A 55828-nucleotide genomic window follows, 5' to 3' on the forward strand; every position below is an offset into this window, starting at 1 on the left:
GTCCCTCCGCCTCCTCCCACCGGCGGACAACCGACCGGACCCGGCAGGTTCTGGCCCCTACCGGCTGACCAAGCGCGCCCACCCACTCCCCCTGACGGCGGCCCGCGTCCGCTCGGGCCCGGGAGTCCCTCCGCCTCCTCCCACCGGCGGACAACCGACCGGACCCGGCAGGTTCTGGCCCCTACCGGCTGACCAAGCGCGCCCACCCACTCCCCCTGACGGCAGCCCGCGTCCGCCCAGGCCCGGAAGTCCCTCCGCCTCCTCCCACCGGCGGACAACCGACCGAGCCCTGCGGGTTCTGGCCCCTACTGGCTGACCAGGCGCCTCCGCCCGCTCCCCGACGGCGGCCCGCGTCCGCCCCCGGTCCGGAGTCCTCCGCCCCGCGCTCCCGGCGGCGGCCCAGCGCCCCTAGCCGGCTGACCAGGCGTGCCCCTCCGCTCGCACCGCCGTCGGCAGCCCGGCGTCTTCCCCAGGCCGGAAATACCCCGCCGCTCCCTCAGCGGCGGGCAACCGACCGGACCCGGCGAAGTCCTGCCCCTACCGGCGTGCCCTCCCACTCGCCCCCAGCCCGGGAGTGCCCTTCCACTCCCACCGGTAGATCCCGTCCAGGGCGGAGGCCGTCCGGCCGTGGGTGCGCGGCTGCGCGTCCGGGCGGTGGCCGGGGCCGCGCTTCCGGTTCCGTACGCCCGGCGTCCGAGGCACGACAAGACGCCGCCGCCCCCGTCCGGAGGTGTCCGGACGGGGGCGGGGCACGGTACGAGGAGAGGGGCAGCGGGGACTTGGCCCTTCTCCCCGAGCTCGGGGCGGGCGGTCAGCCCATCTCCTCCAGGGCCTTGCCCTTCGTCTCCTTCACGTACTTCAGTACGAACGGGATGGAGAGCGCGGCGAAGATCGTGTAGATCACGTAGGTACCGGAGAGGTTCCAGTCGGCCAGCGACGGGAAGCTCGCGGTGATGGCCCAGTTGGCGATCCACTGCGCGGACGCGGCCACGCCCAGGGCGGCGGCGCGGATCCGGTTCGGGAACATCTCGCCCAGGAACACCCAGACGACCACGCCCCAGGACAGGGCGAAGAACAGGACGAAGACGTGGGCGGCGATCAGGGCGACCCAGCCCTGCGTGGCCGGGAGCTTGCCGTCGACCAGGTCGAAGGAGAACGCCCAGGCCTCGAGCGCCAGGCCGATCACCATGCCGACCGAGCCGATCAGGGCGAGCGGCTTGCGGCCGACGCGGTCGACGAAGATCATCGCGATCACGGTGCCGACGATGTTGATGATCGACGTCGTGAACGAGTAGAAGAACGAGTCCGTCGGGTCGACGCCGACCGACTGCCACAGCGTCGACGAGTAGTAGAACGCGACGTTGATGCCGACGAACTGCTGGAAGACCGACAGGCCGATACCGATCCAGACGATCGGCTTGAAGAAGAAGCTGCCGCCGAGCAGGTCCTTGAAGGACGACTTCTCCTCACGGTGCATCGCGTGCTCGATCTCGGCGACGCGCGCGTCGAAGTCGACGTTCTTGCCCTCGACCTCTTCGAGGATCTGCTTGGCGCGCTCGCGCTTGCCGACGGAGATCAGGAAGCGCGGGGACTCCGGGATGGCGAAGGACAGCAGGCCGTAGAGGACGGCCGGGACGACCATGACGCCGAGCATGACCTGCCAGGCCTCCAGGCCCATCAGCTCACCGCGCTGGTCGCCGCCCGCCGCGTTCAGCAGGCCCCAGTTGACCAGCTGGGACACGGCGATGCCGATGACGATCGCGGCCTGCTGGAAGGAGCCGAGCCGGCCGCGGTAGGCGGGCGGGGAGACCTCGGCGATGTACGCCGGGCCGATCACCGAGGCCATGCCGATGGCGAAGCCGCCGATGATGCGCCACATGGCGAGGTCCCACAGCGCGAAGGGCAGTGCGGAGCCGATGGCGCTGATGGTGAACAGGACCGCGGCGATCTGCATGCAGCGGATGCGGCCGATGCGGTCGGCGATGCGGCCGGCGGTCGCGGCGCCGATCGCGCAGCCGATCAGCGCGACGGCGATGACCTGGGCCAGCACCGCGGAGCCGACGTCGTAGCGGTCCCGGATGGCCTCGACGGCGCCGTTGATGACGGAGCTGTCGTAGCCGAAGAGGAAACCGCCCATCGCGGCCGCCGCCGCGATGAAGATGACGTGCCCGAGATGATCGGGGTGAGCCGTTCTGGCTCCTGGATTGGGTGCCTGCGCTGTGCTGGCCACGTGTACTCCTCGGGCTTCCGGCAACGCTGCCGGGGTGGTTCGCCCTTCGAGGTGCCACTGGTAGGTACCTGAAGGTAAAAGCAACGTTGCAGAGACTATGCCTTCAAGTTTCGAAGTCAATAGGTCGAGAGCTGTGAGTTATGCGATGCCCTTGATGACCTTGTGTTCAAGAGTTGAATTTGACGTGCCCGGCTTGCGACGGTCTACACAGGCTGACGCAGACGCTGGCTGATGACCTTCGACACGCCGTCGCCCTGCATGGAGACGCCGTACAGCGCGTCGGCGACCTCCATCGTCCGCTTCTGGTGCGTGATGACGATCAGCTGCGAGGCCTCCTGGAGCTCCTGCATGATCCGGATCAGCCGCTGCAGGTTGGTGTCGTCGAGCGCGGCCTCGACCTCGTCCATGACGTAGAACGGGCTGGGCCGCGCCTTGAAGATCGACACGAGCAGTGCCACCGCCGTCAGTGACCGCTCCCCGCCCGACAGCAGTGAGAGCCGCTTGACCTTCTTTCCCGGCGGCCGCGCCTCGACGTCCACGCCCGTGGTGAGCATGTTGTCGGGGTCGGTCAGCACCAGGCGTCCCTCACCGCCGGGGAAGAGCCGGCTGAACACACCCTCGAACTCCCGGGCCGTGTCCCGGTAGGCCTCCGTGAAGACCTGCTCGACGCGCTCGTCGACCTCCTTGACCACCTGGAGCAGGTCGGCGCGGGTCTTCTTCAGGTCCTCGAGCTGCTCGCTGAGGAACTGGTGCCGCTCCTCCAGCGCCGCGAACTCCTCCAGAGCCAGCGGATTGACCTTGCCGAGCTGCTGGTAGGCCCGTTCGGCCGCCTTCAGCCGCTTCTCCTGCTCGGCCCGCACGAAGGGCCGGGGGCGGTTGCCCGGGTGCTCCCCCGCGGCGGAGCCGCTGTCGGATCCGGCCTCGGGGAGCTGCTCGCCCTCGGCGGGGGGCGAGGGCGGCACCAGTTGATGCGGCCCGTACTCGGCCTCGAGCCCCGCCGGTTCCACACCGAGTTCCTCCAGCGCCTTGGTCTCCAGCTGCTCGATGCGCAGCCGCTTCTCGGCGCCGAGTACCTCGCCCCGGTGAACTGAATCCGTCAACTTGTCGAGCTCGGCCTTGAGGTCGCGCCCCGCGGTGCGCGCGGCCGCCAGCTCCTGCTCGCGCCGGGCCTTGGCGGCCTCGGCGGCGGTGCGCTCCGTGTCCGCGCGGGCCAGGGAGACCTCGACGTGCGCCAGCAGTTGCCGGGCACCCGCGGCGACGGCCTCGGCGACGGCCGCCTCGTGCCGCAGCCGGGCCCGCCGCTGTTCTGCACGCGCGCGTGCCTCGCGTTCCGCGCGGGCGGCCCGGTCGAGGGAGTCGGCGCGCCCGGCGAGCGCCTTGACCCGCTCCTCGTGCGTACGGGCCTGGAGGCGGGCCTCCATCTCGGTCTGGCGTGCGTTGGCACCGTCGGCGGCGAGCCGGTCGCGGACGGAGGTGTCGGGCTCCTCCTCGACGGGTGTCTCCTCGGCGACCGCGAGCCGCTCGGCCAGCTCCTCGACGTCCATCAGCGCCTTGTCCAGCGCCTCCTGCGCCCGCTCGGCCGCCGCGGCGGACCGCTCGGCCTCCCCGGCAGCGCCCCGCGCCTGTCCGGCGAGCCGCCCGAGCTGCTGGGCGACGGACGACTTCTCCCGGTCGGCGGCGCGGCGCCGCTCCCCCAGCTCCTCGACGAGGGCGGCACACTCCCGGCGCCGTTCGACGGCCGCCTCCTGGGCCTCGGCCAGCTCGGCGCACCGCACGCCCAGTTCGGCCAGCTCGGCGGCGGCCTGGTCCACGGACGCCTGCACCTCCAGCAGGCTGGGCGCCCCGGCGGACCCGCCCTGCGCGAAGTGGGCGCCCAGCAGGTCGCCCTCGGCGGTGACGGCGGTCAGTCCGGGGTGGGCGTAGACGAGGTCCTCGGCGTCCTCCAGGGTGCCGACGACGACGATCCCGCGCAGCAGCCGCCGTACGGCGGGCATCAGGTCGGCGGGCCCGCGGACGAGGTCGGCGGCGTACGGCGCCCCCTCGCTCCGCGGCTCGTGCGGTACGTCGTCGGGGGCGCCGGCGAGCAGCAGGGCGGCCCGCCCCGCGTCCTGCTTGCGCAGGTACCGGATCGCGTCGGCGGCGGCCGCCGGGGACGCCATCGCGAGGGAGTCCGCGGCGGCCGCGAAGGCGACGGCCAGGGCGACCTCGTGACCCGGCGTCACGGTGAGGAGTTCCGCGGCGGGGCCGAGCAGCCCGCCGAGGCCGTCCCGTGCGGCGAGCAGCGCACCGGTGCCGTCCTTGCGGCGCAGGCCCAGGGCGAGGGCGTCGTGACGGGCCTGCGTCGCCGCGCGTTCGCGCTCCGCCGCGGTGACCGCCTCGCGGGCGGCGCTCCGGGCGGCCTCGGCCTCGGCCAGCCGGCGCTTGGCGGCCTCGTGCCGCTCGGCGAGTTCCTGGTCGCCGGCCTCGATCCCGTCGACCTCGGCCTGGAGCGCCTCGTACTCCTCCTGGGCGGCGGCGGCCCGTTCCCGGGACTCGTCCCGGGCGGTGGCCAGCCGCTCGATCTCCGCCTGGGCGGAGGCCGCGCGGGAGCGGGCGGCGCCCACCTGGCCGCTGAGCCGGGCGAGCCCCTCGCGACGGTCGGCGATGGCGCGGGCGACGTCCTTGAGGCGGCGCTCTTCCAGGGCCAGTTCGCGTTCGAGGTCGGCGCGGTGGGCGACCGTGTCCTCGAGGGCGCGCTCGGCCGCCTCCAGGGCCGCTTCGAGTTCGGCCTCCTGCTCGCGCACCCGGGCGGCCTCGCGCTCCAGGTCCTCCGGGTCCCGGCCGCGCCGCTCCTCGGGGGGCGTGGAGGTGGCGCTCTTGACGCGGGCGTCGGCCAGGGAGATCGTGCCGCGCACCCGCTCGGCCAGCTGGGAGAGCTCGTGCCAGGTCTGCTGGGCGCGTTGCAGGCGCGGGGTGAGCCGGCGCACCTCGTCCTCCAGGTCCGCCTCGCGCCGCAGCGCCTTGCCCAGCTCCCGTTCGGCGCTCTCCTTGCGCTCCTTGAGGGCGGCCTCGTCGGCGATCTCGGTCCGGAGCGCCTCGCGCAGCCGCACGAGATCGTCGGCGAGGAGCCTGAGCCGGACGTCCCGCAGGTCGGCCTGGATGACGGCGGCCCTTCTCGCCACCGCGGCCTGCCGGCCCAGCGGCTTGAGCTGGCGCCGCAGTTCGTCGGTGAGGTCCTGCACGCGCGCCAGGTTGGCCTGCATCGCGTCCAGTTTCCTGAGCGCCTTCTCCTTGCGCTTGCGGTGCTTGAGGACGCCGGCGGCCTCCTCGATGAAGGCGCGGCGGCCCGTGGGGTCGGCGTGCAGGACGGAGTCGAGCTGGCCTTGGCCGACGATGACGTGCATCTCGCGGCCGATGCCGGAGTCGGAGAGCAGTTCCTGGATGTCGAGCAGGCGGCAGGTGTCACCGTTGATCTGGTACTCGCTGCCGCCGTTGCGGAACATGATCCGTGTGATGGTGACCTCGGCGTACTCGATGGGCAGGGCCCCGTCGGAGTTGTCGATGGTGAGGGACACCTCGGCGCGGCCCAGCGGCGGGCGGCCGGTGGTGCCGGCGAAGATCACGTCCTCCATCTTGCCGCCGCGCAGCGACTTGGCGCCCTGTTCGCCCATGACCCAGCTGAGCGCGTCGACGACGTTGGACTTGCCCGAGCCGTTCGGGCCGACGACGCAGGTGATGCCGGGTTCGAAGCGGAGCGTGGTCGCCGAGGCGAACGACTTGAATCCGCGGAGGGTCAGGGCCTTCAGGTGCACGCCGCCGGACTCTACCTTTCGGGGGTGTCTCACTCCATGAACCGGTGAACCAGCGCGGTTTCACAGGTGAACGTGCAGGGCACATCAGACGTTGAAGAGGGTGAAAGGATGCACGGGGGAAGGGTCGGGCGGGGCTGGAGCCGCCGACGAGGCCGACGAGACGGATGGGGCGGGCAAAGAAAGAAGGGACGCCGAAGCGTCCCTTGCAACTCTGACAACTGAGCGGTTGTACGGGCGGCCCGACCACTGCAGTGCCGTCGGTGGAGCGATGCAGTGATCAGGTGAGCGCAGGCTCCGCCTGGTGTGCGTCAACGCTCTCCATGCTCTCCATGATCCTGTCGTGAGAAGCGGCAGCCGCCAGCGCGTCGTTCTCCGCCTGGATTCGTCCGAGCTCGGATTCCAGGTCCTGGACGCGCTGCTGGAGCCGTCGCATCTCGGCGAGGAGTCGCGGGTCGGAGCCGCCGACGTAACCGAGAAGCGCCTTTGCCATGATGGATGGTCCTCCACAATGAGTGACCGACCGAAGCGGTGCGGGTCGATGGGTCGTGAGGGATTCGCACCCGCGGTGCTTGGCACTCTTGAGTTTTTACTGCCGTTCAACCATGCCAAACAGCTAAGGTGCGCGGGGCTTTCAGCGTCTCACCAAAAAGTTTGACGGTCAACACGATCACGCCCCGTATTGACGGGTGCCCGGGGCGCGCGGCCGGGAAACGGCGGCGCGGCGACTCCTGCGGGCCCCGTGGGGGCGTGGCGATCATCCTGGGTGGGGAGCCTGCCACGAGGTCGGTGTTCTTGGCAACCACCTGCTCGTTTTCGTTCCGCCGGCCCCTCGGCGCGTCCCCTCCCCGGGCGCCCGACGCGCTCCGCGCGGTGCCCCGTCAGCGGATGGCGAAGCCGTCGTAGCCGCCGCGAGGTGTGTCCCAGATCTCGGTGACGCCGTCCACGCGCCCGGGCGTGTCGTCGCCCCGCAGCCAGTCGAGCAGGTCCTCGCACCGCTCCCGCGGGCCTTCGGCGACCACCTGGACCCGCCCGTCGGCCAGATTGAGAGCAAAACCACTCATCCCGCCGAGCTCCAGCGCCCTGGCCCGCGTGAACCAGCGGAAACCCACGCCCTGGACCTGTCCGCGTACCCACGCGACCAGTCGTACATCCTCGCTCATGAGTGCAACCTAACCAGTCAATGTCACTCCGGACACTTCGCCCCCTGGCGCCATGCGGTACCGTCCCCACCCAATGAATCGCAGTTGAAACTCACTCGATCGTGTGAGTTCTGTGGTGAACGCGAGGGCACGACGACCGCGAGGACCAGGAAGGCCAGGACATGGGACGCCACCGACGCTCCGCCGCCGGCCGCGCCGCGCAGGGCCACCGCACGGGCGGCTCCGCGGGACAGGGCCGGCAGCCGTCGGCCCGGGGCGCGGGTGACCGCCCCACGATGGGCATCGCGCCCTACCTGAACCCCGAGGCGTACGCCGAGGCCCGCGCGAAGAGCGACGCCTACCTGTTCGGGCCGGACGACCGGGCCGGCGAGGGCCGTCCGGAGGCGAGCCGTACGGTTCCCTTCCCCAGCGACGGCTTCACGCCCGACGACGGCGCACAGCGCGCGGGGTCGCGGCGTCGCCGGAGGAAGAGGGCCGTCGCTCCGGTCCGCACGGGCCTGCTCGGAATCTCCGCCGCCGTGGCCCTCGGCACGGTCGCCGTGGCCACGGGTGCGGTGCCCGGCCTCGACAACTACCGGATCGGCGGCGCCGGCGGCGGCGACCGGGTGCAGTCCGCCGACGTCCCGACCAACAACCCGGCCGAGCAGGGCGGCACCTCCGGCAGCGCGGACACCGGCCTCGACGGCGGCACGTCCGCGAGCCGCGGCGCGGGCCGCTCCGCCGCGCCGTCCGCCTCCGCCTCCGCCTCCGCGTCGCCCTCCTCGCCCTCGTCCTCCCCCTCCCCGTCGGCTTCCGCCTCGACGTCGGCCGCGCCCACCGAGGCACCGTCGAAGACGGCCGAACCCGAGACGTCCACGCCCAGCGGGGAGCGGCAGCCCACGCCGTCGCGGACGGCCACGAAGGAGCCGGAGCGCCCGACCGCCGCACCCGCGGGCACCGTCTCCGAGCAGGCCGCCGCCGAGGCGAGGGTGCTCCAGCTCGTCAACGCCGAGCGCGCCGACGCGGGCTGCAGCCCGGTCGCCGCGAACAGCGCGCTGCGCACACTGGCCGAGGACTTCAGCGAGGCCATGGCGGCACAGGGCTTCTTCGACCACACCGACCCCGCCGGCGCCACCCCGTGGGACCGGGCCGAGGCGGCCGGCATAGACAATCTCGGCGGCGAGAACATAGCCCGCGGGCAGGCCGACGCCCAGGCCGTGATGGACGCCTGGATGGCCAGCCCGGGGCACAGGGCCAACATCCTGAACTGCGACTTCCGGACCCTGGGCGTCGGCGTCCACTTCGGCCCGGGCGGCCCCTGGTGGACGCAGGACTTCGGCTACTGAGCCGGGCGCCCGGGGCGCTGTCGTGCGGGCGGCGCCCCCTGCGGGGCAGCGCTGTGCTCACGTACGCTGGGGACATGTCGACCACGCAGGAGCGCACGGAGGAGCAGGACCTCCCGTACGACGTGTTCTCCCGGGGCTGTCCCTCGCGCGGCACTCTGGAGCACGTCACGGGACGCTGGGGCGCGCTGACGCTCGGGGCGCTGTCCGAGGGCTCCTTCCGCTTCAACGAGCTGCGCCGCCGAGTCGACGGCGTGAGCGAGAAGATGCTGTCCCAGACCCTGCACGCGCTGGAGCGCGACGGCCTGGTGCACCGCGAGGCCCAGCCCACCAACCCGCCCCGCGTGGACTACGAACTCACGCCGCTGGGACGCGAGGTGGCCGGACGCCTGATCACGCTGATCCAGTGCCTGGAGGGGCACATGGACGAGGTGCTCGCGTCGCGTGAGCGGTACGACGCCCGGGGCTAGGACACGGCGCGCGGCGGGCGCTGGCACTTCGGGCAGAAGTAGCTGGAGCGGTTCATCCACGGCCGGCGCCGCATCGGCGTCGCGCAGCGGCGGCAGGGCAGGCCCTCGCGGCCGTACGCGTCGAGCGAGCGGTCGAAGTAGCCGGACTCTCCGTTGACGTTGACGTACAGGCTGTCGAAGCTGGTGCCGCCGACGGCGAGGGCCGCGTTCATCACGTCCCGGACGTGGCCGAGGAGTTCGGCGGTGCGGGGCCGGGTGAGGGTGGCGGTCGGGCGTTCGTAGTGCAGGCGGGAGCGCCACAGCGCCTCGTCCGCGTAGATGTTGCCGACGCCGCTGATCAGCGACTGGTCGAGCAGGGCCCGTTTGACCGTGGTGCGCTTGCGGCGGAGCGCCTGGTGGAACGCCTCGTCGTCGAAGAGCGGGTCGAGGGGGTCGCGGGCGATGTGCGCGATGACGTCCGGCAGTCCGTCGGGGGAGGTGTCGTGCAGGGAGAGACCGCCGAAGGTGCGCTGGTCGACGAAGCGGAGCTCGGTACCGAGGGTGTCGGCGAAGCGGACGCGGATGCGCAGGTGCTTCTCGGCCGGCACCTCGTGCGGCTGGACCAGCAGCTGGCCGCTCATGCCGAGGTGGGCGAGAACCGCCTGGCCGGTGTCCTCCAGCGGCAGCCACAGGTACTTGCCGCGGCGGCTGGGGGTGCCGATGCGGTGGTCCTTCAGGCGCTGGGCGAAGTCGTCGCCGCCGGCGATGTGCCGGCGTACCGCACGCGGGTGCAGCACCTCGGCGTCGGCGACGGTCCGGTGGGCGACCCAGCGTTCCAGGCCGCGCCGGACGACCTCGACCTCGGGCAACTCGGGCATGGCTTCCCCTCGGAACGGTCCGGTGGACGGCCCGAGCGCCCGCCCCGGGGCTGGGGCGGGCGCTCGGGTCGTGCTGTGCTGTGGTGCGGTCAGGCGGAGGCCGACGGTGCGCCGGCGTTCGGCTCGGCGACGACGTCCGCGGCCGACGGGGCTTCCGTGGCCTTGGCGCGCTCGTCCGCCGCGGCGCGGATGGACCGCCACGCGGATTCCGCGGCCTGCTGCTCCGCCTCCTTCTTGCTGCGGCCGGTGCCGGTGCCGTACGAGACGCCTCCGACGCGGGCGGCAGCAGTGAAGGTCTTCTCGTGGTCCGGGCCGGTCTCCGTGACCAGGTACTCGGGGACGCCGAGCCCTTCGGTCGCGGTGAGTTCCTGGAGGCTGGTCTTCCAGTCCAGGCCGGCACCGAGGTTGGAGGACTTCTCGATCAGCGGGTCGAACAGGCGGTGCACCAGTTCGGAGGCCGCGTCGAGGCCCTGGTCGAGATAGACCGCGCCGATCACCGCTTCGAGGGTGTCGGCGAGGATGGACGCCTTGTCCCGGCCGCCCGTGCCCTCTTCACCGCGGCCGAGCCGGATGAAGGAACCGAGGTCGAGCCCACGGCCCACCTCCGCCAGCGCGCGCGAGTTGACCACCGCGGCCCGCAACTTGGCCAGCTGGCCTTCGGGCAGGTCGGGGTGGGTGCGGTACAGCGTGTCCGTGACGACGAGGCCGAGGACGGAGTCACCGAGGAACTCCAGCCGCTCGTTCGTCGGCAGACCGCCGTTCTCGTACGCGTAGGAACGGTGGGTCAGTGCACGCACCAGAAGGGCGGACTCGAGCTGATAGCCGAGCCGCCCTTCCAGAAGCGTGTGGGACGAGGCCTGGGTGTCCGCCTTCTTCTTGGCGTCTTCCGCCTTTTTGGGGACTGACACAGTGCCTCTCACCAGCCGCTCAGACCTCGAGGACCTGGCGCTTGTTGTAAGTGCCGCAAGACGGGCACGCGATGTGCTGCTGCTTGGGCTCGTGGCAGCGCTCGCACGCAACCAGGGTGGGGACCGCAGCCTTCCACTGCGACCGGCGGTGGCGCGTGTTGCTGCGCGACATCTTCCGCTTCGGAACAGCCACGGCTACTTCTCCTGCTTCTCGTCGACGCCAGGTTCGGCGCCGCTCATCTCGTCCTTCTCGCCGTCTCCGAGTGAACCGGCGAGTCCCTGCAAAGCCGCCCAACGGATGTCGACGGCGTCATGGTGGTGGTCCGGGTCGTCCGACAGGCGCACCCCGCACTCGGAGCACAGACCCTGGCAGTCTTCCTGGCACACCGGCTGCATCGGCAGTGCGAGCACCACCGCATCGCGCAGCACGGGTTCGAGGTCGATCAGACCGTCCTCGACGAAGAGCCTGTCCTCGTCTTCCTCGGCGTCGTCGGCCGGTTCCGCCTTCACGCGGCCCCGGTCGTCGGCGTCAGGGTACGAGAACATCTCCTGGAAGTCCGCTTCGAGCTGCTGCTCCAGCGGCTCCAGACACCTTACGCACTCCCCCTCGGCCTTGGCACGGGCGGTGCCTGTGACGAGCACCCCTTCCAAGACCGACTCGAGCCGGAGCTCGAGCTCCAGCGGGGCGCCTTCCGGCACTCCGATGACTCCCGCGACACCGAGGTCCCGGGGAGCGTCGACCGTGCGGTTCAGGCGCTGCAGCGCACCAGGACGCCGTCCCAGCTCGTGCGTGTCGAACACGAGAGGGTTCCGGTGGTCGAGGCGGGCGTTCAGAGCCATTCCTGCTTTCGATCTTCCGAGCTGGGGGAACGCCGCCCTGCGGTGTCCCCGGGCAGCGTGGATCGCGGACGTACGCGCGACCGAAGAGCCAGGATACTGGACCTTTCGCTCTCGGCCCAATCCGCCCCCGGGGGCGGCGCCGGGACCGGCCCCGGGCTAGAGCCCGCGGCCCTGTTCGTAGGCCCTCAGCTGCTCGGCGCTGATCATGCTGGTGTCGAACAGGCTGGTCTCGTCCAGGGTCCCGGGCTGGGCCGGCGGCTGCTGCGGGGGCTGCTGGGGCTGCTGGGGCTGGGCGTAGCCCTGGGCGTCGTAGGCCGGCTGCTGGGGGTCGTAGCCCTGGTACGCGTACGGGTCGGTCTGCTGCTGGTAGCCGTACGCGTCGTGCCCGCCGTCGTAGGGCTGCTGGTAGCCGCCGTACGGGTCGGGCTGCTCCTGCGCGTAGCCGTAGACCGGCTGCTGCGACGGCATCTCCGGGACGGCCTGCGCCGCTGCCGCCGGCTGCTGCTCGCCGTACTCCCGCTGCCGCGGCTGCCCGGCGGGGGCGTCCGAGAGGGCCGCGAGGTCGGCGAGGTAGTCGGCGTCGCTGGAGTGCTGGACGGTGACGAGGTCGTCGGCGAGGGCGCCGAGGTCGTCGGTGGCGATCCGGCCGTGCAGCTTCTGGCGGCCGCGGCCGACGGCCTCCAGGGTCTTGGCCAGGACCGCCTCGAAGGCGCCGAGCTTGGTGTCGACGTAGGTGTCGGCGTCGCGGCGCAGGGTCTCCGGGTCGTGGCTGCGCTCGGGGGCGTCCTCGTCCTCGTAGCCGTTCTCGTCGAGGCCGGGTCCGGTGCCGAGGAGCTTCTCCCGGCCCCGTCCGACCGAGCCGAGGGTCTTGGTGAGGACGACCTCGAAGTTGGCGAGCTTGGAGTCGACGTAGTCGTCGGCCTCGGCGCGGACCTCTTCGGCCTCCTGGCGGGCCTCGGCGAGGATCCGGTCGGCCTCGGCCTGGGAGCGGCGGGCCACCTCGGTGTCGGCGATCAGGGAGCCGCGCTCCGCGTGCGCGCTCTCGATGATCCGTTCGGCCTCCTGACGGGCCTGCGCGACCATCTGATCGCGGTCGCCGATCAGTTCCTGGGCCTGGGCGAGGGAGCCGGGAAGCTCGGCGCGCAGCTCCTCCAGCATCGAGAGGAGCTCGGCGCGGTTGATCACGCACGAGGCCGACATGGGCATGGCGCGGGCGCCGGAGACCATCGCGGTGATCTCGTCGAGCTTCTTCTGCACGTCCACCGTGTGCTCGCCACTCTCTACAGCTGTGTTGGAGACGGACGGGACGACTGTACGACCCTGGGGTGTCACGGGGACACCGGGTGACGGATTGCCGGTCTCCGGGGGCCGTTCGGGGCGCGGGCGGGGTGTGCTCAGTCCTTCCTCAGACGCTCCGAGAGCGCTTCGAGGACCAGCGGCGGCACCAGGTGGGAGACGTCGCCGCCCCAGGTCGCGACCTCCTTGACGAGGGAAGACGACAGGAAGCTGTAGGTGGGGTTGGTGGGGATGAAGAGGGTCTCCACACCGGAGAGGCCGTTGTTCATCTGGGCCATCTGCAGCTCGTAGTCGAAGTCGCTGACCGCGCGCAGGCCCTTCACGATGGCCGGGATGTCGCGCTGCTTGCAGAAGTCGACGAGGAGGCCGTGGAAGGCCTCCACGCGGACGTTCCCGTACTCGGCGGTGACCTGGCCGATGAGGTCGATCCGCTCCTCGATCTCGAACAGGCCCTTCTTGGCCTGGTTGATCATCACCGCGACGTAGACCTCGTCATAGAGACTGGAGGCCCGGGCGATGATGTCGAGATGTCCGTTGGTGATGGGGTCGAACGACCCGGGACAGACGGCGCGGCGCACTTGAGTTCCCTCGCTCTCCGGTCCGGTCATCGTGCGTCTTCGCACGGTGAGGCGGCGCGACCGTACCAAAACGTTCCCTCGCCGTAGCGACGGGACCGGATCGCCTCGAAGCCGTCGGGCCAGCCGAATTCGCCGCCTCTGGTGCTGCGCTCCACGGTGACGAGCGCTTCCCCGGTGAGCCACCCCTCCGTGCGGAGTGTGAGCAGGATCTCCCGAAGATCGTCGTCGGAGACGGCGTACGGCGGGTCCAGGAAGACGATGTCGTACGGTTCGGCCGGGGCCGGGGTGCGGATGATCTGTTCCGCTTTGCCCGCCCTGACCTCGGCGCCGGGCAGGCCGAGGGACGTGGCGTTGTCCCGGACGGTGCGGGCGGCGCGGGCGTCGGCCTCGACGAGCAGGACGTGTCCGGCGCCGCGGGAGAGCGCCTCCAGGCCGACGGCGCCGGATCCGGCGTACAGGTCGAGGACCCGTTCGCCGTCCAGGGGGCCGCCGAGCAGGGACTGCCAGGTGGAGAAGAGGCCCTCGCGCGCACGGTCGGAGGTGGGGCGGGTGCCAGTTCCCGGCGGGACGGCTAGGCGACGTCCGCCGGCCTTGCCGGCGATCACGCGGGTCATCTGGGGTCCTTGGTCGTGGGCGGCTTTTACGTTCAGTGTGGCTGGTGGCGCGCTTGCCCGCGCCCCTGGGGGCGGTGTCTTCAGCCCTTTTCCAGGTACTGCTCCCTCTCCTCGTCCAGGAGGGCGTCCAGGGCCGTGCGCAGGCCGGGGAGGCCGGTCAGTTCGGGGTCGGCGGCGACCACCGCCGCCGCCTCCTGCCTCGCCTCGGCGATGATCTCCTCGTCCTCGATGACGGCGAGGACGCGCAGGGAGGTGCGGGCGCCGGACTGGGCCTGGCCGAGGACGTCGCCCTCGCGGCGCTGTTCGAGGTCGATGCGGGAGAGCTCGAAGCCGTCGAGGGTGCCGGCGACGGCGGCCAGCCGCTGCCGGGCCGCGCTCGCCTCGGGCATCTCGGTGACCAGCAGGCACAGACCGGGGGCGGAGCCACGGCCGACGCGGCCGCGCAGCTGGTGCAGTTGGGAGACGCCGAAGCGGTCGGCGTCCATGATCACCATGGCGGTGGCGTTCGGGACGTTGACGCCGACCTCGATGACCGTGGTGGCGACCAGGACGTCGGTCTCGCCCGCGGTGAAGCGGCGCATGACGGCGTCCTTGTCGTCGGGCTGCATGCGGCCGTGCAGGATCTCGACCCTGAGCCCCTGGAGCGGGCCCTTCGCGAGCTGTTCGGCGACGTCGAGGACGGCGAGCGGGGGGCGTTTGTCGGCGTCGCCGTCGGCGGGCCCCTGCTGCTTGGAGTTCTTCTTCGGAGTGTCCTCCTCGTCCCCGATGCGCGGGCAGACGACGTACGCCTGGTGGCCGTTGGACACCTCCTCGCGGACCCGCTCCCAGGCGCGCGTCAGGAAGTGCGGCTTGTCGACGGCCGGGACGACGTGGCTGGCGATCGGTGAGCGTCCGGCCGGGAGCTGGTCCAGGACGGAGGTCTCCAGGTCGCCGAAGACGGTCATGGCGACGGTGCGCGGGATGGGCGTGGCGGTCATGACGAGCAGGTGCGGAGGCTGTTTGCCCTTGCCGCGCAGGGCGTCGCGCTGCTCGACGCCGAAGCGGTGCTGTTCGTCGACGACGACCAGGCCGAGATCGTGGAACTGCACCTTGTCCTCGATCAGCGCGTGGGTGCCGATGACGATGCCGGCCTCGCCGGTGGCCAGGTCGAGCAGGGCGTGGCGGCGGGCGGCGGCGCCCATCGAGCCGGTGAGCAGGACCACCTTGGTGGCGTTCTCGGCACCGCCCAGCATGCCGCCCTCGGCCAGCTCGCCCATCATCTCGACGACCGACCGGTGGTGCTGCTGGGCGAGCACCTCGGTGGGGGCGAGCATCACGGCCTGCCCGCCCGCGTCGACGACGGCGAGCATGGCGCGCAGGGCGACCATGGTCTTTCCCGATCCGACCTCGCCCTGGAGCAGCCGGTGCATCGGGTGGTCGGTGGAGAGGTCGTCGAAGATCTCGCGGGAGACCTTGCGCTGGCCGTCGGTGAGGGTGAAGGGGAGGCGGTCGTCGAAGGCGGCGAGCAGGCCGTCCGGCTTCGGCTTCCGCGGGACGGCGGGCAGCTGGGTCTCGGCGTGGCGGCGGCGGGCCAGGGCGACCTGGAGGACGAAGGCCTCGTCCCACTTCAGGCGGGCGCGGGCGTCCTCGATGTCCGCCTTGGTGTGCGGACGGTGGATCTTCAGGAGGGCCTCGGGCAGGGAGACCAGGCCGCGGCCCTCGCGCAGGGAGTCCGGCAGGGGGTCGACGGCCTCCTGGGCGCTGGGCAGGACCGTCTGGACCGCCTTGGCGAGCTTCCAGGACTCCAGCTTGGCGGTGGCCGGGTAGAGGGGGATGAGGGCGCCCGCCCAGGACTCGACGGTCTCCTCGCCCTCGGCGTCGCCGCGCAACAACTCGTAAGCGGGATGGGCCAGTTGCAGTCGGCGGTTGAAGACGGAGACCTTGCCCGCGAACATCGCCCGCGTGCCCGGCAGGAGCTCCTTGTGGGGCTTGTGGACGCCGTTGCCGAAGAAGACCAGCTGGAGGCGGCCGCTGCCGTCCGTGATGGTCACTTCGAGGCGCTGCCCCTTGCCGCGCGGCGCCTTGGCGGAGGCGAAGGTGTGCAGCCGGGCGTCCGCGACCTGGGCGACCACCGTGACGTGCTCGTCCATGGGGAGGTCGGCGAGGTGGGTGAGCTGGCCGCGCTCCTCGTATCTGCGGGGGTAGTGGTGGAGGAGGTCGCCGACGGTGAGCAGGCCGAGATGCTCGGCCATCACCTTCGCGGTGGCGGGGCCGAGCACCTTCTTGAGGGGTTCTTGCAGTGCGGGCACGAGATCCATTGCACACCACCGCACTGACATTGCCGTCCACCCGGCCCGGACGAAGCGCGTTACTCGACGCCGATCAGGAGCAGCGCGCCCTGCCGGCCGCCCCGGTAGACGACCGTGTCGACGGCGAGGTAGGCCTCGCGGACACGTGCCTCCAGGGTGTCGGCGAGGGGCCCGGGGGCGCCGTCGCCGAGGACGAGCGTCACCAGTTCGCCGCCCGCCGCGAGCATGCGGTCCAGCACGGTCCCGGCCACGCTCGTGACGTCCGCGCCGATCACGGCCACGTCCCCGTCGATGAGGCCGAGGACGTCGCCGGCCTGGCAGATGCCGGCCGTCGTCCAGGAGCGGTGCTCGGCGACGGTGACCTCGGCGCAGCGGGTGGCGCCGGCCGCCGAGGTCATCGCCACGACGTCCTCGTCGAAGCGCCGGTCGGGTTCGTGCACGGCGAGCGCGGCGATGCCCTGGACCGCGGAGCGGGTCGGGATCAGGGCGACGCGGACGCCTTCGGTGCGGGCCTGCTCGGCCGCCGCGGCGGCGGTGTGGCGCAGCTCGGCGTCGTTGGGCAGCAGCACGACCTCGCGCGCGTGGGCCCGCCGTACGGCCTGGACGAGCTCCCCGCTCGCGGGCGGCTCCCCCGGGCGCGCGAGCACCGCGGTGGCGCCGGCCTCGGCGTACAGCCCGGCCAGGCCCTCGCCGGGCACGACGGCGACCACGGCGCGCTGGGCCCGTTCCCGCGGTGGGCGCTCGGCGCCGGTGGTGTGCACGTCGCCGTGCCCGAAGTGGGTGATCCGGATCCGGTACGGTCGGCCGGCCTCGACGCCCGCCTCGACGGCGGCTCCGGCGTCGTCGACGTGCACGTGGACGTTCCACAGTCCGTCGCCGCCGACCACGACGAGCGAGTCCCCGAGCGCGTCGAGCCGCCGCCGCAGCCGTGCCACGGCGGCGTCCTCGGCCTCGAGGAGGTAGATCACCTCGAAGGCGGGACCGTCCGCGGGGCCGTCGGCCGGGGCGCACTCCCCCTCGGCCGGGGCGCATTCCCGGGTGGCCGCCGTCACCGCGTGCTCCACGCGCGCGTGCGGCACGACCGCCGCCCCCGCCGCCGGCGTCCGCCCGGTGAACGTCTCGACCAGGGCGGCGAGCACGGTCACCAGGCCGTGTCCCCCGGCGTCCACCACCCCGGCGCGCTCCAGGACCGGCAGCTGCCCGGGGGTCGCGGCGAGTGCCGCGCGGGCGCCCTCGTAGGCGGCGTGGGCCACGGCCGCGCAGTCGTCCCCGGCCCCCTGTGCCGCGTCGGCGGCTGCCGAGGCGACCGTGAGGACGGTGCCCTCGACCGGGTGGGCCACGGCCTGCCGGGCGGAGTCGGACGCGTGCCGCAGGGCCAGCCGCAGACCCGGGCCGTCGGTGTGGGTGGGTCCGCCCCGTTCGGTGAGCACCTGCGCCAGGCCGCGCAGCAGCTGGGCCAGGATGGTCCCGGAGTTCCCCCGGGCGCCGATCAGCGCCCCGTGCGCCATGGCGCCGACGGCGTCGGCCAGCGTGGGTCCGGCCGTCGGCATGGGACCGCCGGCCGCCCCCGTGTCCGGCCCGGCCGGTGCCCCGCCGACCTCGTGCGCCGCGAAGACCGCCTCCACGGCGGCCACGGCCGACTCGACGGTCAGATAGAGGTTCGTCCCGGTGTCCCCGTCCGCGACCGGGTAGACGTTGATCGCGTCGATCTCCTCGCGTGCCCGGCCGAGCGCGCGCAGCGACAGGCCGCACCAGGTACGCACCGCCAGAGCGTCGAAGAACCTCTGCGGCACCTGCGCCACCTGCGCCTCCTTGAGCTGCTGGACGTGGCAGGCAGCGTAGACCCCGGGAGGGTGCCCACCGGAAGAGGGCCGGGGGCGGGCCGCTGAACCGCCATGGTAGTTTCGTTGTACGGGAGCAGCCGTTGTATGCTGCTCCGGTTGCCCGATCCGATCGGGCTTTCCCCCTGGCACCGCCACTCAGATCACGGACCGTTCGCGCTCGAGATCCTGTCCCGGCATGCCGGGATCAACCGTAAGTGCATCTGAAGTCTTTGGAGTGACCCGTGGCTGCCAACTGCGACGTCTGTGGCAAGGGGCCGGGCTTCGGCAACAACATCTCGCACTCGCACCGCCGTACGTCCCGTCGCTGGAACCCGAACATCCAGCGTGTGCGTACCGTGGTCGGCGGGACGCCGAAGCGCGTGAACGCTTGCACCTCGTGCATCAAGGCCGGCAAGGTCTCGCGCTGACGCGTCCAGCTGAGCGCGCGGCCACTGCCCGGTCCGCTGCAAAAAGCCGGTCCACTTCGGTGGGCCGGCTTTTTGCCGTGCCCGCGCACTCCGGGGGCGCAGGCGTCCGGTGACCGCTCCCCGCGGGCCGGCCGCCTCCTTCCGGCGGCCGGCGTAGCGGTGTCACGCCGAGGGCGTGTCCCTCCGGAGCTGCCAGCCGTGGTCCACGGGGCCGATGCCGCCGCCGAGCGCGAATCCCGCCGCGATCGCACCGGTCACGTACTCCTTGGCGGCCGTCACCGCCTCCGGCACCGACCGTCCCTTCGCCAGACCGCAGGCGACGGCGGACGCGAGGGTGCACCCCGTGCCGTGCGTGTGCCGGTTGTCGAGGCGCGGGGCGCGCAGCCAGTGCTCCTCGGAGCCGTCCGTGAGCAGGTCCACGGCGTCCCCGGACAGGTGCCCGCCCTTGATCAGCACCCAGCGCGGGCCGTACTCCAGCACGGCGGCGGCGGCCCGGCGCAGGTCGGCGTCGGACTCGACGCGCACGCCGGTGAGTTGCGCGACCTCGTCGAGGTTGGGCGTGGCGACGGTGGCCACCGGCAGCAGCTTGGTGCGTACGGAGTCCAGGGCGGAGGCGGCGAGCAGCGCGTCGCCGTGCTTGGAGACGCCGACCGGGTCGACGACGGCCGGGGCGTCGGTGCCGCCGATCAACTCGGCGACCGTCTCGACCAGTTCCGCGGAGGACAGCATCCCGGTCTTGACGGCCTGCACGCCGATGTCGTCGACGACGCTGCGGTACTGCGCCCGGACCGCCTCCACGGGCAGTTCCCAGGCGCCCTGCACGCCGAGGGAGTTCTGCGCGGTGACGGCGGTGAGCACGCTCATGCCGTGCGTGCCGAGGGCGAGCATCGTCTTCAGGTCCGCCTGGATGCCGGCGCCGCCGCCGGAGTCGGACCCGGCCACGGTGAGGACGGACGGCGGCCTCATGCCTCGACCTCCCCGAAGTGGTCCCAGCCGCCCTGGCTGGTCCAGGGCGCCCCGTCGACGGTCACCTGGGGCAGCGCCGAGGGGTTGAGGACCTCGCCGATCACCTTCCAGCGGGCGGGCAGCTTCACGTCCGGCGGGAAGGTCGCCACGATCGCGTGGTCCTCTCCCCCGGTGAGCACCCACTGCATCGGGTCGACGCCGACGGCCTGACCGATGTCGTTCATCTGGGACGGGATGTCGATCTGCCCGGAGCGGATGTCGATCCGGACCTTGCTGGCCTCCGCGATGTGGCCGAGGTCGGCGATCAGTCCGTCACTCACGTCGCACATCGCGGTGGCGCCGAGCCCCGCGGCGGCCGGGCCCGCGTGGTACGGCGGCTCGGGACGGCGGTGGGCCTCCACGAAGGCGCGCGGCGAGCGGAAACCGCGGGAGAGCACCGCGAACCCGGCGGCGGACCAGCCGAGCCAGCCGGTCACCGCGACGAGGTCGCCGGGCTGGGCGCCGCCCCGGGTGACGGGCTCCTGGTTGCGCAGGTCGCCGAGGGCCGTGATGGACACGGTGATGGTGTCGCCGCGCACCACGTCGCCGCCGACCACGGAGGCGCCGGCGACCTGGCACTCGTCGCGCAGTCCGTCCATCAGCTCGGTCGGCCAGGTCACCGGGAGTTCGGCGGGCACCACCAGGCCCAGCAGCAGCGCGGTGGGCACGGCGCCCATCGCGGCGATGTCGGCGAGGTTCTGTGCCGCCGCCTTGCGGCCCACGTCGTACGCGGTGGACCAGTCACGCCTGAAGTGCCGTCCCTCGACGAGGATGTCGGTGCTGGCCACCACCCGGCGGTCGGGCGCGGCGACCACCGCGGCGTCGTCGCCGGGGCCGACCCGGACCGCCGGGGTGGAGGTGAGACGGGAGGTGAGCTCCCTGATGAGCCCGAACTCACCGAGCTCACCAACAGTGCCCTTCATGGCCTTACTCCCCTTCTGTCCCTGTACCTGTCCGTGCCCGGTCGCGCGTCGCCTCTGTCCTGGTTACGGTCGAGACAGCCGTTTCCACGGTCCGCGCAGACGTCAACTCGTGTCATCACACCACCCCGGCGCGCGGGCTCCACGTCCCGCGGGTCTCCCCGCGGAGAGCGACGACGCGATACCGTGGCGTTCCTTTTCCCCACATGATCCTCGTGGCCGCTCTGGAGGTTTCGTGGTACAGGCGTACATCCTGATCCAGACGGAGGTCGGCAAGGCGTCGACCGTCGCCGAGACGATCAGCAAGATCCCTGGAGTGATCCAGGCCGAGGACGTGACGGGACCCTACGACGTCATTGTCCGCGCCCAGTCCGACACCGTCGACGAGCTGGGCCGCATGGTGGTCGCCAAGGTCCAGCAGGTGGACGGCATCACCCGCACCCTGACCTGCCCGGTCGTCCATCTCTAGCCCCCGTCTACGCTGGGCCGGTGAACTTCTCCCGTCACCGGCGCCTCCGCCTGCCCGCTCTCGCGTTGTTGATCGCCGCCGCAGGCTGCTCCTCAGCAGACGACAGCGTGCCGGCGGCGGTTCCCAGCCCGGACGCGAAGGTCACCGAGCTGTGCCAGAACCTGGACAAGGCGCTGCCGTCGACGGTGGACGGCCTGAACCGTGAGGACCCCGGGCCCGCCTCCGCGCTGACGGCGGGCTGGGGAAACCCGCTGATCATACTGCGCTGCGGGGTGGAGCGGCCCGCGGAGATGGACGATCCGGAGGCCGACGGCGTCGAGGTCGACGGTGTGGGCTGGCAGCTGCAGAAGCAGAAGAGCGGGGCGTTCCGCTTCACTACGACGCTGCGTGAGGCCTATGTCGAGGTGACCATCCCCGAGGACCGGGCGGGGCGCGGGATGGCGCCGTTGGTCGACCTCGCGCCCGCCGTGAAGAAGGCGATCCCCGAGGGGATCGCCTCCTGAGACGGCGCGGTCCGTCCGCAGGTCAGCGAAGGCCCGTGGACCGCCGCAGCGCCGCCTGGACCAGCCGGTCCACCAGCTCCGCGTAGTCGACGCCGGTGGCCTCCCACATCTTCGGGTACATGGAGATCGGCGTGAAGCCGGGCATCGTGTTGATCTCGTTGATCACGAACTCGCCGTCCTCGGTGAGGAAGAAGTCCGCGCGCACCAGTCCCTCGCACGAGGCGGCATCGAACGCCCCGACGGCCAGCCGCTGGACCTCGGCGGTCTCCTCGGGCGTCAGCGGGGCGGGGACGACGCCGGGCGTCGAGTCGATGTACTTGGCCTCGAAGTCGTAGTACGCGTGCGCCGAGGGCGGCGGGATCTCGGCGGGGACGGAGGCCCGGGGACCGTCCTCGAACTCCAGCACCCCGCACTCGATCTCCCGGCCGCGCAGGGTCGCCTCGACGAGGATCTTCGGGTCGTGGCGGCGGGCCTCCTCGATCGCCTCGTCGAGGCCCGAGAGGTCGTCGACCTTGGTGATGCCGATCGAGGAACCCGCGCGGGCGGGCTTCACGAACAGCGGCCAGCCGTGCTCACCGGCGAAGTCCACGATCTTCCCGCGGGCGCCGGAACGGTCCTGCTCCCACTCGCGGGGCCGGATCACCACGTACGGGCCGACCTTCAGCCCGTAGGAGGCGAACACCGCCTTCATGTACTCCTTGTCCTGGCCGACGGCCGAGGCGAGCACGCCCGAGCCGACGTACGGCACGCCGGACAGCTCCAGCAGGCCCTGCAGGGTGCCGTCCTCGCCGTAGGGGCCGTGCAGCACGGGGAAGACGACATCGACCTCGCCCAGCGCCTTGGGCACGGAGCCGGGTTCGCTGTAGACGACTTCGCGGTTGGCGGGGTCGACGGGGAGCACCACGGCGCCCTCGGTCGACTCGGCGAGCTGGTCGACGCTCGGGGTGCGCCGCTCGGTGATCGCCATGCGCTCCGGCTCGTCCGCGGTGAGCGCCCAGCGCCCGTCCTGGGTGATGCCGATCGGCAGGACGTCGTACTTCGTCCGGTCGATGGCCGCGAGGACGGCGCCGGCGGTGACCACGGAGATCCCGTGTTCGGAGCTGCGCCCGCCGAACACGACGGCCACCCGCGGCTTGCGGTGCGGCTGCTCGGGGCTCTGGGGGAGGTTCTCGGTGCTCATATCGCGTTGAGAGTACCCGCCCACGGTGCCGCGAGACAGCGTCGGCGGGGCCGCGTGGCGCGGGTGGCACCCGGGTGCCGGCCCGGCGTCGCTCAGCGTCGTTCGGGCTTCGCGCTGCGCGACATCAGCTCCTTGACCGCGACCACCGGGGGCTTGCCCTCGTGCACGATGGCGACGACCGTCTCGGTGATCGGCATGTCGACGCCGTGCCGACGGGCCAGATCCAGCACCGACTCGCAGGACTTGACGCCCTCGGCGGTCTGCTTGGTGACCGCGACGGTCTCCGCCAGGGTCATGCCCCGGCCGAGGTTGGTGCCGAAGGTGTGGTTGCGGGACAGCGGGGAGGAGCAGGTCGCCACCAGGTCGCCGAGACCGGCGAGCCCGGAGAAGGTCAGCGGGTCGGCGCCGAGGGCGACACCGAGCCGCGTGGTCTCGGCGAGGCCGCGGGTGATGAGCGATCCCTTGGCGTTGTCGCCGAGGCCCATGCCGTCCGCGATGCCGACGGCCAGCCCGATCACGTTCTTCACGGCGCCGCCGAGCTCGCAGCCGATGACGTCGGTGTTGGTGTACGGGCGGAAGTACGGGGTGTGGCAGGCGGTCTGGAGCCGCTGGGCGACGGCCTCGTCGGGGCAGGCGACCACGGCGGCGGCCGGCATGCGGGCGGCGATCTCCCGGGCCAGGTTGGGGCCGGTGACCACGGCGATGCGCTCGGCGCCGACCTTGGCGACGTCCTCGACGACCTCGCTCATCCGCATCGCGGAGCCGAGTTCGACGCCCTTCATCAGGGACACCAGGACGGTGCCCGGTGCCAGCAGGGGCGTCCAGTCGGCGAGGTTGGCGCGCAGCGTCTGCGAGGGGATCGCGAGGACGGTGAAGTCGGCGTCGCGCGCGGCCTCGGCGGCGTCGGTGGTGGCCCGCAGGTTCTCGGGGAGTTCGACGCCGGGCAGGTAGTCCGGGTTGGTGCGGGTGGAGTTGACGGCGTCGGCGAGTTCGGCACGGCGTCCCCACAGGGTCACGTCGCAGCCGGCGTCGGCGAGGACCGTGCCGAAGGCGGTGCCCCACGATCCGGTGCCGAAGACGGCCGCCTTGACGGGCTTGCTCACGTGCCCTGCCCTTCTGCCTGCTTGCCCTGCGTCTGTGCCGCCTGTGCCTGTGCCTGTGCCGCCTGGGCCGCCTGGGCCTGCGTCCGGCGGCGCTGCTCGATCCGTTCGCGGCGCGGGTCGTAGGGGGTCTCGGGCGCCTTCTCGCCGCGGATCTCCTCCAGCTGGCGGGTGACGGCGGCCATGATGACCTCCGTGGCCTCCTTCAACAGGTCCGCGGTCATCTCCCGGTCGTAGAAGCGCGACAGGTCGACCGGGGGCCCCGCCAGGACGCGGTGGGTCTTGCGCGGCAGCAGGTTGGGCTTCTTGGCATACGGGGGCAGCAGTTCGTTGCAGCCCCACTGGGCGACCGGGATCACCGGGCACTTGGTCTGCAGGGCGACGCGTGCGGCACCGGTCTTGGCGGTCATCGGCCAGCCGTCGGGGTCGCGGGTGAGGGTGCCCTCGGGGTAGAAGGCGACGCACTCGCCGCGCTCCACGGCGTCGATCGCGGCCCGGAAGGCGCTGAGCGCGTCCGTGCTCTCGCGGTAGACGGGGATCTGCCCGGTGCCGCGCATCGCGGCGCCGACGAATCCCTTCCTGAAAAGGCCGCTCTTCGCGAGGAATCGCGGCACGCGACCGGTGTTGTACTGGTAGTGCGCGTACGCGAAGGGGTCGACGTGCGAATTGTGGTTCACGGCGGTGATGAATCCACCGTCGTCCGGCATGTTCTCCATTCCCCGCCAGTCCCGCTTGATCAGAACCACCAGCGGCGGTTTGCAGATCACCGCGGCGAAGCGGTACCAGAAGCCGATTCTGCGGCGGGGCACGCGGACACCTTTCCTCCAGGGCCTGGGGCCGGACAAGTGTCGCCCCGGGCCGCCCGTCTGTCGAGAACACCGTACGCCCCGGCGAGTGAACCGCCAGATCCCCCAGGTGACAATGGCGGCGACGAGAGAAGGACGGAACACTCGTGCAGTGGACCTTGGTCGTGCCCGTGAAGACCCTCGCCCGGGCCAAGAGCAGACTGGCCGACACCGCGGACGACGGGGTGCGGCCGGGTCTCGCGCTGGCGTTCGCGCAGGACACCGTGGCGGCCGCGCTGGCCTGCCCGGCGGTGGCGGATGTGGCAGTCGTCACGGACGACGTCCGGGCGGGCCGTGAGCTGGCGAACCTGGGCGCCCGGGTCGTTCCGGACGAGCCGGGCGGCGGTCTCAACGCCGCCCTGGCGCACGGGGCGGCCGCCGTACGGTCGGTCCGCCCGGAAAGTCCGGTGGCCGCACTGAATGCCGATCTTCCCGCTCTGCGGCCGGCGGAATTGTCGCGCGTACTGGGGGCGGCCGCACAATTCCGGCGCGCCTTTCTCCCGGATGCCGCGGGAATCGGAACAACCCTGCTGACCGCCTCGCCGGGGCGTGAATTGTCCCCCGCATTCGGCCCGGATTCCCGGGTCCGCCACCGTGCGTCCGGGGCGGTGGAACTGCGCCTCGACGCGGTGGATTCCGTGCGGCAGGACGTCGACACCGGCGACGACCTGCGGACCGCGCTGGCGCTCGGGGTGGGGCCCCGTACGGCCGCGGTGGCGGCGCGCCTGCTGATCGCCGGGCAGTAGGCTGCGGACATGCAGGCGACCGCATACACGTACGACCCCGACAGCCGCAGCGGGCAGGTACTGCTCGACGACGGCACCCCGGTGCCCTTCGACGCCGCGGCGTTCGACGCGGGGGGCCTCAGGCTGCTGCGGCCCGGGCAGCGGGTGCGGGTCGAGACCGAGGGGACGGGCGCGGACCGCCGGATCACACTGGTGACGCTCCACACGTTCTGACCGCCGGGAGCCGCAGGGCCCCGAACACGCCGCGGGCCGGACTCCCGAGGGAGTCCGGCCCGGCGCGTGAGTGCCCCTGTGCCCCGTCACCCGTTACTTCTTGCGGGCGGTGGCCTTCTTGGCGGTGGTCTTGCGGGCGGTCGACTTCTTGGCGGGGGCCTTCGTGGCCGTCGCCTTCTTCGCCGGCGCCTTCTTGGCCGTCGTCTTCTTCGCCGCGGCCGTGGTGCTCTTGGCTGCGGACTTCTTGGCGGGGGCCTTCTTCGCCGTCGTCGCCTTGGCCGCGCCGGTGGTCTTCTTGGCGGTCGTCTTCTTCGCCGCCGCGGTGGTCTTCTTCGCCGCGCCCGTCGCCTTCTTCGCCGCGCCGGTCGCCTTCTTGGCGGCGGCCTTCTTGCCCGCGGCCTTGGAGATGGTGGGCGGCGGGCCGGACAGGCTGCCCTTGGGCGCCTTCTTGACCGCGATGTCGTTCTTCGGCAGCTTCTTCGAGCCGCTCACCAGGTCCTTGAAGCCCTGACCCGCGCGGAAGCGCGGCACCGAGGTCTTCTTGACCCGAACCCGCTCGCCCGTCTGGGGGTTGCGGGCGTAGCGGGCCGGACGGTCGACCTTCTCGAAGGAACCGAAGCCGGTGACCGAAACCCGGTCCCCCGCGACCACCGCACGGACGAGGGCGTCCAGGACCGCGTCGACAGCGTCGGCGGCCTGCTGCCTGCCGCCCAGCTTGTCGGCAATCGCTTCTACGAGCTGCGCCTTGTTCACGTCTTCCCCTTCGGAGACATCGCCAGAACGAATCTGTTCAAGCCTTTTCGCACGTTAGGCAGATATATACCGCAAATCAAACACGAAACGGGCTAATCACCCTTGTGCCGCAACGGACTCGGCGGTCTCGGCCTGTTCAGCGTTCCTCGTCGGGGAATCGACCCTCGTCGAGGTCCGCGGTGAACCGGTCCAGACGTCTTGCCGCACCGGCGAGATCGTGCTTGGCCGCGGCCGTAATGACCAGCAGCTTCCGGGTCAGCGCCATCCGTACGCCCTCCGGGACTTGCAGTGCGCGCACTCTTGTGTGCGCTTCCTTGAGCCGGACCGCGACCGCCGCATAGAGCTCGAGTTGGCCGTCGTGTTCCATGCACAGATTGTGCCATCTGGGGCGAGTTGTCGCCTGCGCAGGGGGCAACTGCCGCCCCGGACGGCCCTCCGAGCACCGGCGGAGTCGGCGGTTCCACTCCTCGCGTACCCCACCAATCACAGCCGTAACGTGGGAAGTTGAGTGTCCGGCCGACGGCTTCGGGACCGGATCGGGCCCGGACACGGCCGTACCCCCGATCGGGCTGATCGGGGGTACGGAGGGGAGCGTTGGGTGGCCGAAACTCGACCTTGTGCGCAGCCGGAGGGGCCGCGGGTCAGACCGGGAGCGTCTGCGGCTTGAACGACGGGCGCTTCGCCTCGTAGGCGGAGATGTCGGCCTCGTTCTGGAGGGTGATCGAGATGTCGTCCAGCCCGTTCAGCAGCCGCCAGCGGGAGTTCTCGTCCAGCTCGAAGGAGGCCGTGATGCCCTCGGCACGCACCTCGCGGGCCTCGAGGTCGACGGTGATCTCGGCCTGGGGGTCCTTCTCCGTGAGCGCCCACAGCGCGTCGACGATCTTCTGGTCGATGACCACGGTGAGCAGGCCGTTCTTCAGCGAGTTGCCGCGGAAGATGTCGGCGAAGCGGGACGAGATCACGGTCTTGAAGCCGTAGTTCTGCAGCGCCCAGACGGCGTGCTCGCGCGAGGAGCCGGTGCCGAAGTCGGGGCCGGCGACCAGGACGGTCGCGCCCTGCCGCTCGGACTGGTTGAGGATGAAGGACGGGTCCTTGCGCCAGGCCTCGAACAGCCCGTCCTCGAATCCGTCCCGCGTCACCTTCTTGAGCCAGTGGGCGGGGATGATCTGGTCGGTGTCGACGTTGCTGCGGCGCAGCGGGACGGCCCGGCCGGTGTGGGTGGTGAATGCTTCCATGACTCTCAGACTCCAGCGGGCGTGGGGGCGTCGGCGGACAGGTCGGCCGGGGAGGCCAGGTGGCCCAGCACCGCCGTGGCGGCCGCGACCTGCGGTGACACCAGGTGGGTGCGGCCGCCCTTGCCCTGCCGTCCCTCGAAGTTGCGGTTGGAGGTGGACGCGGAGCGCTCGCCCGGGGCCAGCTGGTCCGGGTTCATGCCCAGGCACATCGAGCAGCCCGCGTGCCGCCACTCGGCGCCGGCCTCCTTGAAGACGACGTCCAGACCCTCGGAGACGGCCTGCAGGCCCACCCGCGCGGAGCCGGGGACGACCAGCATCCGTACGCCCTCGGCGACTTTGCGGTCCCGGACGATCTCGGCGGCGGCGCGCAGGTCCTCGATGCGGCCGTTGGTGCAGGAACCTACGAAGACGGTGTCCACCGCGATCGAGCGCAGCGGCTGACCGGCCTCCAACCCCATGTACTCCAGGGCCTTTTCGGCGGCGAGGCGCTCCGAGGCGTCTTCGTACGAAGCCGGGTCGGGGACGGCGGCGGAAAGCGGCGCGCCCTGGCCCGGGTTGGTGCCCCAGGTGACGAACGGCGACAGCTCGGCGGCCTCGATGACGACCTCGGCGTCGAACTCGGCGTCGTCGTCGGTGCGCAGCGTCTTCCAGTACTCGACGGCCGCGTCCCAGTCCGCGCCCTCGGGGGCGTGCGGACGGCCCTGGAGGTAGGCGAACGTGGTCTCGTCGGGGGCGATCATGCCCGCCCGGGCGCCGGCCTCGATCGACATGTTGCAGATGGTCATGCGGGCCTCCATCGAGAGCTTCTCGATGGCCTCGCCGCGGTACTCCAGGATGTAGCCCTGGCCGCCGCCGGTGCCGATCTTCGCGATGATCGCGAGGATCAGGTCCTTGGCCGTGACCCCCTCGGGCAGCTCACCGTTGACGGTGATCGCCATGGTCCTGGGGCGGGCCATCGGCAGCGTCTGCGTGGCCAGGACGTGCTCGACCTGGGAGGTGCCGATGCCGAACGCCAGCGCGCCGAAGGCACCGTGCGTGGAGGTGTGCGAGTCACCGCAGACGACGGTGGTGCCGGGCTGGGTCAGGCCCAGCTGCGGGCCGACGACGTGCACGACGCCCTGCTCCACGTCGCCCAGCGGGTGCAGCCGGACGCCGAACTCGGCGCAGTTCTTGCGCAGCGTCTCGAGCTGGGCCCGGGAGACCGGGTCCGCGATGGGCTTGTCGATGTCGAGCGTCGGGGTGTTGTGGTCCTCGGTGGCGATGGTCAGGTCGAGCCGGCGCACCGGGCGGCCGCTCTTGCGGAGGCCGTCGAAGGCCTGCGGGCTGGTCACCTCGTGCAGCAGGTGCAGATCGATGAAGAGGAGGTCGGGCTCGCCCTCGGCGCGCCGGACGACGTGGTCGTCCCAGACCTTCTCCGCGAGTGTCCTACCCATCGCTTTCCCTCCGGTCGGCGACAACGCGCCGACCCAACTAGAGATCTTGAGGAGGCAGCGCCCTCACCCCTGTTTCCGGGCGACCGCCGCCAGGCCCTTTCGTCACGGGCCCTTTGTGACTTCGTGCCTTCAAGAGTGGCGGGTTCCACGGAAAATTGAACTTGCGTTTCACAGAGTGAGACGGGAGTATCGTTGCATGGACAACAGTAGCGGCGTCGGCGTTCTGGACAAGGCGGCCCTCGTCCTGAGCGCTCTGGAGTCCGGTCCGGCCACCCTCGCGGGGTTGGTCGCGGCGACCGGACTGGCACGACCCACGGCCCACCGCCTGGCCGTGGCGCTGGAACACCACCGTATGGTGGCGCGCGACATGCAGGGCCGTTTCATTCTCGGCCCGCGCCTGGCCGAACTGGCCGCGGCGGCCGGCGAGGACCGCCTGCTCGCCACGGCGGGCCCGGTGCTCACCCACCTCCGTGACGTCACGGGCGAGAGCGCCCAGCTCTACCGCCGCCAGGGAGACATGCGCATCTGCGTGGCCGCGGCGGAGCGCCTCTCGGGCCTGCGGGACACGGTCCCGGTCGGCTCCACGCTCACCATGAAGGCCGGCTCCTCGGCACAGATCCTGATGGCCTGGGAGGAGCCCGAGCGCCTGCACCGCGGCCTGCAGGGCGCCCGCTTCACGGCGACCGCGCTGTCCGGCGTCCGCCGCCGGGGCTGGGCGCAGTCCATCGGCGAGCGGGAGCCCGGCGTCGCGTCCGTCTCCGCTCCGGTGCGCGGCCCCTCCAACCGCGTGGTGGCCGCCGTCTCGGTCTCCGGCCCCATCGAGCGCCTGACCCGCCACCCGGGCCGGATGCACGCCCAGGCGGTCATCGACGCCGCCGGCCGCCTCTCCGAGGCCCTGCGCCGCACCGGCTGACCGCTTCCCCGCAGCACCCGACCGGGACAGGACCCGCCCCAACGCCGCGGCGGGCCCTGTCCCGGTCTCATGCGTTCTCGGGGGCACCCTCCCCGCGCTCCGCCTTCCGGCGCGACCGGTGGGCGAACCGGTCACGCGCACGCCTGCCCCGCTCCGCGAGCGGCACCTGCCCGTGGGCCGCCGCGAGGCCGAAGGCCGGCATGTCGGCGTAGATCGACTCGTACGAGCCCTCGGGCACGACGTACGTCTCGTGCCACAGCCCCACGTGCCCCCGCACCCTTCCGGCCCGCTCCTTGCGGTTGATGATCGCCCAGGCCCGGTGGTGGAACATGTCGGGCGAGTGCGCGTAGCGGTAGAGCTTCTCCTTGGACTCCCAGTACTGGACGACGTAGTACGTACGCGGCGAGGCCGTCAGCAGCACGCGCCCCAGGAGTCCCCGGTCCGGCGCCTTCTCGAGCTCGCGGAGCATGCGCAGCATGGCGAGGAGGACCGGCAGCCACTGGTGCACCGCCCAGAAGCGGTTGATCCTCATGCCGATCAGCAGGACGGTCACCTCCCCCTCGGCGGCGGCGGTGGTACGGCCCGCGGTGACGGACTGGCCGGGCATGGCGCCTCCCCGTGTTGGTGAGCGGCACTCTCCAGTGCCCCATGTTTGGATAGTGACGGTATCCGAGGAAGGGCGCAAGGGATGCGACTGGCCGATCTGAGCAAGCGCAGCGGGGTCTCCACCGCGACGATCAAGTACTACCTGCGCGAGGGCCTGTTGCCGCCGGGCCGGCAGGTCAACGCGACGACGGCCGAGTACGGCGAGGAGCATCTGCGCAGGCTGCGCCTGGTGCGGGCGCTGATCCAGGTGGGCAAGGTGCCGGTGGCGACCGCGCGGGAGGTGCTCGGGCACGTCGACGACGACTCCCTGGGCCGCACGATCCGGCTGGGGGCGGCGCTGTGGGCGCTGCCGCAGGACCCCGAGCCCGACGAGGAGGACCCGGCCGTGGTGGCGGCTCGGGCGGAGGTGGACAGCCTGCTGGAGATGCTGGGCTGGGAGACCGCCCGGGAACTGGCCCCCCTCTCCCCCGTGCACCGCTCACTGGTGGTGGCGGTGGCCGCGCTGCGCCGGCTGGACTACCCCTGGGACGCGGAACTGATGGCGCCGTACGGGGAGTTGATGCACGAGGTGGCCCGGCGGGATCTGGACTTCATGGAGAGCCGGGCCTCCGAGGAGGAGAGGGTCGAGCTGGCGGTCGCGGCGGCGGTGCTCTTCCAGCCCGTACTGCGGGCGCTGCACCGGCTGGCGCAGGAGGAGGAGTCGGCACGGCGGTACGGCATCGAGTGAACGCCGAAGGGGGCTCCCGCCTGAACGGGAGCCCCCTTGGGACTCGTACCCCCGACCGGATTCGAACCGGCGCTACCGCCTTGAGAGGGCGGCGTGCTAGGCCGCTACACAACGGGGGCGTGGACTCTGCAGGCGTTGGATACTGCACCGCCGCAGGTCCGAGCTGGTCTACCTGGACTCGAACCAAGACTAACTGAACCAGAATCAGTCGTGCTGCCAATTACACCATAGACCAATGATGGTTTAGACCAGTCAGTACCCCCGACCGGATTCGAACCGGCGCTACCGCCTTGAGAGGGCGGCGTGCTAGGCCGCTACACAACGGGGGCCCTAGCGATCCTGCATCGAAGTCAGCGGGAGCTACCCTTGCTGTCCTCGCGGGAAGGATCTGTACCCCCGACCGGATTCGAACCGGCGCTACTGCCTTGAGAGGGCAGCGTGCTAGGCCGCTACACAACGGGGGCTTTGCGGATGGTCTCCGCGATGCAGATGAGCTCTGCGAGCTGGCCTACCTGGACTCGAACCAAGACTAACTGAACCAGAATCAGTCGTGCTGCCAATTACACCATAGGCCACTGGAACGCAAGCCCCTGCGGGGATTTTGTTCTAGCGTTGCGCCTCCGGTTCCGGCCTTTCGGCCCGCTCCCCGGCGGCGCAGGAAGAACATTACCTGAAGGTGGACGGGGCTCCAAAACGGGTATCGGCGCGGAGGAGCGCGGGCAGTTCGGAGAGGGACGCGATGCGGCGCGGTCCGGCGGGCGGGTCGACGGTCGCGTAGGCGCCGCCGCGGTCGATCCAGACCGACAGCAGCCCGGCGTCGTGGGCTCCGCGCCCGTCGATCTCCGGGTGGTCGCCGACGTAAGCGACCTGGTCAGGCGCCAGCGACAGGGTTTCGCAGGCCGCCAGGAAGGCGCCGGGCTCGGGTTTGGAGACGCCCAGCTCGGCGGCGCACAGGATGGCCTCGAAGCGGTCGTGCACGCCGAGGACGCGCAGCTTGCGGTCCTGGACCGTCAGACTGGAGTTGGACAGCACGGCGTGTCGGTGGCTGGCGGAGAGGGCGTCGAGGACGGGCACGACGTCGGGGAAGAGGGACCAGGCGGCTTCGTAGTGCGTGACGTAGCGCTGGAACCACTCGTCGGCCTCGGCGTCCGTCAGCTCCGGACGGCCCAGGAAGACCCGGGCGCGGTCGCGCCGCTGCGTGACGAAGTCCACCTCGCCGGCGGAGAAGCGGGCCCACTGCCGGTCGGTGATCTCCCGCCAGCGCACGAGGGCCTCCTCGGCCGACCCGTACCCGGCGAGCAGGCCCTCGGCCACCAGGTGGGCACGCATGCCCTCGCGGTCGGCGGTGGTGTAGTCGAAGAGTGTGTCGTCGACGTCCCAGACCACGGCGCGAATGCTCATGGTCCGACGGTAACGCGCGGGACCGGGCGTGTCGGGCGGTCGCGCCGCGCGGGCCGGTCGGACCACGGCGTCGGACGGGGCCGGGGCCACGAGGAAGTTCGGTGACGAAGCAGGTGACCCCGCGTCGGCGCCGCGGCCCGTCCAGGTGGGACAGGCCCCGTCGCCCCGGCCCGAGGTGAACGCGGCCAGGGTGTGCCCGGTGCCGGGGAGGTGGGGCCCCTCCGACCACTCACTGTCCTCGAAGACGTCCCACAGCGGCCCCTCGTCCTCCTGCGCCTCCGGGAAGCCCCCGTCCGCCGAGGTGTCGTAGAAGCAGCCGGTGCCGGCGTCGACGGAGGAGGGGCGGTACCCGGCCGGGTACCGCCCCTTCGTGTGCGTGCGTGCGGGTGTCAGGCCGCGAGCTTCGCCAGCGCCGCGTCGATGCGGGCCAGCGCCTTCTCCTTGCCCAGGACCTCCAGGGATTCGAAGAGGGGCAGGCCGACCGTGCGGCCGGTGACGGCGACGCGGACGGGGGCCTGGGCCTTGCCGAGCTTCAGGCCGTGGGCCTCGCCGGCGGCCAGGACGGCCTCCTTGAGGGACTCCGGGGACGTCCAGTCGGCCGCGTCCAGCTTCTCGCGCGCCGTGCTCAGCAGGGCGTCCGAGCCCTCCTTCATGGCCTTGGTCCAGCTGGCCTCGTCGGACACCGGCTCCGGAAGGAACAGGAAGTCGACGTTGTCCGTGATCTCGGAGAGAACCTTCAGGCGGGTCTGCGCGTGCGGCGCGATCGCCTGCCACTTGGCCTCGTCGAAGTCCTCGGGCGCCCAGGGGGCGACGGGGGCCTTCAGCCAGGGGCGGCAGCGCTCGGTGAAGTCCTTCACCTCGAGCATGCGGATGTGGTCGGCGTTGATCGCCTCGCACTTCTTCAGGTCGAAGCGGGCCGGGTTGGGGTTCACGCCGGAGATGTCGAAGGCGGCGACCATCTCGTCGATCGTGAAGATGTCCTGGTCGGCGGAGAGCGACCAGCCGAGCAGGGAGAGGTAGTTGAGCAGGCCCTCGGGGAGGAAGCCGCGCTCGCGGTAGAGGTTGAGGCTCGACTGCGGGTCGCGCTTGGAGAGCTTCTTGTTGCCCTCGCCCATCACGTACGGCAGGTGGCCGAAGGCCGGGATCTCCTTGGCCACGCCGAGCTCGATCAGCGCCTTGTACAGGGCGATCTGGCGGGGGGTGGAGGAGAGCAGGTCCTCGCCGCGCAGGACGTGGGTGATCTCCATCAGGGCGTCGTCGACCGGGTTGACCAGCGTGTAGAGCGGCGCCCCGTTGGCGCGGACGATGCCGTAGTCCGGGACGTTCTCCGGGAGGTAGGTGATCTCCCCGCGGACCAGGTCGGCGAAGGTGATCGCCTCGTCGGGCATCCGGAAGCGGACGATCGGCTCGCGGCTCTGGGCCCGGTACTCCTCGACCTGCGCGGCGCTCAGGTCGCGGCAGTGGCCGTCGTAGCCGGAGGGCTTGCCGGCGGCGCGGGCGGCCTCGCGGCGGGTGTCCAGCTCCTCCTGGGAGCAGTAGCAGTGGTAGGCGTGGCCGGCGTCGAGCAGCTTGGCGGCGACGTCCTGGTAGATCTCCATGCGCTGCGACTGGCGGTACGGCGCGTGCGGGCCGCCGACCTCGGGGCCCTCGTCCCAGTCGAAGCCCAGCCAGCGCAGCGAGTCGAGCAGCTGGTTGTACGACTCCTCGGAGTCGCGGGCCGCGTCGGTGTCCTCGATGCGGAAGACCAGCGTGCCCTGGTGGTGCTTGGCGAACGCCCAGTTGAACAGGGCGGTGCGGACCAGGCCCACGTGGGGGTTACCGGTGGGGGACGGACAGAATCGGACGCGTACGGGGGAGCCGGGTGCGCTAGCCACGCTTGACAACCTTGTTGGTGAGAGTGCCGATGCCTTCGATGGTGACGGCGACTTCGTCGCCGACGTTGAGGGGGCCGACTCCGGCCGGGGTGCCCGTGAGGATCACGTCGCCGGGGAGCAGCGTCATGGCCTCGGAGATGTTGACGATCAGGTCCGCGACGGGGTGGATCATCTCGCTGGTGCGGCCGAGCTGGCGCTGGGCGCCGTTGACCGTGAGCTGGATCGTCAGGTCGTCCGGGTCGAGGTCGGTCTCCACCCAGGGGCCGAGCGGGCAGGAGGAGTCGAAGCCCTTGGCGCGGGCCCACTGCTTCTCGCGGCGCTGCACGTCGCGGGCGGTGATGTCGTTGGCGCAGGTGTAGCCGAGGACGACGTCCTTGACGCGGTCGCGCGGGACCTCGCGGCACATGCGGCCGATGACGACGGCGAGCTCTGCCTCGTGGTGCAGTTCCTCCGTGAAGGAGGGGTACTGGATGGCGTCGCCGGGGCCGATGACCGAGGTGGACGGCTTGAAGAAGGCGAACGGGGCCTCGGGCACCTCGTTGCCGAGTTCGCGGGCGTGCTCCGTGTAGTTGCGGCCGAAGGCCACGACCTTGTTGGGGAGCACCGGCGGCAGCAGCCGTACCTTGCTCAGCGGCACCTTGGTGCCGGAGAGCTCGAAGTCCGCGAAGGGGATGCCCTTGATGATGTCGAGGACGAGCTCGTCCGGCTGGTCGCCCTCGACCGCGCCGAAGGCGACGTTTCCGTCGATGGAGAACCTGGCGATGCGCACGGGTTGTGTGGCCCCTTGACTGAGCTGGCTGGAGTCTGACGCTCCAGGCTAACGCGGCAGGGGGCGGGCGCCTCGCGCATTGCCCGCCGTGACTCCTGACGGAGCAGCGTGTGCGGGCGCCCGTGGGCCCGTGGGCGGCCGGGCGGCTGAACGCCGCGCGGCCGGGCGGCGTACTACTGTGCGGCGGTGGCCGCGACGGGGATCTCCATGAGGACCGTGCGCCGGGGGTTGGCGGTCTGGGTGGGGAGTTCGACGGCGTGCTCGCGCTGTTCCGGCGTCTGCAGTTCGCCGGCGCCGTCGAGGTGCGCCAGCGTGGTGCGTCGCGGGTTGGCGATCTTGTGGAACATCATCGTCGTCTTCACGGTTGTTCGAGACCCTGTCGTGTGCGGGCGCCGGGAGGGGCAAGTGACCCCTGCGGGGGCGCGGGTTGTCGGTTTTGCCTTCTCTGTAAAGCGTCAGGCTAAACATGCAATTCCCCGCCGACCGACGGAGAGTCGATGAAGGGCGTGTGAGTTTGCTCACTTATCAAGGGTCAAACCGGTCAATTCCGACGGGCGTCGCACCCTGACGAAACAGACATTGACTCCCTGAAGCGACCATTCCGCTCCTGATCATGTCGACTGGGACACCGCTTACCTCCCGGCGTTTCGTAGGCATACGTCCGCTTTGCGGGTGATCGTTTTCTACCGGCCGTAAAACGCCCCTCACGTGCTGTCACGTAGGTCACGGCCTGGCCCACGGGCCTTGTTGGAGATCCGGCACTGTGCTGGAATTCCACGGACCGCCGCAGGATCGAGCCGGCGCACAGGGGGCGCACCACAGCGCCGAGCGGCGGCACGAAGGGGGAACCAGCGCCGGTCACTCACGACCACCACGGGGGCGTATTCAGGGCGCCCCTATGACGCCGACACCGTGCTCAGCCGTTCACGCGGCCGGGTGCCTGGTCCAGAGGTTGCGACGCTAGTGCAGGGACGTTTCAAGAGGGATGGCAGCGCTTCGGCGGAGCCGGAGCCGCACGGCGGGAATGGCCCCAGGGCCGTCGGCTCCTCGCCCCAGCACGCCCAGAACCCGGGTCAGGCCCAGGCCGGCGACAGCGGTGACCGCTCCGGGCGCCCCGGCCCGGGTGCGACGACGCCCGCCCCCGGCCAGCAGCCGTCCGCGAAGCCGGCCACGGGCTCGACCGGCCCGGGTCCGCGCATAGCCCTGCGCAACTGGCGCATCTCCACCCGCCTCGTGTCGCTGCTCGCGCTTCCCGTGGTCGCGGCCACCTCCCTGGGTGCGCTGCGCATCAACGAGTCGATGGACAACATCCAGCAGCTCGACAACATGAAGCTGCTGACCGAAATGACCAAGCAGGCCACCGAGCTGGCCGCCGCGCTCCAGGAGGAGCGCGACCAGTCCGCCGGCCCCCTGGCGCACGGCTCGACGTCCAGCGCGATCGCCGTCAAGGGCGACCGGGAGAAGACCGACCGGGCGCTGAAGAACTTCCTCGACCAGTCCGAGGAGATCGACGCCGCGAGCAAGGACGGCAACCTCGTCGGCGTCCGCGACAGCCTCGTCGGCCTCGCCAGCGACCTGAACGACCTGAACAAGATCCGCGGCACCGCCTATGCGGCCAAGGACAACTCGACCCAGACCGTCGAGGCCTACCACCGCCTGATCACCAACCTGCTCGACCTCTCGCAGGACATGGCGGAGGCGACCAGCAACCCCGAGATGATCCAGCGCACGCGTGCCCTGGCGGCCTTCTCCTCTGCCAAGGAGTACGCGTCCATCCAGCGCGCGGTCCTCGCGGCGGCGCTTCCGGCGAGCAACACCACCAAGGGCGAGCTCTCCGAGAACGACCGGCTCTACGCGCAGTCCGCGCTGCAGAGCCAGACCTCCGAGATCCGCAGTTTCAGCAGCATCTACGGCGACGGCGCCGAGGACCTCCTGAAGCCGATCTCCCAGGGCAACCCGGTGATCGAGTCGTCCGACCAGTACGCCGGCCGCGCCTTCGGCCGGGTCAACGGTCTGGCCCAGCTCGACGCGCGCTCCTACCAGGACTGGCTGGACGACAGCTCCACCAAGATCCAGCAGATGAAGAACATCGAGCTCCGCCTGCTGGAGGACATGGAGCAGAAGGCCCGCGAGCTGCGCAGCGAGTCCGAGCAGGAAGCGATCATCTCCGGTGTCCTGATCCTGCTCGTGCTCGGCGTCTCGCTGGTCGGCGCGTTCGTCGTGGCCCGGTCCATGATCCGCTCGCTGCGCCGCCTGGAGGAGACCGCGACCAAGGTCGCCCAGGACCGTCTGCCCGAGCTGGTCAAGCAGCTGTCCGAGACCGACCCGCAGGACGTGGACACCTCGGTGGAGTCGGTCGGTGTGCACTCCCGGGACGAGATCGGCCGGGTGGCCGCGGCCTTCGACGACGTGCACCGCGAGGCGGTTCGCCTCGCCGCCGAGCAGGCCCTGCTGCGGGGCAACGTCAACGCGATGTTCACCAACCTCTCGCGTCGCTCCCAGGGCCTCATCCAGCGTCAGCTCTCGCTCATCTCCGAACTGGAGTCGCGCGAGGCCGACCCGGACCAGCTGTCCTCGCTGTTCAAGCTCGACCACCTCGCCACGCGCATGCGCCGCAACGGTGAGAACCTCCTCGTCCTCGCCGGTGAGGAGCCCGGCCGCCGGTGGACCCGCCCGGTCCCGCTGGTCGACGTGCTCCGCGCCGCCGCCTCCGAGGTGGAGCAGTACGAGCGCATCGAGCTGGCCTCCGTGCCGAGCACCGAGGTCGCCGGCCGCGTGGTCAACGACCTCGTGCACCTCCTGGCCGAGCTGCTGGAGAACGCGACCTCGTTCTCCTCGCCGCAGACCAAGGTCAAGGTCACCGGTCACGCGCTGCCCGACGGGCGCGTGCTGATCGAGATCCACGACACCGGCATCGGCCTCTCGCCGGAGGACCTGGCCGCGATCAACGAGCGGCTCGCCTCGCCGCCCACCGTGGACGTCTCCGTCTCCCGCCGCATGGGTCTGTTCGTGGTCGGCCGCCTGTCGCAGCGCCACGGCATCCGCATCCAGCTCCGTCCGTCCGACTCCGGTGGTACGACCGCGCTGGTCATGCTGCCCGTCGACGTCGCCCAGGGCGGCCGCAAGCCGCAGCCCAAGCCGGGTCAGCCGGCCGCGGGCAGCGGCGGTCCGGCCGCGGCGCAGGCCGCGGCGGGCGCCGCGGCGGCCCGGCGCGGCGGCCAGGGAGGCGGCGCGCTCGGCGGTGGCGGTGCCTTCGGCGGCGGGGCCTTCGGCGGCGGCAACGGCGGCGGCGCCCTCGGTGCCGGTGCCCAGCAGGGCGGCGGCCGGCTCGGCGCCGGTCAGGGACCGCGGGCCGCACTGCCCGGCCGGGACGCCGGTGGACGTCCGGGCGCGCCGGCCGGCGCGCGTGGGCCCCAGTCCCCCGCGGCCCCGAACCAGCAGGGCCGGCCGGCTCCGGCCGGTGCGGGTGCGGGTGCCGGTGCTGGTCAGGCGCCCGGTGCTCCCCAGGGTCTGCAGGCCGCGGGCATGAACGCCCCACAGGGCCAGGACGCCTTCGGCGGCCGCGCCCCGGTGCCGCCGCAGCGCGGCAGGCGCAAGAACAACGGCAAGGGCAGCGGCGAGGCCGAGCAGGGCCGTCGCCCGCAGCTGCCGGCGCGCGGCGGTCCGCGGGCCGAGCTGCCCGGCGGCGAGCCGCAGCCCCGCGTGCCCAGCTGGAGCGACGAGAACGCGCAGCCGCCGGTGCCGCGCGCCTCGCTGGACGCCCCGCGCGGACACGAGGAGCCGGACGCTTCCCGGCCGGACCGGACGCCGCGCTTCGGCGACCAGCAGGGTCCGGGCGCGACCGCCGAGATGCCGGCGATCCCCCGGCGCGGCGAGCCCCAGGGCCCCGGCACCACGGCGGAGTTCGCCCGCCCTGACTTCGACGCCCCGGCGCCGCGCCAGGACGACCCGCAGAACACGGGACAGTTCGCCGGGCCCGCCGCGGACCCGTACGGCCGCGAGGGCATGAACGCCCCGCGCAACGACCAGTTCGCGCGGCCCGAGCCGGCCGCCCCGCAGCAGGACGGCGGGCCGTTCGTCCGCTCGGACGTCTTCGGCGGGCAGCCCGGCCACCAGGGACCGAACGACCCCGCCTCGGCCGGCCGGTTCCCCGGCGCCCAGGCGTACGGCGACGGCTCGACGGGGCAGCACCGCCTGCCGGACCGGCAGGACCCGGCCGCCACCGGCCAGTTCGACCGTCCGCAGGTCAACGGCGCCCACGCGGGCGACGACTTCGGCGCCCCGCGTCCGCCTGCCCCGCAGCAGCGTCCCGCCCAGCCGGAGCGTCCGGCCCGGCCGGAGCCCCGCCACGGCGCCCCGGCGCAGCAGCGGCCGGCCGACGGATGGGCCCTGCCGCCGGCCTCCGGTCCCGGCGACGGACGCACTCCGCTGTACGACACGCTGGAGACCAACTGGTTCCACGGCGACCGCCGGGAAGGGGCGGAGAGCAACGCCCCCGCGCCCGCGCCCGCCACGGAACCGCAGGCCCAGCCCCAGACCCCGGCGGCCCCCCAGCGGCCCGCCGGCTCCGCCTGGCGCAGCTCGCCGAACGACGATCTCGTCCGGCAGGCCGAACGCGTCCGGCAGCCCGCGGCCGGTGGTGTCACCACCTCCGGTCTGCCGCGCCGGGTGCCCCGGGCCAACCTGGTCCCGGGCACGGCTCAGCAGCAGTCGCACCAGAACGGTCCGCAGGTCTCGCGCGCGCCCGACGACGTGCGCGGCCGGCTGACCAATCTCCGTCGGGGTATCGCACAGGGCCGGCAGGCCGGTACCAACCAGACCGGCAGCTACCCGCGGCCCACTCACCAGCAGGAGCGTTAGTTGAGCCCGATGAGCCAGGCGGCACAGAACCTCAACTGGTTGATCACGAATTTCGTGGACAACACCCCAGGGGTGTCCCACACCGTCGTCGTGTCCGCCGACGGACTCCTTCTGGCGATGTCGGAAGGCTTCCCGCGCGATCGCGCAGACCAGCTCGCGGCGGTCGCCTCGGGGCTGACCTCGCTGACCGCCGGGGCGTCCCGGATCTTCGAGGGCGGCAACGTGGCCCAGACGGTCGTGGAGATGGAACGCGGGTTCCTCTTCCTCATGTCCGTCTCGGACGGCTCGTCCCTGGCCGTTCTCGCGCACCCTGAGTGCGACATCGGCCTCGTCGGCTACGAGATGGCGCTGCTGGTCGACCGCGCGGGCGCGGTCCTCACCCCGGACCTGCGCGCCGAACTGCAAGGCAGTCTGCTCCACTGATCGGCCCCGGCACCACCCGTCTCACCAAATCACCGTCCGGCCGCCACAATCCCCCCACCGGCCCCCGTCAGACGGCACGACTGACCGACCTGCTGTCCCGCCCGGAGGATTCATGACCCCGCCCACCGCCTCTCATGATCCGTACGCGGAGCCGTACGAGGACGAGGGCGACCAGCCGCTGGTACGTCCGTACGCGATGACCGGCGGCCGGACGAGGCCGCGCTACCAGCTCGCCATCGAGGCGCTGATCAGCACGACGGCCGACCCGGCAGCGCTCATGGGGCTGCTCCCCGAGCACCAGCGCATCTGCCACCTGTGCCGCGAGGTGAAGTCGGTGGCGGAGGTGTCGGCTCTGCTGGCCATGCCGCTGGGTGTGGCCAGGATCCTGGTCGCGGACCTCGCCGAGGCCGGCCTCGTCGCCGTCCACCAGCCGGGCGGCGACGAGAACAACGGCGGTGCGCCGGACGTGACACTGCTCGAAAGGGTGCTCAGTGGACTTCGCAAGCTCTGACGGAGGCCGGGCGACCACCTCCGCGAAGATCGTGGTGGCCGGCGGCTTCGGCGTCGGCAAGACCACGTTCGTGGGCGCCGTCTCGGAGATCAACCCGCTGCGCACCGAGGCCGTGATGACCTCCGCCAGCGCCGGGATCGACGACCTCACGCACGCCGGGGGCAAGACGACCACCACGGTCGCCATGGACTTCGGCCGCATCACGCTCGACCAGGACCTGATCCTCTACCTGTTCGGCACGCCCGGCCAGGACCGCTTCTGGTTCATGTGGGACGACCTGGTGCGCGGTGCCATCGGCGCGGTCGTGCTGTGCGACACCCGCCGGCTGGCCGACTGCTTCCCGGCCGTCGACTACTTCGAGAACAGCGGGCTGCCGTTCGTCGTCGCGCTCAACGGCTTCGACGGGCAGCAGCCGTACACCCCGGACGAGGTCCGCGAGGCCCTGCAGATCGGCCCCGACACCCCCATCATCACCACCGACGCCCGGCACCGGGCCGACGCCAAGAGCGCGCTGATCACGCTGGTGGAGCACGCGCTGATGGCACGGCTGAGGTAGTCCCGGGGCCGAAAGATCCAAGTCGGCAGGCAACTACGGCAGTTGTCGTAGACGTACCGGAGTCGGCTGTGTCCTTTGACACGGCCGGCTCCGGCGTTCATAACGTTTCGGCAGAGGAATCGGGTGGTACCGCCACAGCTCGCGGTCGATCGGTGTCACTGCGCGCACGAACGGCCCGTCTTTTGACGGGCCTCGCTCTTTATGACCGTTTTATCTAGGGCTTACATCACGTGTAACCGCCTCGTTCCACTGTTTGGAAGAGCGCAGGTCGTCGTGCTGAAATGCGAGAACTGCCCAATGGTCAAAGACGTACTCAGCAGTAGCACGTACTCGATGGCGAACTGGGCGCTGATACACAGCGGCACGACGTAGGTGCCGACCGCCGAGAGGTTGTTGGTCGAGTGAGGCGAAGCAATAACAGTCCCGAGCCATCGGCCCGGGGCAACTTCACCCCGCCGCCGCGCGCAGCGGCGCCCGCCCCCGTGCCCGCCCCGGAACCCACGGCCGCGCCCGCCCCGAGCGGCGGCCGTTTCTCCCCGCGCAACTGGCGGGTGACCACCCGGCTGAACGCGATCCTGCTCCTCCCCGTGCTGGTCGGCCTCGTCATGGGCGGCTTCCAGGTGAAGAGCTCGATCGACACCTGGCAGGACGCCGAGGACGCCGAGAACACCGCACGTCTGGTGCGCGCCTCCCTCGGTTACGCCAACGCCCTCTACAACGAGCGCGACATGACCGCCGCGCCGCTGCTGCAGGGCAAGGGCGAGAAGGACGAGACCGTCACCCAGGCCCGCCGGGCCACGGACGAGGCCGCCGACACCTTCGACGAGGCCGCGCAGGCCATGCCGGGCAAGGACGGTCTGGAGCGCCGGCTGAAGGTGTTCCGCGAGCAGGAGCCCAAGCTCCAGACGCTGCGCGTGGCCGCCTACACCTCCAAGCTCAAGGGCGTGGAGACCGAAGAGGGCTACACCGGCATCGCCCACCCGCTGATGGAGTTCGCCAACGAGCTCGGTCTGGGCACCGGCAACATCACCTCCTACGGGCGTACCGTCTACGCGATCTCCCTGACCAAGGCCGCGCTCTCCCTGGAGCGCTCCATCGGCATGCACATGCTGGTCAAGCCGGGTCCGGAGCCGAGCCACCTCGCCAGCCAGCGCGTCGCCCTCTCCTCGTACGCCTACCTCGAGCGCATCGCCATCGAGGAGTACATCGGCGGCGGCACCGAGGCCGACGCCAAGAAGCTCGAGGACGCCGAGGCGAAGCTCAAGGAGGACGGCGCGGCCATGGCCAAGGAGGCCAAGGCCAAGGACCCGGACTACGTGGCGCCGCCGGCCAACCCGACGACGATGATCTCCGAGCTGGCCGGGCTGGACTCCACGGACGCCGGTGCCCGCGCCGAGCTGGCCGGGCAGGGCATCACGCCGGAGAACTGGTGGGCGGTCAACACCCTCAAGTTCGACGCCTACAGCAAGATCGAGTCGGACATGGCCGACAAGGCGGTGTCCGAGGCCTCCGCCATCGCCGACGACGCCGAGCAGGACACCTACATCACCGGTGCCGTCGTCGTCATCGCGCTGCTCGCCGCGTTCATCCTGGCCGGCATGGTGGCCCGCCAGATGAGCCGCTCCATGCGCCAGCTGCGCAACGCCGCCTTCGGCATCGCCGAGCAGCGGCTGCCGACGCTGGTCGACCAGCTCTCCCGCACCGACCCGGGCCGGGTCGACACCCGGGTGGCCCCGATCCCGATCAACTCCACCGACGAGATCGGCGAAGTCGCCCGCGCCTTCGACCAGGTGCACCGCGAGGCGGTCCGCCTCGCCTCCGAGCAGGCCCTGCTGCGGGGCAACATCAACGCGATCTTCACCAACCTGTCGCGCCGCAACCAGTCGCTGATCGAGGGCCAGTTGAGCCTGATCACCGACCTGGAGAACAACGAGGCCGACCCCGACCAGCTGGAGAACCTCTTCCGGCTGGACCACCTCGCCACCCGTATGCGCCGCAACGGCGAGAACCTCCTGGTCCTCGCCGGCGAGGAGCCCGGCCGCCGCTGGGACCAGCCGGTCCCGCTGGTGGACGTGCTGCGCGCGGCCTCCTCCGAGGTGGAGCAGTACGAGCGCATCGAGCTGTCCGGCGTGCCCGAGGCCGAGATCCACGGCCGGGCCGTGACCGACCTCGTGCACCTGCTCGCCGAGCTGCTGGAGAACGCCACCACGTTCTCCTCCCCGCAGACGAAGGTCCGCGTCACCGCGACCCGGCTGCCCGACGGGCGCGTGATGGTCGAGATCCACGACAAGGGCATCGGCCTGACCGCCGAGGACTTCGCGGACATCAACCACAAGCTGGCCAACCCGCCGACCGTGGACGCCGCGATCTCGCAGCGCATGGGCCTGTTCGTGGTCGGCCGGCTGTCCGACCGGCACGGCATCCGCGTCCAGCTGCGCCCCTCCGGGGAGCAGGCGGGCACCACCTCGCTGGTCATGCTCCCGGACGCCATCACGCACGGCGGCGGCGGCGAGCAGCAGATGCAGCGCGACGAGTTCACCGTCTCGCAGATCATCCCCGAGCAGAACTTCCGGGGCGAGAGCTTCGGCCAGGTCGGCCAGCCCATGCGGACCGCGGCGGAGCTGGGCTTCGACGACAGCCGCTACACCGAGGTCCCCGACGACATCCGCGAGCTCGACCCCGTCGGCCGCTCCCTGATGCGCGAGGAACGCCGCGCGGCCCTGGAGGCCCAGGCCCAGCCCGAGCTGCCCGGTCCGGCGGACGCCGACGGGCACGAGAACGCCGATGCGGCCGGTTACCCGGACCAGTTCACCGGGCAGCAGCCGGTCTACGGCCAGGGCGGTTACCAGGAGCAGCAGACCGGCGCGTACGACCAGCAGTCGTCGTACGCCGATCAGCAGCAGGCGTACGAGGAGCCGCGGCAGGCGTCGTACGAGGAGCAGTACTACGCGCCGAACGGCGGCCTGCCCCAGGGCGACGACTACGCGTCGAACGGCGGTTACGCCGGCCCGTCCTACGCGGAGCCGGGCCCGAACGGCCACCAGCCGGCCGGGTCCGGCGTCCAGGAGCCCTACTCGGCCTTCGAGCAGCGGCGTCACCAGGACGACTGGCCCCAGCAGGACGGCTACCGGAACGGCTACCAGGACCAGTACGCTGCGGAAGCCCCCGAGGCGGAATCCGCGCAGGCCGCTGACGTGGCCGACGCGGACCGCGTAGGCTTCGACCGTCCGGGACCGGCCTCCTCCGCCGCCCACCGGCTCACCGACGCCGGCCTCCCGCGCCGCGGTTCCACCGCGGGCGGCCCGGGCGACGCGAGGCCCGTGGACCACGAGGCTCCGGCTTCGGCGCCGGCGGACGGCCCCGGCGACTGGCGCTCGGCCAACGACGAGCGCTGGCAGCAGGCCTCGCAGCTGCGCAAGCCGAAGGCGGGCGGGGTGACCTCCTCCGGCCTGCCGCGGCGGGTCCCCAAGGCCAACCTGGTCGAGGGCGCCGCCGAAACGACTCCCCAGGGGGGCCCACAGGTCTCCCGCGCCCCGGAGGACGTCCGGGGCAGGCTGAGCAACCTGCGACGCGGCGTCCAACGAGGCCGCACCGCAGGCAGTGAAACGAACGGCCAGGACACAAGGAATGAACACCGTGGTCCTGACAGCACCTACAACCAGGAGCGTTAGTGTGAGCCCGATGAGCCAGGCGGCACAGAACCTGAACTGGTTGATCACCAACTTCGTGGACAACACCCCGGGGGTGTCCCACACGGTGGTGGTCTCCGCCGACGGACTCCTTCTGGCGATGTCCGAAGGGTTCCCGCGCGACCGCGCCGACCAGCTCGCGGCCGTCGCCTCCGGTCTGACCTCGCTGACCGCCGGTGCCTCGCGCATCTTCGAGGGCGGCAGCGTGAACCAGACAGTTGTGGAGATGGAGCGGGGATTCCTCTTCATCATGTCCATCTCCGACGGTTCCTCGCTCGCGGTTCTCGCACACCCGGAGGCGGACATCGGCCTCATTGGGTACGAGATGGCCCTTCTGGTGGACCGTGCGGGCACGGTCCTGACGCCCGATCTGCGGGCCGAGCTCCAGGGCAGCCTTCTCAACTAAAGGACAGACGGTGCGTTTTGGTGTCCCGTGGCCGTAAAGTTTCGGGACGCGGCTCCACAGTGATGGATGCCAGGCACAGTCGGAGGAGGAGAAAGTGGCAACACCCCCAGGCGGTCCGTCTTCGGGCAACTGGTCGTACGGCCCTGCGCAGGGCCAGAACGACGGCTCGGCGAACGGGTACGGCTTCCCCTCCGCCCCGAGCCACCGGCAGCCGTACGCGCCGCAGGGCCCCGGCCCTTCGCCGTACGACCAGCCGCACGCTCCGCGCATCCAGCCCGTGCAGCCGCAGCGCCGCACCCCTGAGCCGGCGCCCGCGGGCGCGTCGAACAACCCCCTGGTGCGTCCGTACGCCATGACGGGCGGCCGCACCAGGCCGCGGTACCAGCTCGCCATCGAGGCACTGGTGCACACCACCGCGCAGCCGCACCAGATGCAGGGCCAGCTGCCCGAGCATCAGCGGATCTGCAACCTCTGCCGGGAGATCAAGTCGGTGGCCGAGGTCTCGGCCCTGCTGACCATCCCTCTCGGCGTGGCCAGGATCCTCGTCGCCGACTTGGCGGAGGCGGGCCTGGTCGCCATCCATCAGCCCGGCGGCGACGAGAACGCCGGCGGCCAGCCAGACGTGACACTGCTCGAAAGGGTGCTCAGTGGACTTCGCAAGCTCTAGCGGAGGGCCTTCCCGCTCCACCACGTCCGCGAAGATCGTGGTGGCTGGCGGTTTCGGCGTGGGCAAGACCACGTTCGTCGGCGCCGTCTCGGAGATCAACCCGCTGCGCACCGAGGCCGTGATGACATCCGCGTCTGCGGGTATCGACGACCTCACCCACACCGGGGACAAGACGACCACCACGGTCGCCATGGACTTCGGCCGCATCACGCTCGACCAGGACCTGATCCTCTACCTGTTCGGCACGCCCGGCCAGGACCGCTTCTGGTTCATGTGGGACGACCTGGTGCGGGGCGCCATCGGCGCGGTCGTGCTGGTCGACACGAGGCGTCTGGCCGACTGCTTCCCGGCCGTCGACTACTTCGAGAACTCCGGGCTGCCGTTCGTCATCGCCCTGAACGGGTTCGACGGGCAGCAGCCGTACAACCCGGACGAGGTCCGGGAGGCACTGCAGATCGGTCCGGACACGCCGATCATCACGACGGACGCGCGGCACCGGGCCGACGCGAAGTCGACGCTGATCACTCTCGTGGAGCACGCCCTGATGGCCCGCCTCCGCTAGCAGCTCCGCCGTCTGCGGCTCAGCCTGCCGCCGTCTGCGGGTCCGCCTGCCACCGCCTGCGGCTCAGCCTGCCGCCGTCTGCGGGCAGTCGTGCCGCTGGGGCGGCACGGGTGGGCGCAGGCGGCACCCCGCAACGCCGGGTTGCGACACGCCCCCTGCGGCCACCGTGCTGCCGGGGGCTGTTTCGTCGCCGGGTGCGGGTAGTTCGTGGCTGGTCGCGCAGTTCCCCGCGCCCCTAGGTGGGTTGACCAGCCCGGCGTTAGACAGAAGCCCCGCGCCCTGGGTGGGCTGACCTGCCCGGTGATGGGCCGGAGCCCCGCGCCCTGGGTGGGCTGATCGGCCCGGTGGTGGGCCGGAGCCCGATACGCGTTGAGGCCCCCTCCTGTGTGGAGGGGGCCTCGAACGTGTGGGCTGGGGTCAGCGCCAGCTGTGGGGGGCTCGGAAGCCGGGCTCGCGCTCCAGGCGGCGCCAGCCCGCGCGGACGCGGCCGCCGCCGTGGGTCGGGGCGATCTCGGCGGGGCGGGCGGCGGCGCGGGCCAGCAGGAGGGCCGTGATGGCGGCGACCTCCTCGGGCCCGGCGTGGCCCTTCTCGACGCGGATGTCGGGAGTGGTCATGGGAGTGGCTCCTCGGGTCACTGCGGCGGGTTGCCGTGCTTGCGGGAGGGCAGGTCGGCGTGCTTGGTCTGCAGCATCGCCAGGGAGCGGACGAGGACCTCGCGGGTCTCGGCGGGGTCGATGACGTCGTCGACGAGGCCGCGTTCGGCCGCGTAGTAGGGGTGCATCAGCTCGGCCTTGTACTCCTTGACCATGCGCGCCCGCATGGCCTCGGGGTCCTCGGCGCCGGCGATCTGGCGGCGGAAGATGACGTTGGCCGCGCCCTCGGCGCCCATCACGGCGATCTCGTTGGTCGGCCAGGCGTAGGTCAGGTCGGCTCCGATGGACTGCGAGTCCATGACGATGTAGGCGCCGCCGTAGGCCTTGCGCAGGATCAGCGAGATGCGGGGGACGGTGGCGTTGCAGTAGGCGTAGAGCAGTTTGGCGCCGTGGCGGATGATGCCGCCGTGCTCCTGGTCGACGCCGGGCAGGAAGCCGGGCACGTCCAGGAGGGTGACGATCGGGATGTTGAAGGCGTCGCACATCTGCACGAAGCGGGCGGCCTTCTCCGACGCCTCGATGTCCAGGACGCCGGCCAGGGCCTGCGGCTGGTTGGCGACGATGCCGACGACCTGGCCGTCCAGGCGGGCCAGCGCGCAGATGATGTTGCGGGCCCAGCGCTCATGCACCTCGAGGTACTCGCCGTCGTCGACGATCTCCTCGATCACCTTCGCCATGTCGTACGGCCGGTTGCCGTCCGCCGGGACCAGGTCGAGCAGGACGTCCGAACGGCGGTCGGCCGGGTCGGAGCACTCGTGACGGGGCGGGTTCTCCCGGTTGTTCTGCGGGAGCAGGGAGAGGAGGTAGCGGACCTCGGCGAGGCAGGTCTCCTCGTCGTCGTAGGCGAAGTGGGCGACCCCGGAGGTCTCGGCGTGCACGTCGGCGCCGCCCAGGCCGTTCTGGGTGATCTCCTCGCCGGTGACCGCCTTGACGACGTCCGGGCCGGTGATGAACATCTGCGAGGTGTCGCGGACCATGAACACGAAGTCCGTCAGCGCCGGGCTGTAGGCGGCGCCGCCCGCGCACGGGCCGAGCATCACCGAGATCTGCGGGATGACCCCCGAGGCCCTGGTGTTGCGCTGGAAGATGCCGCCGTAGCCGGCCAGCGCGCTCACGCCCTCCTGGATGCGGGCGCCGGCGCCGTCGTTGAGGGAGACCAGCGGGGCACCGGCCGCGATGGCCATGTCCATGATCTTGTGGATCTTCGTGGCGTGGGCCTCGCCCAGCGCACCGCCGAAGATGCGGAAGTCGTGCGCGTACACGAAGACCGTGCGGCCCTCCACCGTGCCCCAGCCGGTGATCACACCGTCCGTGTACGGCTTCTTCGCCTCCAGCCCGAACCCGGTCGCCCGGTGCCGGCGCAGCTGCTCGACCTCCCGGAAGGAGCCCGCGTCCAGCAGCAGCCCGATCCGCTCCCGCGCGGTCAGCTTGCCCTTGGCGTGCTGCGCCGCCGTGGCCTTCTCGCCCGGCCCGGCCAGAGCCTGGGCACGGATCTCGTGCAGTTCGGCCACTCGCCCGCGCGCGTCCGTCGGCTCACCCGGCGCCTCATCCAAAACGGTCATGTAGCGACTCTACGAAGCGGACCGAGGAATGCGAGCCGTCGACTCCGTACAGTCTCCGGCGTGTTTTCCTGGTAGCACTGAACAGAACCTCGACGGCATGCAGCCGTTTCGACTGCTCAGGGGCCGTTGGCCTTGTAGGGGTCGCACAAAGCCGTCAGCTGAGAGTCACCTCACATTCGTGGGTGGTACATACCACCCCTGGAGTGACACGGAGGCGCAGTCGGCGGCCCGTGGTGACGATCTCGACCGACTCGTCGGCGCTCACGACACCCCGCACCGGATGGTCCCAGACGATCTCCAGGGGCGCGCCCGTGCGCGGCGGCTCGCTCACGCAGAGCGTAGCGGTACGGCCCCGGCGCCGGACCAGCACGCTTGCCCCCGCCGTCGCGGTGAGCGGGCCGGCCGTGCCGGGCTGCCAGAAGTTCGCCGCCGTCAGGCCGAGCGAGGGGACGGCGACGGCCTGGCACCGGTCGTCGTTGGCGAGGACCGTCATCCATCCGCGGTCGGCGGCCCGCCGGGCGACCGTCCGGCGGGCCGCCCCCGGCATGAGGACGTAGACGTACCCGGCACCGTCGGGGTCCGTGCCGTGGTCCAGCCAGAGCGTCTGCCAGCGGCGGGTGCGGCGCTCGGTGGTGCTGGTGGTGTTGATGTCCGACCAGGCACCGGTGCGGTCCTCGCGCAGGGTCCGCAGGCCGCCGTCGGGCACGATCCAGCCGCCGTGCCCCTCCAGGTGGGCCCAGTCCCGGCCGCGGGCGAGGGCCTGGGTGCCGCCCTCCCCCAGGTTGCGGTTGTCGACGACCGTCTCGACGGGGACACCGTCCGCGCAGGTGATGCCCGCGCCCAGGCAGACCACGGCGTCGGCGAGGAAGTACCAGGACTTGCGGGCCTCCAGGGTGGAGCCGAGCCCCTTGAGGTGCTGGCCGACGGCGGCGTACTCGCCGTCGGTGGTGCCGCCGACCCAGCGCACGTCGGGCTTGGGCGCGCCCCACTCGCCGCCCGCCCGGTCGGGGAGCCGCCGGGTGGAGACGGTGGTGCCGGGCAGGCGGTACCAGTCGACGGTCGGCCAGAACCAGTCGGTGTACTGGTCGGACGGGCTGCCCTCGGCCCACCAGGTGAGCATTCCGGAACCCGTGTGCCAGCCGCGCGGGTTCTCGCCGTTGCCGCACTCGTAGTGGGCGATGCGGTCGCTGGCCATGGCGAGGCCCGCGGTGAAGGCGGGCCGGCGGTGCACGGCGCGGTCCATGGCGGCGTAGAGGTGGTGCCCGGCGGGCTCGGGCGCCGCTTCGACGGGCGCGTCGGCGACGGCCCGCAGCCGTGCCAGGTCGGCCACCCCGAACTGGGGCGCGGTGAGGACGGGCGTGACGGTGTCGCGGGCGATCCAGCCCTTGATCCGCGCGTGCCAGCGGTCGCGCTCGGCCTCGCTCGCGCCGCCCGCGAGGACCGCCATCGCCGCGATGAGCTGCTGCCCGTGGAAGTGGTCGCTGCGCATGACGTGCAGGTCGTCGCTCGCGAGGTATCCGCGGCTGAGCGCGCGCCCGTTGACGCAGTCCATGACCAGCCCGTCGTGGACGAGCGGTGCGTAGGCGCGCTCGACGCTGTCGAGGACGATCTGCCGGCCCCGATCCGTGACCTCCCACTCCGACCCGGCGAGCAGGGCGAACAGCCGGCCCAGCCCGTCCAGCATGACCTGGCCGTACGTGCCCGAGTAGGCGATCCAGGTGTGCTGGACGAACGATCCGTCGGCGTAGAGGCCGTCGCCCTCGGTGACGTACGGGAAGACGGGCGAGAGGGCGTCGCGGGCGAGGGCGATCTTGGCCGGGGCGCGGCCCAGGATGCCGCGCAGGGCGACGGAGCGGCACAGGTCGACGCGGTTGGCGCCGGTGGAGGTGCCGGTGTAGTCGCCGAGCATCGTGTCGGGGACGAAGTGGTCGACGGCGGCGCAGGCGGCGTCGACGCGCTCGGCGCCGAGGCGGTCGTACAGGGCGGCCGTGATGTCCATGAGCAGGCGCGGACTGCCGATCTGCCACTCCCACCAGTTGCCGTAGCGGGCGGTGGCGGGGTTGTAGACGGTGGCGGCGAGGTGGTCGAGGCCGCGCAGGACGTCGGCGAGGAGGGCCGCGTCGCCGGTGGAACCGGTGCCCTGCTGGACGTACGCCTGCGTCATGGTCCACAGCCGACCGTAGCTGAAGGTGATGCCGGCGGGCGGGTCGAAGGGGTGGCCGGGCCACAGCGACGTCGGGGTGGGGGCCATGGCGGCGCGGAAGGCGCGGGCGCGTGCGCCGGTCTCGGCGAGGCGGGAGGCGTACGGCTCGGCGGCCGGGTCGTAGCCGGAGCCGAGGGCGATGTCGAGCCAGCGCCGCCGGAGAGCGGTGAACGGGTCGTCCGCGGCCGTGGCGGGGACGGCGAGCGACGGGCCGAGACCGGCGGCCAGGGCCGCGGCGAGCAGGACGGTGCGTCGGGTGGGAGCGGCTGGATTCCGGTGCGCGCGGTGCCACGGAGAGGTCATGCTCATGCCGTCTATCACGTCCGCGCCGGCCGGGAAAGAGTGCCGCACGGAGTGATCCTTTCGAGAAACTCCGCGGATGATGTTGAATATTGAACAGAATGGGTCTACGGTCGTTCCCGTTGGACTGATTGAACATTCAACGAAAACCAAGGAGAACGTCATGGGCCTCTTCGGCAACAAGTCCGCCGCTCCCGCCGCCACCGCTACGCCCGCCGCCGTCAATCCGGACCTGGCCGCCCTGACCGGCGACTACGTGATCGACCCGTCCCACACCACGATCGGTTTCGTCGCCCGGCACGCCATGGTCACGAACGTCAAGGGCAAGTTCCTCGACTTCACCGGCACGCTGCACCTGGACGGCGCCGCCCCGGCCGACTCCACCGCGTCCCTCGACGTCACGATGGACAGCATCGACACCGGGTCCGCCGACCGCGACGGCCACCTGAAGAGCGCGGACTTCTTCAAGACGGACGAGTTCCCCACGATGACCTTCCGTTCCACCAAGGCGGAGGCCCTCGGCGGTGACGACTACCGCATCACCGGCGACCTGACGATCCTCGGCACCACCAAGCCGATCACCATCGACCTGGAGTTCAACGGCGCCGCCAAGGACCCGTTCGGCAACGAGCGCGTCGGCTTCGAGGGCAAGGCGGAGATCCTGCGCTCCGAGTGGGGCCTGACCTGGAACGCGGCCCTGGAGACGGGTGGCGTCCTGGTGTCCGACAAGATCAAGCTGAACTTCGACATCTCGGCGATCAAGCAGGCGTGAGGCCCCCGGCCCCCTCGGGAGCGGTGAAGTCCACGTCGGCGGCGGCCCGGACCCGGATACGGCGGCCGGGCCAGCCGATCATCCGGTAGATCGCGTTGGCCTGGGCGATCGAGCGGTCCGCCGGGACGAGGTCGGCGTCCCCCTCACCGCGCAGCGAGGTGGTGTGCCCGTCGGACACGACGACCAGGTCGTAGCCCCGGCTCAGCGCCTGACGTGCCGTGGTGTCCACGCAGACCTCCGTGGCGAAGCCGGTCACGATCAGCTCGGTGACGCCGAGGGCCTTCAGCGTCCCGTCGAGACCGGTCCCCAGGAAGCTGTCGGGCGTCGTCTTGTCGACGACCGTCTCCCCCTCGCGGGGCGCCAGTTCCGGCACGACCCGCCACCCCTCGGTGCCGGGCACCAGTTCCTCGTCCCCCTGCCGCACCGTCACCACGGGCACACCGGCGGCCCGGGCCCGTGCGCTCAGCCCCGCGATCGCGGCGACGGTCTCCGCGGCCCGGTGGGCGATGCCCATCAGCGCGTTCTGCATGTCGATGACGAGGAGGGCGGAGCACTGCGGCATGAGGTCACGTTAACCGCTCGTGCCGCGGCGGGAAACGGGCTAACCTGCCCTGCGTGAACAGCCCCGAAGCATCCAGACTCCGGCCACCGGCTCTCCGGTGGCCGTTGCCGATGTCGGACTGAGGGGCGCGCTCCGCGCGTACCCGGGGTCGTCGTCGTGACCGCCGCCGGACGGCCGTCCGCCGTGTCGTGTCGACGTCGACTTCCGGGGTGCGGAGTTTCTTCATGCCGTTCGCTCTTCTTCTGCTGGGCCTTGCCGTATTCGCCCAGGGGACATCCGAGTTCATGCTGTCCGGGCTGGTGCCGGACATCGCGAGGGATCTACAGGTCACCGTCCCCGCGGCGGGGGCCCTGACCTCCGCCTTCGCGGTGGGGATGGTCGTCGGGGCGCCGCTGATGGCGGGGCTCGCCCGGCGGTGGTCGCGGCGCGGGGCCCTGCTCGGGTTCCTGGCCGTCTTCCTCGCCGTCCATGTGGTGGGTGCCGTCACCGACAGCTTCGGGACGCTGCTCGTCACCCGCGTGGCCGGTGCGCTGGCCAACGCCGGGTTCCTGGCCGTCGCCCTGGTGACCGCCGCCGGCATGGTGCCGCCGCAGGCCAAGGGACGGGCCACGTCCGTGCTGCTGGGCGGGGTGACGCTGGCCTGCGTGGTCGGGGTGCCCGCCGGGGCGCTCCTCGGGCAGGTGTGGGGCTGGCGGTCGGCCTTCTGGGCGGTGGCCCTGCTGTCGGTGCCCGCCGTGATCGCCGTCGCCCGGTCGGTGCCGGCCGGGGCCGCCGATGCCGGCGCTCCCCCGCTGCGGGGTGAGCTGGAGGCCCTGCGCGGGCCCCGCCTGGCGGCCACGCTGCTGCTGGGGGCCCTGGTGAACGGGGCGACCTTCTGCACGTTCACCTACCTGGCGCCGCTGACCACCGAGGTCGGCGGGCTGGACGGCGCGTGGACGCCCGGGGTGCTCGCGCTGTTCGGCGCGGGGTCGTTCGTCGGGGTCAGCGCCGGTGGACGCTTCGCCGACCGGCGCCCGGGCCCGGTGGTGACGGCGGGCGGGGCCGCGCTGTGCGCCGGGTGGGCCCTGCTCGCGCTCGGCGCCGGGCACCCGGCCCTCGCGCTCGGGCTCGTCTTCGTGCAGGGCGCGCTGTCCTTCGGCGTCGGGTCCACGCTGATCTCCCAGGCCCTCTACGCGGCGCCGGGCGCGCCCACGCTGGCGGGCGGTTTCGCGACGGCCGCGTTCAACGTGGGCGCGGCGCTGGGTCCGTGGGCCGGGGGTGCGGCGATCGGCGCGGGGTTCGGTTACCGGTCGCCTGTGTGGGTGAGCGCGGCCCTCGCGGCCTGCGCCACCGCACTCGCCCTCGCAGCCCCGATCACGAGCACGGCCCGGCGGCGCCCTGAGCGGGCCTGACCGGGCATCGCCGTGCGGCGGGCGCGGGAGGACGCGGCAGTCGCCGTCCGCGCCCTCCCGCGAGCGCGGACGGGCGCGGGCCTCGCGGCCTGCGCCGCCGCACTCGCACTCGCACTCGCTCGCGGCCCCGATGGCGGGCACGGCCCGGCGGCGCGCGACGCGGGCCTGACCCGGAGCACCGGCAGCCGGCGAGCGCCGACAAGCGCGGCGGTATCGGTCACGCCGTCCGGCGGGCGCGGACGGACGCGACAGTCGTCCGTCATCGCCCGCCGGTCGGCGCGGGCGGACACGGGGAGCCGTCGTCGTCGCCGGTCGGCGCGGGTGGGGGCCGGCTCAGAAGCCGCCGCCGAAGTCCCCTCCCCCGCCGAAGTCGCCGCCGCCGAAGCCGCCGCCGAAGTCGCCGGGGTCGAAGTCGCCGCCGGACACGTCACCCCCGTCGTAGCCGCCGAAGTCGCCGTACCCGGCGCCGTAGTCGGCCGCGTACGTCGGGGTGGCCATCATGCTGCCCAGCAACGTGCCGACCAGCAGGCCGGGCAGGATGCCACCGCCGAAGTAACCGCCCGCCCAGGGGCCGTAGGCCGGGCCCGCGTCCCAGTACGGGCGGCGGCCGTAGTCGGTGTCCACCTCGCGGACCATGGGTTCCCGGCCGTCGGACAGGCGGGCCCGGTCGGCCGCGCACACCGGCACCTCGCGGGTGGCGCCGCCCGGCGGGGTCCAGGTGGCGTCGGCGACGGACGGGCCGTGGCGCGGGTCGAAGAAGCACGGCGGGCGGCGCTCGGGCAGGGGCCTGCCCTCGCGGCGGGCGGAGAGCTGCGCGAGGGAGAAGCGGCCGTCCTCCAGTGCCTCCGTGACGGCCCGGACGTCCTCCGGCCGGCGGGCGTCCGCCATGTACGTCTTGGCCTGGTCGTAGGCGTCCAGGGCGCGTTCGTAGTCGGCGCGCATGGCGTCGTCCGCGCGGGGCTCGGCGGGGTGGAAGTCCAGGCGGTCGAGTTCCTCGCCGAACGCCGTGATGTCCTCGTCGACCACCACGCGCAACCGTTCCAGCGCGGCCCGCTGCTCCGCCTCGCGGCGGTGCCGGTTGCGCCGCACCAGCGCGTAGGCACCCGCGCCGCCGACCACCACGACCGCGCCGGCGCCGATCAGCGCCCCCGTCGAGACGGTGGAGCCGCCCGAGTCCCAGGAGGCGGGTGCGGAGCCCCGCACGCTGCGCAGCGCGTCGTCCACGAAGTCGTTGAGCTGGGCCTTGGGGTCACCGGCGCCCTGCACGGCCGTGACCAGGTTGTTCACTCCCTGGCGGCTCAGCACACTGCTGTCGGCGCGCGCGTCGAAGCGGTCGCCGAGGCGGATGCCGTACAGGCCGGTGACCCCGGTCTCCGTGCGGAGGTTCTGGAAGAGGTTCTGCGTCGGGTAGTC

51 protein-coding genes, 5 tRNA genes and 1 pseudogene (1 of these 57 only partly in view) are annotated in these 55828 nt (G+C 71.9%); 19 read left to right on the forward strand and 38 right to left on the reverse strand.

The features are described from left to right. Positions 1-811 precede the first annotated feature (811 nt). From ACGF3H_RS25540 to ACGF3H_RS25555, 4 genes are all read right to left on the reverse strand, one after another. A complete protein-coding gene (locus ACGF3H_RS25540) occupies positions 812-2230 on the reverse strand; it encodes a sugar porter family MFS transporter (protein WP_362489128.1) in 1419 nt (472 codons plus the stop codon). A 203-nt stretch (positions 2231-2433) separates the two neighbouring features. Continuing rightward, entirely contained in the window at positions 2434-6021 is a 3588-nt protein-coding gene (smc, locus tag ACGF3H_RS25545; protein ID WP_362489126.1) for a chromosome segregation protein SMC, read from the reverse strand. Positions 6022-6298: 277 nt separating this feature from the next. After that, positions 6299-6511 (reverse strand): hypothetical protein, encoded by a 213-nt coding sequence (locus ACGF3H_RS25550; protein ID WP_003973418.1) that lies wholly within the window; start codon positions 6509-6511, stop codon positions 6299-6301. A gap of 388 nt (positions 6512-6899) precedes the next feature. Beyond that, the gene (locus ACGF3H_RS25555) at positions 6900-7181 is read right to left on the reverse strand and encodes an acylphosphatase (protein WP_362489124.1); all 282 of its coding nucleotides are present in this window, start codon (positions 7179-7181) and stop codon (positions 6900-6902) included. Between the two features lie 161 nt (positions 7182-7342). Between ACGF3H_RS25555 and ACGF3H_RS25560 the strand changes: the two genes are divergently transcribed. Then, a complete protein-coding gene (locus ACGF3H_RS25560; RefSeq protein WP_362489122.1) occupies positions 7343-8506 on the forward strand; it encodes a CAP domain-containing protein in 1164 nt (387 codons plus the stop codon). A gap of 74 nt (positions 8507-8580) precedes the next feature. Continuing rightward, positions 8581-8973, forward strand: coding sequence for a helix-turn-helix domain-containing protein (locus ACGF3H_RS25565; RefSeq protein ID WP_362489120.1), 393 nt, complete (start codon positions 8581-8583; stop codon positions 8971-8973). On the opposite strand, the gene mutM is transcribed toward ACGF3H_RS25565, so the two are convergent. From mutM to ACGF3H_RS25610, 9 genes are all read right to left on the reverse strand, one after another. Beyond that, a complete protein-coding gene (mutM, locus tag ACGF3H_RS25570; protein WP_362489118.1) occupies positions 8970-9830 on the reverse strand; it encodes a bifunctional DNA-formamidopyrimidine glycosylase/DNA-(apurinic or apyrimidinic site) lyase in 861 nt (286 codons plus the stop codon). The genes ACGF3H_RS25565 and mutM overlap by 4 nt on opposite strands. Before the next feature lie 89 nt (positions 9831-9919). Further along, positions 9920-10750 (reverse strand): ribonuclease III, encoded by an 831-nt coding sequence (gene rnc / locus ACGF3H_RS25575; RefSeq protein WP_362489116.1) that lies wholly within the window; start codon positions 10748-10750, stop codon positions 9920-9922. 7 nt (positions 10751-10757) lie between these two features. Then, positions 10758-10931, reverse strand: coding sequence for a 50S ribosomal protein L32 (gene rpmF, locus ACGF3H_RS25580; protein WP_003951102.1), 174 nt, complete (start codon positions 10929-10931; stop codon positions 10758-10760). 2 nt (positions 10932-10933) lie between these two features. Further along, positions 10934-11578: a DUF177 domain-containing protein gene (locus ACGF3H_RS25585; RefSeq protein ID WP_362489114.1), complete on the reverse strand. Its 645-nt coding sequence runs from the start codon at positions 11576-11578 to the stop codon at positions 10934-10936. Between the two features lie 156 nt (positions 11579-11734). Then, a complete protein-coding gene (locus ACGF3H_RS25590) occupies positions 11735-12841 on the reverse strand; it encodes a cell division initiation protein (protein WP_362489112.1) in 1107 nt (368 codons plus the stop codon). Positions 12842-12972: 131 nt separating this feature from the next. Next, positions 12973-13452 (reverse strand): pantetheine-phosphate adenylyltransferase, encoded by a 480-nt coding sequence (coaD, locus tag ACGF3H_RS25595; RefSeq protein ID WP_362489111.1) that lies wholly within the window; start codon positions 13450-13452, stop codon positions 12973-12975. Between the two features lie 26 nt (positions 13453-13478). Beyond that, complete coding sequence (gene rsmD / locus ACGF3H_RS25600; RefSeq protein WP_362489109.1) at positions 13479-14066, reverse strand: 16S rRNA (guanine(966)-N(2))-methyltransferase RsmD; 588 nt, start codon at positions 14064-14066, stop codon at positions 13479-13481. 80 nt (positions 14067-14146) lie between these two features. Then, positions 14147-16363 (reverse strand): ATP-dependent DNA helicase RecG, encoded by a 2217-nt coding sequence (gene recG, locus ACGF3H_RS25605; protein WP_362489107.1) that lies wholly within the window; start codon positions 16361-16363, stop codon positions 14147-14149. Between the two features lie 50 nt (positions 16364-16413). Further along, the gene (locus ACGF3H_RS25610) at positions 16414-18156 is read right to left on the reverse strand and encodes a DAK2 domain-containing protein (RefSeq protein WP_362489105.1); all 1743 of its coding nucleotides are present in this window, start codon (positions 18154-18156) and stop codon (positions 16414-16416) included. Between the two features lie 263 nt (positions 18157-18419). Between ACGF3H_RS25610 and rpmB the strand changes: the two genes are divergently transcribed. After that, positions 18420-18605 carry a 50S ribosomal protein L28 gene (gene rpmB / locus ACGF3H_RS25615; RefSeq protein WP_003993230.1) on the forward strand — a complete coding sequence of 62 codons (186 nt, stop codon included), beginning with the start codon at positions 18420-18422 and terminating at the stop codon, positions 18603-18605. A gap of 162 nt (positions 18606-18767) precedes the next feature. On the opposite strand, the gene thiD is transcribed toward rpmB, so the two are convergent. Together thiD and ACGF3H_RS25625 are read right to left on the reverse strand one after the other, a co-directional pair. Continuing rightward, positions 18768-19571: a bifunctional hydroxymethylpyrimidine kinase/phosphomethylpyrimidine kinase gene (thiD, locus tag ACGF3H_RS25620; RefSeq protein WP_362489103.1), complete on the reverse strand. Its 804-nt coding sequence runs from the start codon at positions 19569-19571 to the stop codon at positions 18768-18770. Then, positions 19568-20533, reverse strand: a complete 966-nt coding sequence (locus ACGF3H_RS25625; RefSeq protein WP_362489101.1) for a thiamine-phosphate kinase — start codon at positions 20531-20533, stop codon at positions 19568-19570. The genes thiD and ACGF3H_RS25625 overlap by 4 nt, the downstream gene beginning before the upstream one ends. Before the next feature lie 232 nt (positions 20534-20765). Here ACGF3H_RS25625 and ACGF3H_RS25630 point away from each other — a divergent pair, with 232 nt between their 5' ends. Together ACGF3H_RS25630 and ACGF3H_RS25635 are read left to right on the forward strand one after the other, a co-directional pair. Beyond that, positions 20766-20999, forward strand: coding sequence for an Lrp/AsnC family transcriptional regulator (locus ACGF3H_RS25630; protein ID WP_019328745.1), 234 nt, complete (start codon positions 20766-20768; stop codon positions 20997-20999). Positions 21000-21019: 20 nt separating this feature from the next. Then, complete coding sequence (locus tag ACGF3H_RS25635) at positions 21020-21502, forward strand: DUF3515 domain-containing protein (protein WP_362489099.1); 483 nt, start codon at positions 21020-21022, stop codon at positions 21500-21502. Between the two features lie 22 nt (positions 21503-21524). On the opposite strand, the gene ACGF3H_RS25640 is transcribed toward ACGF3H_RS25635, so the two are convergent. From ACGF3H_RS25640 to ACGF3H_RS25650, 3 genes are all read right to left on the reverse strand, one after another. Further along, the gene (locus ACGF3H_RS25640) at positions 21525-22682 is read right to left on the reverse strand and encodes a D-alanine--D-alanine ligase family protein (protein WP_362489097.1); all 1158 of its coding nucleotides are present in this window, start codon (positions 22680-22682) and stop codon (positions 21525-21527) included. A 92-nt stretch (positions 22683-22774) separates the two neighbouring features. After that, positions 22775-23785 carry an NAD(P)H-dependent glycerol-3-phosphate dehydrogenase gene (locus ACGF3H_RS25645; RefSeq protein ID WP_362489095.1) on the reverse strand — a complete coding sequence of 337 codons (1011 nt, stop codon included), beginning with the start codon at positions 23783-23785 and terminating at the stop codon, positions 22775-22777. Then, positions 23782-24591 (reverse strand): lysophospholipid acyltransferase family protein, encoded by an 810-nt coding sequence (locus tag ACGF3H_RS25650; RefSeq protein ID WP_362489094.1) that lies wholly within the window; start codon positions 24589-24591, stop codon positions 23782-23784. The genes ACGF3H_RS25645 and ACGF3H_RS25650 overlap by 4 nt, the downstream gene beginning before the upstream one ends. Positions 24592-24734: 143 nt before the next feature. Between ACGF3H_RS25650 and cofC the strand changes: the two genes are divergently transcribed. Beyond that, on the forward strand, positions 24735-25373 hold the full coding sequence (cofC, locus tag ACGF3H_RS25655) for a 2-phospho-L-lactate guanylyltransferase (protein ID WP_362489092.1): 639 nt from the start codon (positions 24735-24737) through the stop codon (positions 25371-25373). Between the two features lie 9 nt (positions 25374-25382). Further along, complete coding sequence (locus ACGF3H_RS25660) at positions 25383-25586, forward strand: hypothetical protein (RefSeq protein WP_225638673.1); 204 nt, start codon at positions 25383-25385, stop codon at positions 25584-25586. 93 nt (positions 25587-25679) lie between these two features. Here ACGF3H_RS25660 and ACGF3H_RS25665 read toward each other — a convergent pair whose 3' ends face one another. From ACGF3H_RS25665 to leuC, 4 genes are all read right to left on the reverse strand, one after another. After that, complete coding sequence (locus tag ACGF3H_RS25665; protein WP_362489090.1) at positions 25680-26339, reverse strand: HU family DNA-binding protein; 660 nt, start codon at positions 26337-26339, stop codon at positions 25680-25682. A 136-nt stretch (positions 26340-26475) separates the two neighbouring features. Further along, positions 26476-26706 carry a hypothetical protein gene (locus tag ACGF3H_RS25670; protein ID WP_161166288.1) on the reverse strand — a complete coding sequence of 77 codons (231 nt, stop codon included), beginning with the start codon at positions 26704-26706 and terminating at the stop codon, positions 26476-26478. Between the two features lie 274 nt (positions 26707-26980). Then, the gene (gene leuD / locus ACGF3H_RS25675) at positions 26981-27574 is read right to left on the reverse strand and encodes a 3-isopropylmalate dehydratase small subunit (protein ID WP_362489088.1); all 594 of its coding nucleotides are present in this window, start codon (positions 27572-27574) and stop codon (positions 26981-26983) included. Between the two features lie 5 nt (positions 27575-27579). Beyond that, positions 27580-29007 (reverse strand): 3-isopropylmalate dehydratase large subunit, encoded by a 1428-nt coding sequence (gene leuC / locus ACGF3H_RS25680; RefSeq protein ID WP_362489086.1) that lies wholly within the window; start codon positions 29005-29007, stop codon positions 27580-27582. 196 nt (positions 29008-29203) lie between these two features. Between leuC and ndgR the strand changes: the two genes are divergently transcribed. Continuing rightward, positions 29204-29920, forward strand: coding sequence for an IclR family transcriptional regulator NdgR (ndgR, locus tag ACGF3H_RS25685; protein ID WP_010984119.1), 717 nt, complete (start codon positions 29204-29206; stop codon positions 29918-29920). A gap of 67 nt (positions 29921-29987) precedes the next feature. Here the strand turns inward: ndgR and ACGF3H_RS25690 are convergent, their stop codons facing one another. Beyond that, positions 29988-30527, reverse strand: a complete 540-nt coding sequence (locus tag ACGF3H_RS25690; protein WP_362489084.1) for a DUF4188 domain-containing protein — start codon at positions 30525-30527, stop codon at positions 29988-29990. 81 nt (positions 30528-30608) lie between these two features. Between ACGF3H_RS25690 and ACGF3H_RS25695 the strand changes: the two genes are divergently transcribed. Continuing rightward, complete coding sequence (locus ACGF3H_RS25695; RefSeq protein WP_362489082.1) at positions 30609-31253, forward strand: MerR family transcriptional regulator; 645 nt, start codon at positions 30609-30611, stop codon at positions 31251-31253. 46 nt (positions 31254-31299) lie between these two features. Here the strand turns inward: ACGF3H_RS25695 and ACGF3H_RS25700 are convergent. The 10 genes and pseudogenes from ACGF3H_RS25700 to ACGF3H_RS25745 form a co-directional block, all read right to left on the reverse strand. After that, positions 31300-31372: transfer RNA gene (locus ACGF3H_RS25700), tRNA-Glu, on the reverse strand. Between the two features lie 44 nt (positions 31373-31416). Continuing rightward, positions 31417-31488, reverse strand: a tRNA-Gln gene (locus ACGF3H_RS25705). A gap of 21 nt (positions 31489-31509) precedes the next feature. Next, a tRNA-Glu gene (locus ACGF3H_RS25710) sits at positions 31510-31582 on the reverse strand. A 62-nt stretch (positions 31583-31644) separates the two neighbouring features. Next, positions 31645-31717 (reverse strand) — tRNA-Glu (locus ACGF3H_RS25715). A gap of 39 nt (positions 31718-31756) precedes the next feature. Next, a tRNA-Gln gene (locus tag ACGF3H_RS25720) sits at positions 31757-31828 on the reverse strand. A gap of 91 nt (positions 31829-31919) precedes the next feature. Continuing rightward, entirely contained in the window at positions 31920-32654 is a 735-nt protein-coding gene (locus ACGF3H_RS25725; RefSeq protein ID WP_362489299.1) for an HAD family hydrolase, read from the reverse strand. Positions 32655-32789: 135 nt separating this feature from the next. Beyond that, positions 32790-33116 (reverse strand): annotated as a pseudogene (locus ACGF3H_RS25730) (DUF4241 domain-containing protein); the annotation flags it as partial. Then, on the reverse strand, positions 33044-34528 hold the full coding sequence (gene gltX, locus ACGF3H_RS25735; protein ID WP_362489080.1) for a glutamate--tRNA ligase: 1485 nt from the start codon (positions 34526-34528) through the stop codon (positions 33044-33046). The gene gltX and the pseudogene ACGF3H_RS25730, both read right to left, overlap by 73 nt. Further along, positions 34521-35297, reverse strand: a complete 777-nt coding sequence (locus ACGF3H_RS25740) for a fumarylacetoacetate hydrolase family protein (RefSeq protein WP_362489078.1) — start codon at positions 35295-35297, stop codon at positions 34521-34523. The genes gltX and ACGF3H_RS25740 overlap by 8 nt, the downstream gene beginning before the upstream one ends. Positions 35298-35470: 173 nt before the next feature. Further along, a complete protein-coding gene (locus tag ACGF3H_RS25745) occupies positions 35471-35659 on the reverse strand; it encodes a hypothetical protein (protein ID WP_362489309.1) in 189 nt (62 codons plus the stop codon). A gap of 601 nt (positions 35660-36260) precedes the next feature. Between ACGF3H_RS25745 and ACGF3H_RS25750 the strand changes: the two genes are divergently transcribed. The 8 genes from ACGF3H_RS25750 to ACGF3H_RS25785 all read left to right on the forward strand — a co-directional run bounded on the left by ACGF3H_RS25750 (position 36261) and on the right by ACGF3H_RS25785 (position 46971). Beyond that, positions 36261-40157: a nitrate- and nitrite sensing domain-containing protein gene (locus ACGF3H_RS25750; RefSeq protein ID WP_362489076.1), complete on the forward strand. Its 3897-nt coding sequence runs from the start codon at positions 36261-36263 to the stop codon at positions 40155-40157. 9 nt (positions 40158-40166) lie between these two features. After that, positions 40167-40580, forward strand: coding sequence for a roadblock/LC7 domain-containing protein (locus ACGF3H_RS25755; protein ID WP_003973453.1), 414 nt, complete (start codon positions 40167-40169; stop codon positions 40578-40580). Between the two features lie 112 nt (positions 40581-40692). Then, positions 40693-41091 carry a DUF742 domain-containing protein gene (locus ACGF3H_RS25760; RefSeq protein WP_019328729.1) on the forward strand — a complete coding sequence of 133 codons (399 nt, stop codon included), beginning with the start codon at positions 40693-40695 and terminating at the stop codon, positions 41089-41091. After that, positions 41072-41647 carry an ATP/GTP-binding protein gene (locus ACGF3H_RS25765; protein ID WP_161164401.1) on the forward strand — a complete coding sequence of 192 codons (576 nt, stop codon included), beginning with the start codon at positions 41072-41074 and terminating at the stop codon, positions 41645-41647. The genes ACGF3H_RS25760 and ACGF3H_RS25765 overlap by 20 nt, the downstream gene beginning before the upstream one ends. 401 nt (positions 41648-42048) lie before the next feature. Then, entirely contained in the window at positions 42049-45318 is a 3270-nt protein-coding gene (locus ACGF3H_RS25770; RefSeq protein WP_362489074.1) for a nitrate- and nitrite sensing domain-containing protein, read from the forward strand. A 10-nt stretch (positions 45319-45328) separates the two neighbouring features. Further along, positions 45329-45742 (forward strand): roadblock/LC7 domain-containing protein, encoded by a 414-nt coding sequence (locus ACGF3H_RS25775; RefSeq protein ID WP_004983065.1) that lies wholly within the window; start codon positions 45329-45331, stop codon positions 45740-45742. Between the two features lie 94 nt (positions 45743-45836). Next, a complete protein-coding gene (locus ACGF3H_RS25780) occupies positions 45837-46409 on the forward strand; it encodes a DUF742 domain-containing protein (protein WP_189233023.1) in 573 nt (190 codons plus the stop codon). Next, positions 46390-46971, forward strand: a complete 582-nt coding sequence (locus ACGF3H_RS25785; RefSeq protein WP_026243582.1) for an ATP/GTP-binding protein — start codon at positions 46390-46392, stop codon at positions 46969-46971. Before ACGF3H_RS25780 ends, ACGF3H_RS25785 begins: the two co-directional genes overlap by 20 nt. 417 nt (positions 46972-47388) lie before the next feature. Here ACGF3H_RS25785 and ACGF3H_RS25790 read toward each other — a convergent pair whose 3' ends face one another. From ACGF3H_RS25790 to ACGF3H_RS25800, 3 genes are all read right to left on the reverse strand, one after another. Next, positions 47389-47586 carry an acyl-CoA carboxylase epsilon subunit gene (locus ACGF3H_RS25790; RefSeq protein ID WP_362489071.1) on the reverse strand — a complete coding sequence of 66 codons (198 nt, stop codon included), beginning with the start codon at positions 47584-47586 and terminating at the stop codon, positions 47389-47391. Between the two features lie 17 nt (positions 47587-47603). Next, positions 47604-49187 (reverse strand): acyl-CoA carboxylase subunit beta, encoded by a 1584-nt coding sequence (locus ACGF3H_RS25795; RefSeq protein WP_362489069.1) that lies wholly within the window; start codon positions 49185-49187, stop codon positions 47604-47606. Between the two features lie 154 nt (positions 49188-49341). Continuing rightward, on the reverse strand, positions 49342-51693 hold the full coding sequence (locus ACGF3H_RS25800) for a polysaccharide lyase 8 family protein (RefSeq protein ID WP_362489297.1): 2352 nt from the start codon (positions 51691-51693) through the stop codon (positions 49342-49344). Positions 51694-51853: 160 nt separating this feature from the next. On the opposite strand from ACGF3H_RS25800, the gene ACGF3H_RS25805 reads away from it, so the two are divergent. After that, positions 51854-52462: a YceI family protein gene (locus tag ACGF3H_RS25805; protein ID WP_362489067.1), complete on the forward strand. Its 609-nt coding sequence runs from the start codon at positions 51854-51856 to the stop codon at positions 52460-52462. Here ACGF3H_RS25805 and ACGF3H_RS25810 read toward each other — a convergent pair. Continuing rightward, positions 52449-53024 carry a cysteine hydrolase family protein gene (locus tag ACGF3H_RS25810; RefSeq protein WP_362489065.1) on the reverse strand — a complete coding sequence of 192 codons (576 nt, stop codon included), beginning with the start codon at positions 53022-53024 and terminating at the stop codon, positions 52449-52451. The two genes, ACGF3H_RS25805 and ACGF3H_RS25810, sit on opposite strands and share 14 nt — an antisense overlap. 224 nt (positions 53025-53248) lie before the next feature. Here ACGF3H_RS25810 and ACGF3H_RS25815 point away from each other — a divergent pair, with 224 nt between their 5' ends. Next, entirely contained in the window at positions 53249-54415 is a 1167-nt protein-coding gene (locus ACGF3H_RS25815; RefSeq protein ID WP_362489063.1) for a Cmx/CmrA family chloramphenicol efflux MFS transporter, read from the forward strand. 333 nt (positions 54416-54748) lie between these two features. Here the strand turns inward: ACGF3H_RS25815 and ACGF3H_RS25820 are convergent, their stop codons facing one another. Continuing rightward, on the reverse strand, positions 54749-55828 hold the 3' portion of the coding sequence (locus tag ACGF3H_RS25820) for a hypothetical protein (RefSeq protein ID WP_362489061.1). 255 nt of this gene lie beyond the right edge of the window; the window shows 1080 of its 1335 coding nt (coding positions 256-1335); its start codon lies off the right edge, out of view; its stop codon occupies positions 54749-54751.

It is taken from the genome of Streptomyces sp. NPDC048185 (genome assembly GCF_043202495.1).
Taxonomy (GTDB): domain Bacteria; phylum Actinomycetota; class Actinomycetes; order Streptomycetales; family Streptomycetaceae; genus Streptomyces.

Excerpts from the sequence above, each read along its gene's own strand:
- ACGF3H_RS25555 (WP_362489124.1), bottom strand. The coding sequence starts at position 7,181 with ATGAGCGAGGATGTACGACTGGTCGCGTGGGTACGCGGACAGGTCCAG.
- recG (WP_362489107.1), bottom strand. The coding sequence starts at position 16,363 with ATGGATCTCGTGCCCGCACTGCAAGAACCCCTCAAGAAGGTGCTCGGC.
- ACGF3H_RS25625 (WP_362489101.1), bottom strand. The coding sequence starts at position 20,533 with ATGAAGGGCACTGTTGGTGAGCTCGGTGAGTTCGGGCTCATCAGGGAG.
- ACGF3H_RS25670 (WP_161166288.1), bottom strand. The coding sequence starts at position 26,706 with ATGGAACACGACGGCCAACTCGAGCTCTATGCGGCGGTCGCGGTCCGG.
- ACGF3H_RS25775 (WP_004983065.1), top strand. The coding sequence starts at position 45,329 with ATGAGCCAGGCGGCACAGAACCTGAACTGGTTGATCACCAACTTCGTG.
- ACGF3H_RS25660 (WP_225638673.1), top strand. The coding sequence starts at position 25,383 with ATGCAGGCGACCGCATACACGTACGACCCCGACAGCCGCAGCGGGCAG.
- ACGF3H_RS25550 (WP_003973418.1), bottom strand. The coding sequence starts at position 6,511 with ATGGCAAAGGCGCTTCTCGGTTACGTCGGCGGCTCCGACCCGCGACTC.
- ACGF3H_RS25790 (WP_362489071.1), bottom strand. The coding sequence starts at position 47,586 with ATGACCACTCCCGACATCCGCGTCGAGAAGGGCCACGCCGGGCCCGAG.
- ACGF3H_RS25585 (WP_362489114.1), bottom strand. The coding sequence starts at position 11,578 with ATGGCTCTGAACGCCCGCCTCGACCACCGGAACCCTCTCGTGTTCGAC.
- ACGF3H_RS25815 (WP_362489063.1), top strand. The coding sequence starts at position 53,249 with ATGCCGTTCGCTCTTCTTCTGCTGGGCCTTGCCGTATTCGCCCAGGGG.
- ACGF3H_RS25800 (WP_362489297.1), bottom strand. The coding sequence starts at position 51,693 with ATGACCTCTCCGTGGCACCGCGCGCACCGGAATCCAGCCGCTCCCACC.
- ACGF3H_RS25760 (WP_019328729.1), top strand. The coding sequence starts at position 40,693 with ATGACCCCGCCCACCGCCTCTCATGATCCGTACGCGGAGCCGTACGAG.
- ndgR (WP_010984119.1), top strand. The coding sequence starts at position 29,204 with ATGGACAACAGTAGCGGCGTCGGCGTTCTGGACAAGGCGGCCCTCGTC.
- mutM (WP_362489118.1), bottom strand. The coding sequence starts at position 9,830 with ATGCCCGAGTTGCCCGAGGTCGAGGTCGTCCGGCGCGGCCTGGAACGC.
- ACGF3H_RS25795 (WP_362489069.1), bottom strand. The coding sequence starts at position 49,187 with ATGACCGTTTTGGATGAGGCGCCGGGTGAGCCGACGGACGCGCGCGGG.
- rsmD (WP_362489109.1), bottom strand. The coding sequence starts at position 14,066 with ATGACCCGCGTGATCGCCGGCAAGGCCGGCGGACGTCGCCTAGCCGTC.
- ACGF3H_RS25810 (WP_362489065.1), bottom strand. The coding sequence starts at position 53,024 with ATGCCGCAGTGCTCCGCCCTCCTCGTCATCGACATGCAGAACGCGCTG.
- ACGF3H_RS25805 (WP_362489067.1), top strand. The coding sequence starts at position 51,854 with ATGGGCCTCTTCGGCAACAAGTCCGCCGCTCCCGCCGCCACCGCTACG.
- leuC (WP_362489086.1), bottom strand. The coding sequence starts at position 29,007 with ATGGGTAGGACACTCGCGGAGAAGGTCTGGGACGACCACGTCGTCCGG.
- ACGF3H_RS25695 (WP_362489082.1), top strand. The coding sequence starts at position 30,609 with ATGCGACTGGCCGATCTGAGCAAGCGCAGCGGGGTCTCCACCGCGACG.
- ACGF3H_RS25560 (WP_362489122.1), top strand. The coding sequence starts at position 7,343 with ATGGGACGCCACCGACGCTCCGCCGCCGGCCGCGCCGCGCAGGGCCAC.
- leuD (WP_362489088.1), bottom strand. The coding sequence starts at position 27,574 with ATGGAAGCATTCACCACCCACACCGGCCGGGCCGTCCCGCTGCGCCGC.
- ACGF3H_RS25640 (WP_362489097.1), bottom strand. The coding sequence starts at position 22,682 with ATGAGCACCGAGAACCTCCCCCAGAGCCCCGAGCAGCCGCACCGCAAG.
- ACGF3H_RS25565 (WP_362489120.1), top strand. The coding sequence starts at position 8,581 with ATGTCGACCACGCAGGAGCGCACGGAGGAGCAGGACCTCCCGTACGAC.
- thiD (WP_362489103.1), bottom strand. The coding sequence starts at position 19,571 with ATGAGGCCGCCGTCCGTCCTCACCGTGGCCGGGTCCGACTCCGGCGGC.
- ACGF3H_RS25755 (WP_003973453.1), top strand. The coding sequence starts at position 40,167 with ATGAGCCAGGCGGCACAGAACCTCAACTGGTTGATCACGAATTTCGTG.
- ACGF3H_RS25725 (WP_362489299.1), bottom strand. The coding sequence starts at position 32,654 with ATGAGCATTCGCGCCGTGGTCTGGGACGTCGACGACACACTCTTCGAC.
- ACGF3H_RS25690 (WP_362489084.1), bottom strand. The coding sequence starts at position 30,527 with ATGCCCGGCCAGTCCGTCACCGCGGGCCGTACCACCGCCGCCGCCGAG.